Annotated in this window: 52 protein-coding genes; 18 read left to right on the top strand and 34 right to left on the bottom strand. The window is 53.9% G+C overall.

Annotated elements, in window-relative coordinates; all coding sequences use genetic code 11:
• Positions 1-192: 192 nt before the first annotated feature.
• From ABIE29_RS18255 to ABIE29_RS18245, 3 genes are all read left to right on the top strand, one after another.
• Complete coding sequence (locus ABIE29_RS18255) at positions 193-912, top strand: 4'-phosphopantetheinyl transferase family protein (protein ID WP_429620059.1); 720 nt, start codon at positions 193-195, stop codon at positions 910-912.
• Positions 913-1,100: 188 nt separating this feature from the next.
• Positions 1,101-1,667, top strand: coding sequence for an NADPH-dependent FMN reductase (locus tag ABIE29_RS18250; protein ID WP_429620058.1), 567 nt, complete (start codon positions 1,101-1,103; stop codon positions 1,665-1,667).
• Between the two features lie 92 nt (positions 1,668-1,759).
• Positions 1,760-2,812, top strand: a complete 1,053-nt coding sequence (locus ABIE29_RS18245) for a hypothetical protein (protein WP_429620057.1) — start codon at positions 1,760-1,762, stop codon at positions 2,810-2,812.
• 130 nt (positions 2,813-2,942) lie between these two features.
• Here the strand turns inward: ABIE29_RS18245 and ABIE29_RS18240 are convergent, their stop codons facing one another.
• Entirely contained in the window at positions 2,943-4,280 is a 1,338-nt protein-coding gene (locus ABIE29_RS18240; RefSeq protein WP_429620056.1) for an NCS2 family permease, read from the bottom strand.
• A 212-nt stretch (positions 4,281-4,492) separates the two neighbouring features.
• On the opposite strand from ABIE29_RS18240, the gene yieH reads away from it, so the two are divergent.
• On the top strand, positions 4,493-5,158 hold the full coding sequence (gene yieH / locus ABIE29_RS18235; protein WP_429620055.1) for a 6-phosphogluconate phosphatase: 666 nt from the start codon (positions 4,493-4,495) through the stop codon (positions 5,156-5,158).
• A gap of 48 nt (positions 5,159-5,206) precedes the next feature.
• On the opposite strand, the gene ABIE29_RS18230 is transcribed toward yieH, so the two are convergent.
• From ABIE29_RS18230 to pstS, 9 genes are all read right to left on the bottom strand, one after another.
• Positions 5,207-5,767: a YagU family protein gene (locus tag ABIE29_RS18230; RefSeq protein WP_429620054.1), complete on the bottom strand. Its 561-nt coding sequence runs from the start codon at positions 5,765-5,767 to the stop codon at positions 5,207-5,209.
• A gap of 195 nt (positions 5,768-5,962) precedes the next feature.
• The gene (locus ABIE29_RS18225; protein ID WP_429620053.1) at positions 5,963-6,703 is read right to left on the bottom strand and encodes an amino acid ABC transporter permease; all 741 of its coding nucleotides are present in this window, start codon (positions 6,701-6,703) and stop codon (positions 5,963-5,965) included.
• Position 6,704: 1 nt separating this feature from the next.
• The gene (locus tag ABIE29_RS18220; protein WP_429620052.1) at positions 6,705-7,430 is read right to left on the bottom strand and encodes an amino acid ABC transporter permease; all 726 of its coding nucleotides are present in this window, start codon (positions 7,428-7,430) and stop codon (positions 6,705-6,707) included.
• A gap of 68 nt (positions 7,431-7,498) precedes the next feature.
• Complete coding sequence (locus tag ABIE29_RS18215) at positions 7,499-8,329, bottom strand: ABC transporter substrate-binding protein (protein WP_429620051.1); 831 nt, start codon at positions 8,327-8,329, stop codon at positions 7,499-7,501.
• Between the two features lie 167 nt (positions 8,330-8,496).
• Positions 8,497-9,228 (bottom strand): phosphate signaling complex protein PhoU, encoded by a 732-nt coding sequence (gene phoU / locus ABIE29_RS18210; protein ID WP_429620050.1) that lies wholly within the window; start codon positions 9,226-9,228, stop codon positions 8,497-8,499.
• A 12-nt stretch (positions 9,229-9,240) separates the two neighbouring features.
• Positions 9,241-10,017, bottom strand: a complete 777-nt coding sequence (gene pstB / locus ABIE29_RS18205) for a phosphate ABC transporter ATP-binding protein PstB (RefSeq protein WP_429620049.1) — start codon at positions 10,015-10,017, stop codon at positions 9,241-9,243.
• A 47-nt stretch (positions 10,018-10,064) separates the two neighbouring features.
• Positions 10,065-10,955: a phosphate ABC transporter permease PstA gene (gene pstA / locus ABIE29_RS18200; RefSeq protein WP_024484695.1), complete on the bottom strand. Its 891-nt coding sequence runs from the start codon at positions 10,953-10,955 to the stop codon at positions 10,065-10,067.
• Between the two features lies 1 nt (position 10,956).
• Positions 10,957-11,913: a phosphate ABC transporter permease PstC gene (gene pstC, locus ABIE29_RS18195; RefSeq protein WP_024527373.1), complete on the bottom strand. Its 957-nt coding sequence runs from the start codon at positions 11,911-11,913 to the stop codon at positions 10,957-10,959.
• Positions 11,914-12,003: 90 nt separating this feature from the next.
• The gene (gene pstS, locus ABIE29_RS18190) at positions 12,004-13,044 is read right to left on the bottom strand and encodes a phosphate ABC transporter substrate-binding protein PstS (protein ID WP_429620048.1); all 1,041 of its coding nucleotides are present in this window, start codon (positions 13,042-13,044) and stop codon (positions 12,004-12,006) included.
• A 598-nt stretch (positions 13,045-13,642) separates the two neighbouring features.
• Here pstS and ABIE29_RS18185 point away from each other — a divergent pair.
• From ABIE29_RS18185 to ABIE29_RS18160, 6 genes are read left to right on the top strand one after another with little or no spacing between them, the layout of a single operon-like run.
• Positions 13,643-14,854, top strand: coding sequence for a glycosyltransferase family protein (locus ABIE29_RS18185; RefSeq protein ID WP_429620047.1), 1,212 nt, complete (start codon positions 13,643-13,645; stop codon positions 14,852-14,854).
• The gene (locus tag ABIE29_RS18180) at positions 14,844-16,091 is read left to right on the top strand and encodes a glycosyltransferase family 4 protein (protein WP_429620046.1); all 1,248 of its coding nucleotides are present in this window, start codon (positions 14,844-14,846) and stop codon (positions 16,089-16,091) included. The genes ABIE29_RS18185 and ABIE29_RS18180 overlap by 11 nt, the downstream gene beginning before the upstream one ends.
• A complete protein-coding gene (locus ABIE29_RS18175) occupies positions 16,088-17,233 on the top strand; it encodes a glycosyltransferase family 4 protein (RefSeq protein WP_429620045.1) in 1,146 nt (381 codons plus the stop codon). The genes ABIE29_RS18180 and ABIE29_RS18175 overlap by 4 nt, the downstream gene beginning before the upstream one ends.
• Positions 17,230-19,035: an ABC transporter ATP-binding protein gene (locus ABIE29_RS18170; RefSeq protein WP_429620044.1), complete on the top strand. Its 1,806-nt coding sequence runs from the start codon at positions 17,230-17,232 to the stop codon at positions 19,033-19,035. The genes ABIE29_RS18175 and ABIE29_RS18170 overlap by 4 nt, the downstream gene beginning before the upstream one ends.
• A 28-nt stretch (positions 19,036-19,063) precedes the next feature.
• A complete protein-coding gene (locus tag ABIE29_RS18165) occupies positions 19,064-21,361 on the top strand; it encodes a phosphotransferase (protein WP_429620043.1) in 2,298 nt (765 codons plus the stop codon).
• A gap of 4 nt (positions 21,362-21,365) precedes the next feature.
• Complete coding sequence (locus ABIE29_RS18160; RefSeq protein ID WP_429620042.1) at positions 21,366-22,778, top strand: alginate export family protein; 1,413 nt, start codon at positions 21,366-21,368, stop codon at positions 22,776-22,778.
• Positions 22,779-22,811: 33 nt separating this feature from the next.
• Here ABIE29_RS18160 and ABIE29_RS18155 read toward each other — a convergent pair whose 3' ends face one another.
• The 19 genes from ABIE29_RS18155 to asnC all read right to left on the bottom strand — a co-directional run bounded on the left by ABIE29_RS18155 (position 22,812) and on the right by asnC (position 42,977).
• Positions 22,812-23,807 (bottom strand): Rieske 2Fe-2S domain-containing protein, encoded by a 996-nt coding sequence (locus ABIE29_RS18155; RefSeq protein ID WP_429620041.1) that lies wholly within the window; start codon positions 23,805-23,807, stop codon positions 22,812-22,814.
• Positions 23,804-24,883, bottom strand: a complete 1,080-nt coding sequence (locus ABIE29_RS18150) for a hypothetical protein (protein WP_429620040.1) — start codon at positions 24,881-24,883, stop codon at positions 23,804-23,806. The genes ABIE29_RS18155 and ABIE29_RS18150 overlap by 4 nt, the downstream gene beginning before the upstream one ends.
• A 1-nt stretch (position 24,884) precedes the next feature.
• A complete protein-coding gene (locus tag ABIE29_RS18145) occupies positions 24,885-26,000 on the bottom strand; it encodes a hypothetical protein (RefSeq protein ID WP_429620039.1) in 1,116 nt (371 codons plus the stop codon).
• 117 nt (positions 26,001-26,117) lie between these two features.
• Entirely contained in the window at positions 26,118-27,947 is a 1,830-nt protein-coding gene (gene glmS, locus ABIE29_RS18140; RefSeq protein WP_429620038.1) for a glutamine--fructose-6-phosphate transaminase (isomerizing), read from the bottom strand.
• A 494-nt stretch (positions 27,948-28,441) separates the two neighbouring features.
• Positions 28,442-29,812 carry a bifunctional UDP-N-acetylglucosamine diphosphorylase/glucosamine-1-phosphate N-acetyltransferase GlmU gene (gene glmU, locus ABIE29_RS18135; RefSeq protein ID WP_429620037.1) on the bottom strand — a complete coding sequence of 457 codons (1,371 nt, stop codon included), beginning with the start codon at positions 29,810-29,812 and terminating at the stop codon, positions 28,442-28,444.
• A gap of 294 nt (positions 29,813-30,106) precedes the next feature.
• Complete coding sequence (locus ABIE29_RS18130) at positions 30,107-30,526, bottom strand: F0F1 ATP synthase subunit epsilon (RefSeq protein WP_004933814.1); 420 nt, start codon at positions 30,524-30,526, stop codon at positions 30,107-30,109.
• A gap of 20 nt (positions 30,527-30,546) precedes the next feature.
• Positions 30,547-31,929, bottom strand: coding sequence for a F0F1 ATP synthase subunit beta (gene atpD / locus ABIE29_RS18125; protein WP_429620036.1), 1,383 nt, complete (start codon positions 31,927-31,929; stop codon positions 30,547-30,549).
• A 32-nt stretch (positions 31,930-31,961) separates the two neighbouring features.
• The gene (gene atpG / locus ABIE29_RS18120; protein WP_021181426.1) at positions 31,962-32,825 is read right to left on the bottom strand and encodes a F0F1 ATP synthase subunit gamma; all 864 of its coding nucleotides are present in this window, start codon (positions 32,823-32,825) and stop codon (positions 31,962-31,964) included.
• Between the two features lie 57 nt (positions 32,826-32,882).
• Complete coding sequence (gene atpA / locus ABIE29_RS18115) at positions 32,883-34,424, bottom strand: F0F1 ATP synthase subunit alpha (RefSeq protein WP_065683403.1); 1,542 nt, start codon at positions 34,422-34,424, stop codon at positions 32,883-32,885.
• A gap of 12 nt (positions 34,425-34,436) precedes the next feature.
• The gene (gene atpH / locus ABIE29_RS18110) at positions 34,437-34,970 is read right to left on the bottom strand and encodes a F0F1 ATP synthase subunit delta (protein ID WP_024484687.1); all 534 of its coding nucleotides are present in this window, start codon (positions 34,968-34,970) and stop codon (positions 34,437-34,439) included.
• 14 nt (positions 34,971-34,984) lie between these two features.
• A complete protein-coding gene (gene atpF, locus ABIE29_RS18105) occupies positions 34,985-35,455 on the bottom strand; it encodes a F0F1 ATP synthase subunit B (protein ID WP_024484686.1) in 471 nt (156 codons plus the stop codon).
• A 56-nt stretch (positions 35,456-35,511) separates the two neighbouring features.
• Positions 35,512-35,751, bottom strand: a complete 240-nt coding sequence (gene atpE / locus ABIE29_RS18100; RefSeq protein WP_004393045.1) for a F0F1 ATP synthase subunit C — start codon at positions 35,749-35,751, stop codon at positions 35,512-35,514.
• 49 nt (positions 35,752-35,800) lie between these two features.
• Positions 35,801-36,580, bottom strand: a complete 780-nt coding sequence (gene atpB / locus ABIE29_RS18095) for a F0F1 ATP synthase subunit A (RefSeq protein ID WP_429620035.1) — start codon at positions 36,578-36,580, stop codon at positions 35,801-35,803.
• Positions 36,581-36,601: 21 nt separating this feature from the next.
• Positions 36,602-36,985 carry a F0F1 ATP synthase subunit I gene (gene atpI / locus ABIE29_RS18090; RefSeq protein WP_248947578.1) on the bottom strand — a complete coding sequence of 128 codons (384 nt, stop codon included), beginning with the start codon at positions 36,983-36,985 and terminating at the stop codon, positions 36,602-36,604.
• 635 nt (positions 36,986-37,620) lie between these two features.
• Positions 37,621-38,241 (bottom strand): 16S rRNA (guanine(527)-N(7))-methyltransferase RsmG, encoded by a 621-nt coding sequence (gene rsmG, locus ABIE29_RS18085; protein WP_429620034.1) that lies wholly within the window; start codon positions 38,239-38,241, stop codon positions 37,621-37,623.
• A 139-nt stretch (positions 38,242-38,380) separates the two neighbouring features.
• A complete protein-coding gene (mnmG, locus tag ABIE29_RS18080; protein ID WP_429620033.1) occupies positions 38,381-40,270 on the bottom strand; it encodes a tRNA uridine-5-carboxymethylaminomethyl(34) synthesis enzyme MnmG in 1,890 nt (629 codons plus the stop codon).
• Between the two features lie 381 nt (positions 40,271-40,651).
• Positions 40,652-41,092: an FMN-binding protein MioC gene (mioC, locus tag ABIE29_RS18075; RefSeq protein ID WP_024484681.1), complete on the bottom strand. Its 441-nt coding sequence runs from the start codon at positions 41,090-41,092 to the stop codon at positions 40,652-40,654.
• A 249-nt stretch (positions 41,093-41,341) separates the two neighbouring features.
• Positions 41,342-42,463, bottom strand: a complete 1,122-nt coding sequence (locus ABIE29_RS18070; protein ID WP_429620032.1) for a DUF1266 domain-containing protein — start codon at positions 42,461-42,463, stop codon at positions 41,342-41,344.
• A 52-nt stretch (positions 42,464-42,515) separates the two neighbouring features.
• The gene (gene asnC, locus ABIE29_RS18065) at positions 42,516-42,977 is read right to left on the bottom strand and encodes a transcriptional regulator AsnC (RefSeq protein WP_025123141.1); all 462 of its coding nucleotides are present in this window, start codon (positions 42,975-42,977) and stop codon (positions 42,516-42,518) included.
• 155 nt (positions 42,978-43,132) lie between these two features.
• On the opposite strand from asnC, the gene asnA reads away from it, so the two are divergent.
• On the top strand, positions 43,133-44,125 hold the full coding sequence (gene asnA / locus ABIE29_RS18060; protein WP_429620031.1) for an aspartate--ammonia ligase: 993 nt from the start codon (positions 43,133-43,135) through the stop codon (positions 44,123-44,125).
• Positions 44,126-44,128: 3 nt separating this feature from the next.
• Here the strand turns inward: asnA and viaA are convergent, their stop codons facing one another.
• Together viaA and ravA are read right to left on the bottom strand one after the other, a co-directional pair.
• Positions 44,129-45,592, bottom strand: coding sequence for an ATPase RavA stimulator ViaA (gene viaA, locus ABIE29_RS18055; protein ID WP_429620030.1), 1,464 nt, complete (start codon positions 45,590-45,592; stop codon positions 44,129-44,131).
• 2 nt (positions 45,593-45,594) lie between these two features.
• Positions 45,595-47,103, bottom strand: a complete 1,509-nt coding sequence (gene ravA / locus ABIE29_RS18050) for an ATPase RavA (protein WP_429620029.1) — start codon at positions 47,101-47,103, stop codon at positions 45,595-45,597.
• 309 nt (positions 47,104-47,412) lie between these two features.
• Between ravA and kup the strand changes: the two genes are divergently transcribed.
• From kup to rbsR, 7 genes are all read left to right on the top strand, one after another.
• Entirely contained in the window at positions 47,413-49,281 is a 1,869-nt protein-coding gene (kup, locus tag ABIE29_RS18045; RefSeq protein WP_429620028.1) for a low affinity potassium transporter Kup, read from the top strand.
• A 167-nt stretch (positions 49,282-49,448) separates the two neighbouring features.
• Positions 49,449-49,868 (top strand): D-ribose pyranase, encoded by a 420-nt coding sequence (rbsD, locus tag ABIE29_RS18040; RefSeq protein ID WP_429620027.1) that lies wholly within the window; start codon positions 49,449-49,451, stop codon positions 49,866-49,868.
• Between the two features lie 7 nt (positions 49,869-49,875).
• Entirely contained in the window at positions 49,876-51,381 is a 1,506-nt protein-coding gene (gene rbsA, locus ABIE29_RS18035; protein WP_429620026.1) for a ribose ABC transporter ATP-binding protein RbsA, read from the top strand.
• A 6-nt stretch (positions 51,382-51,387) separates the two neighbouring features.
• Positions 51,388-52,356 (top strand): ribose ABC transporter permease, encoded by a 969-nt coding sequence (gene rbsC, locus ABIE29_RS18030; protein ID WP_024484670.1) that lies wholly within the window; start codon positions 51,388-51,390, stop codon positions 52,354-52,356.
• 25 nt (positions 52,357-52,381) lie between these two features.
• On the top strand, positions 52,382-53,269 hold the full coding sequence (rbsB, locus tag ABIE29_RS18025) for a ribose ABC transporter substrate-binding protein RbsB (protein WP_429620025.1): 888 nt from the start codon (positions 52,382-52,384) through the stop codon (positions 53,267-53,269).
• A 62-nt stretch (positions 53,270-53,331) separates the two neighbouring features.
• On the top strand, positions 53,332-54,258 hold the full coding sequence (gene rbsK, locus ABIE29_RS18020) for a ribokinase (protein ID WP_429620024.1): 927 nt from the start codon (positions 53,332-53,334) through the stop codon (positions 54,256-54,258).
• Between the two features lie 5 nt (positions 54,259-54,263).
• Complete coding sequence (gene rbsR, locus ABIE29_RS18015) at positions 54,264-55,265, top strand: ribose operon transcriptional repressor RbsR (protein WP_429620023.1); 1,002 nt, start codon at positions 54,264-54,266, stop codon at positions 55,263-55,265.
• On the opposite strand, the gene mdtD is transcribed toward rbsR, so the two are convergent.
• The 3 genes from mdtD to ABIE29_RS18000 form a co-directional block, all read right to left on the bottom strand.
• Positions 55,262-56,680: a multidrug transporter subunit MdtD gene (gene mdtD / locus ABIE29_RS18010; RefSeq protein ID WP_429620022.1), complete on the bottom strand. Its 1,419-nt coding sequence runs from the start codon at positions 56,678-56,680 to the stop codon at positions 55,262-55,264. The genes rbsR and mdtD overlap by 4 nt on opposite strands.
• A gap of 37 nt (positions 56,681-56,717) precedes the next feature.
• Positions 56,718-57,407, bottom strand: coding sequence for a FadR/GntR family transcriptional regulator (locus tag ABIE29_RS18005; RefSeq protein WP_429620021.1), 690 nt, complete (start codon positions 57,405-57,407; stop codon positions 56,718-56,720).
• Between the two features lie 59 nt (positions 57,408-57,466).
• A partial coding sequence (locus ABIE29_RS18000; protein ID WP_429620020.1) for a hypothetical protein occupies positions 57,467-57,671 on the bottom strand: 205 nt, incomplete at its 5' end.

Below are 57,671 nucleotides of genomic sequence, written 5' to 3'. Positions count from 1 at the left end.
GACCGCACTCCCCCCGGTGAGCTTTGGCCACTAAGTTCCAGATACGGCGCAGCACTCCTGCCACTTCGCTGTTTTTTCATTCAACAGAAGAATAATTAAGAAAAAAATCATGCAAATTCTTAATGAAAAATCTTAACGTAATGCTTACTCTAACATTCCAGTTTTTCATAAGCCTCGGTCATGGAGTGAACAATGGCTTGTCATTTTATTCGATGGGATACGGTTACAGAGCGTTTAGAGACCCACCGGCTAACAAACGACCTGATTGAAAGAACAGCCGGCTTTTCCGCCAAGCGCCGTCGGCGTTTTTTGCAGGGCCGCATCCTGCTGGCCGAAATGATGTTTTATCTGTATGGCATCCCCGTACTCCCCCCAATAGCCACCGCACCGACCGGGCGCCCTTGCTTTGCCGATCATAACCTGCCTGATTTCAGCCTCGCCTATGCAGGGAATACTATCGGCGTACTGTTGAGCCTGGAAGGCAAGGTGGGTTTGGATATCGAAGTGATGCGCGCACGAAGCCACAACCTGCTGCATCAATACTCCAGCACCACGGAGAACGCGTGGATTGCGGCGCAGCACGACCGGCTGGAAGCCGAAACCCAGCTGTGGAGCATCCGCCAATGCGTGCTGAAACTGGCCGGCCTGGGTAACAGCGGCCAGGGTTTGCTGAATTTACACCCTTTTTCCGGCCAGCTACGCTGCAACACTCTGCCCAACGTGCACGTCATGAGTGACGCCGGTGAATACCTCAGCTGGGCCTGCGCCCACCAACCTGGCTTGGATCGGCTGATTTGCTGGCAATATGACGATAACCAGGGCTTACAGAAATGCGCCGAAATTTCATCACGTAACCCATCTCCCTCCACGCATTTTTTGAAATTGACCAGCCTCGCCTCTGTTACACGTTGAAAGCACCGATTTAACGTCTGCCTTCGGGGGAACATTCAAAACAAAACTTTTCTTAACGCATGATTTACTGCTTTGAATTGTAAAAACAGATAAAGACTTAGCCCATAACTAGGATATTTCCCCAATTTGCCCTATTATCTGCTGGTTGTTCTAAGCTGAGTCTGTTCATCAGAAAAGGGAGAATCAAAATGTCAGAGCAAGCACTAAAGATCGTCACGCTACTGGGGAGCCTACGAAAAGGCTCTTATAACGCCACAGTCGCACGCGCTTTACCTCAGTTAGCTCCTCAGGGTGTCACTATCGAAGCCCTTCCCTCTATCCGCGATATCCCACTGTACGACGCAGACCTCCAGCAAGAAGAGGGTTTCCCGGCCACGGTAGAAGCCATTGCCGAACAAATTCGCCAGGCTGACGGCGTGATCATCGTAACGCCAGAATACAACTACTCTGTGCCAGGCGGCTTGAAAAATGCCATCGACTGGCTGTCCCGTTTGCCTAACCAACCGCTGGCCGGCAAACCGGTGGCGATCCAGACCAGCTCAATGGGGCCGATTGGCGGCGCGCGTTGCCAATATCACCTGCGGCAGATCCTGGTGTTCCTGGATGCCATGGTGATCAACAAACCTGAGTTTATGGGGGGAGTGATACAGAATAAGGTTGATGAGCAAGCGGGTGAACTGGTGGACCAAGGCACGCGGGATTTCCTGACCGGCCAGCTGTCCGCATTCAGCGACTATATCCGCCGTGTAAAATAAGCTGCCAAGTGGCGTCCAGAGATAACACAATCGAAGGCGCCTTTTTTACTAGTTTTCTCATTAATATTATTGAAAAACAAAGTCATAAAACCATGCCTTTTTTTATTTTAGCTCTATTTTTGGCTTTTGCTACTGGTCCATTGTTTGCTGCACCCAAGCTCTATCCCGAGGGAGAAGAGCCGTTAGAACTGCCTATCCATAGCCCGCTGAGTAAGCCATTGCCCCGCTCAGCCTACAATCAGGAAGATAAAAAAGCCGGCGCCACGTCGTTATATCTGACGCTGATGCGTGAAGATGCCCGTAATATCTGGGCCCCCTTTCAACTGGCTGCCTCCTCGGCCGAACAGGGCCAGACCGAGCTAGCCGAACGTTATCTGCAACTTAGCGCCAAGCGAGGGTTGTGGTATTACTACAATCTGCTGGAAGACGACTCGTTCAGCAGCATTCAGCAAAGTGACACCTACCGTTCAATTCTGGCAACCACCAAGGCGCGCTATCAGCAACACGCCGCAAAGTTTGAAGGTAAACCCCACTATGCCGTGCCGAATGGCGAGCCACCGCCCGGAGGCTGGCCAACCATCGTCTACCTCCACCCCTACGGGAAAGCCGCCACTATCATCCCAGAAGATCGGTTGCTGTTTGCCGAGGCCGGAGTGGCCTATATTGAGATAAACGGCACGCAGATGCTGGCGGAAGGGAGCTTTCGCTGGTCTAACTACAGCTCTACCAGCACCCAGAACGCTATTCAACGCACGCTACAAAACCTGGCCCCCAAGCTGAATCTTAATCTCCAGCAGGTTTACCTGACCGCCCGTGGTCAGGGGGCGCTACACGCGGCTAACCTGATGGCCAATTACCCGCAGTTTTATTCCGGCGCGCTGCTGATTGCCCCAACGGGCCGCCTCTCCCCGGCGAAGCATTCACTGGCAGAAAACAAACGCATCATGATTGCCTATTACGATCGGCAAAATTTCAGCGATCGAGCGCTGGCTCTTAACTTTGCTGACTTGTTCAGAGGCAATAATCAGGTCGAGATCGCCAATTTTGCCGAGGGGGAAGATAGGATAGGTGGCTGGCAGCAGCGTTATAACCGGCCGCTACGCTGGGTAATGGGTAGAGAACAGGATGCCTCACCGGGCGCTTGAGATAAAAAAGGGGCGTCGGCCCCTTTCAGATTGATGACATACTGGCTGTGCACATGTGCGCCCGTTTAACCACCGCCACGACAGAGTAAGCCAGTTGCGGTTGGTCATCAGACCCACTTTTTACTGACAATTAATGCCCGTCAACGAACGCTATTTTCAGCACGAACAGCAGCGCTACCACGATCACACAGGGGCTAATTTCACGCCAGCGGCCAGTGCCCAGCTTCATGATGCAGTAAGAGATAAAGCCCAGAGCAATCCCTTCGGTGATCGAGAAGCTGAAAGGCATCATGGCGGCGGTCACAAAGGCCGGAACCGCTTCAGTCATATCTTCCCACTTCACCCGCGCCAGGCTGGAGGTCATCAGCACCCCCACATAAATCAGCGCGCCCGCAGCCGCATAGGTTGGCACCATTCCCGCCAGCGGTGACAGGAAAATCACCAGCAGGAACAGAATGCCCACCACCACGGCGGTCAGGCCAGTACGCCCACCAACGGCCACCCCAGAGGAGCTTTCGATATAGGCGGTGACCGAAGAGGTACCCGCAAAAGCACCGGCAACCGAGGTGATGCTGTCCACGTACAGCGCCTGCTTCATACGCGGGAACTTGCCGTTTTCATCCGTCAGGCCAGCCTTATCGGTCACACCGATCAGCGTACCCGAGGAGTCAAACAGGTTGACCAGCATAAAGGAGAAGATCACGCCCGCCAGGCCGATATTCAGCGCCCCGGCGATATCCACCTGGCCAACCACAGAGGTGACGTCCGGCGGTAGGGAAAATACGCCGCCATACTTCACGTCGCCCAGCGCCCAGCCGATCAGCGTGGTTACCACGATGGAAACCAGTACCGCAGCATGGATATTACGCGAAGCCAGCACCGCGATAATAAAGAAACCCAAGGCTCCCAACAGCACGCTATGAGAGGTCAGATTACCTACCGCCACCAGCGTATCCGGGTTGGCGACCACGATACCGGCGTTTTTCAGCCCCATCATGGCGATAAACAGGCCGATACCGCTGGTGATGCCCACGCGCAGGCTGAGCGGGATATTGGCAATCATCCAGTAGCGAATACGGAAAATGGTCAGCAACAGGAAACCGATTGCGCCCCAGAAAATAGCGCCCATGCCGACCTGCCATGAAATCCCTATCGCGCCGACCACCACAAACGCGAAGAACGCGTTGAGGCCCATCGCCGGAGCCAGCGCCACCGGCAGGTTAGCCAGCAAGCCCATCAGGATACTGCCTAAAGCGGCAACCAGGCAGGTGGTGACAAACACCGCCTGAGTGTCCATGCCCGCCGCACCCAGGATCTGCGGGTTAACGAACACGATATACACCATGGTTAAAAAGGTGGTGAGGCCGGCAATCGTTTCCGTACGTACCGTGGTGCCATGCTGCTTGAGTTTAAACACGCGCTCAAGCAAACCCTGATTGGCATCAAGGCTGAGGTCTTGTTTGCTCATTATAGAATTCCGAAGAGGGATTAGGACTGTCGCTGGCTATCCTATAACAAAAAGTCCGGCTTTTGACCTCGCTCACAGGTTTTTTTCGCCATCTTTACGGCTAAAACGGCCAACAAGTTGTATTTATTGAGATTGATCGCCAAAGAGGGACAATCCCCGGCGATCCGGTTAAAGTAACAGCAGTCATGACTTAACCGAGGGCGCTTACCCCAATGAATCAGGTTGAATGTGTTTTATTTGATTGCGATGGCACGTTGGTAGACAGCGAAGTGCTGTGCAGCAAGGCCTATGTGCATATGTTTGCCCACTATGGCATCGAGCTGGCGCTGGAAGAGGTGTTTAAAAATTACAAAGGGATAAAACTCTACGAGATCATTGAGCGAGTTAACGCCGAGTACGGGGTAAATTTACCCGCCAGCGAGCTGGAACCGGTTTATCGTCAGGAAGTGGCCCGCCTGTTTGACGCCGAGCTCCAGCCGATTGCCGGTGCGCGCGAGCTGTTGGCGCAGATGAATGCCCCTATGTGCACCGTTTCTAACGGCCCGGTGAGCAAAATGCAGCATTCGCTGGGACTGACCGACATGTTGTCCTATTTTGATGACCGGTTGTTCAGCGGCTACGATATTCAACGCTGGAAACCCGATCCGGCCATCGTATTCCATGCAGCTCAACAGATGCAGGTACCCGTAGAACGCTGTATTTTGGTGGATGATTCTGCTGCCGGCGCCCAGGCTGGGATCGCCGCTGGCATCCCGGTGTTCTACTTCTGCGCCGATCCTCATAATCAACCGATCGATCATCCGCTGGTGACGACGTTTGACGATCTGGCGCAGTTGCCTGCGCTGTGGCAACAGCGGGGCTGGCAGCTTACCCGTTAAACCACGTTGATATTCAGCGGGGTAAAACACCCCGCTAAACTTTATCGATTAACGATAGGATCCCAGCGGAACTTCGGCATCAGGCTCGTGGGTAATTCTGTTACGTAAGTCCCGGCGTACTATCTCAATCACCCAAAACCAAAATATATGCCCCAAAATTTCAGAAAGGTACTCATCAAATGGCAGCATTGAAAGCGGGGGTGTCAAACCAAGCAGGGGGAAGCTAATGCCATGCACGGCAACGGTGGCAATGATGCCCGCCAACGCCCCCTGCCACAGTTTGATCTTTGGAAAAATCTCGGCAACCAAGCAGTAACCAATAGCAAAGACCAACGAAAATATGACGTGCGTAACCATAACCGGGTTAATAATGTGCTCAGAAAAGGTATATACCGTACTGGTTGGATCTATCCCAAGATAATCTTTTAAAAACAGATAGGGCGGGTTAAATTCAGCCCGACCATCGCTGATGGTTCTTGGCGGTAGCGGAACCTCAGCCCCCCACTTGACAAAAGCAGAGAGGATCCCACCAATAATGCCAACAAACAAGGCAACGCCATACCGCCGCCGACTTGGATCCGTTTTTATAAATAACGCACTAATTTTCATAATGATAACCATCCAATGGAAATATATAATTCACTATTGTTTATACTCTAAATAATCAGAGCTGCATGAGAAAAATGCAATTCATTGATCATAATCATAAAATAAATGTAACATGGAAAGCTTAATAATCCTTAAATTACCTCAAGCACCCCGGTCATGCTAATTATCCGGGGTATAAATAGGGGCGCAGCCTGATTAACTAGCCGGTAGCGGCGGCCGATTACGCCACCAACGCCAGCTGCGTTTTACCGCTTTGGTCTGCGGGCCAAGGCGTTTATTCAGCCCATTCGCCAGCACGTCCAGCGTCAGGCAGAAAATAAAATAGACCAGCGCCACAAACAGGAACACCTCCATCGGGTAAACCATGCTGCGGTTATTTACCTGCGTGGCCAGAAAGGTCAATTCCCCCACGCCGACGATGTACGCCAGAGAAGTGTCTTTAATCAGCGAGATCCACTGGTTGATAAACGAAGGTACCATCATGCGTAGCGCCTGTGGCAAAACGATCATCCGCAGCACCTGCCAGCGGTTTAAACCGAGCGATAGCCCCGCCTGCCACTGCCCGGCACTGATAGCCACAATCCCCGCTTTCACCGCATGGGCCAGATAGGCCGAGGCGATCAGCGCCAGCGCGCACACCACGGTGGTAATTTCCGGGATATCGACGCCAAACACGATTGGCAGCAGGAAGTAAGTCCAGAAAATCAGCATGATCACCGGGATGGCGCGGAAGAACCCGAGCACCATCGCCAACAATCCGGCCAGCCCCCCACGCGACATCGCCAGCGCAACGCCCAGCAGCGTGCCCAGAATTGCCGAAGCCAGCCCGGCCATCAGGCTGATCGCCAACGTCAACGCAGCTCCGCCCAAAGGCCCGTCCGGGAAGGTGCCCCACAGCAGGTAGCCCAGGTTTTCCTCAATAACGGTAAAGTCCATCTTAGTGTCCCCCCAGCGGTTTGCGCTGCTGACGCCACATGCCCCAACCTTCCAACAGAGCAATAATGGCGATATACAACACCGTTGCCACACCAAACGCCTGGAAGGTCCTCAGGGTTTCGGTTTCCACCTGGCGCGAAGCGTAAGACAGCTCGGCCAGGCCGATCGCCATGGTCAGCGATGAGTTCTTAATCACGTTCATGTACTGCCCCAGCAGCGGCGGGAAAGCGATTTTCAGCGCCTGTGGCAACACCACATAGCGCATCGATTGCCAGCCGGTCAGCCCTAGCGCGTTAGCCGCGTGTTTTTGCCCGCTGGCGACGCCACGGATGCCGGAGCGTATCTCTTCGGCAATAAACGCGGTGGAATAGAGCGTCAGGCCGAAGAAGCCCGCCAGGAATTCAAAAGAGGGCCAGTCGAGGAAGCCTAACTGATGGGGGGTATTCAGCCATTGCATGACAAAGGAGGGCAAGATTTGCCCGGCGGCAAAATACCAGAAGAACAGTTGCACCAGCAGAGGAGTATTGCGAAATAGTGCGCTGTAGGCCACCGCCAGCCAGCTTAAGGGCCGCAGGTTGCTGTCCCGCATCGCCGCCAGACCAAAACCCAACAACGTTGCCGCCAGTCCAGCACAGGCCGACAGCCATAACGTCATCAAGAAGCCATTCCATAGCCAGCTCAGATACTGCGGCGCCAACAGCCAGTCTGAGAATTGTTGCAGATTCATACGAGGTACTTCCCCTCACCCCAACCCCCTCCGCAACTGTACCAAACCGGGGAGAGGGAGAAGGGAGATTAGGCTTTAGGTTGCTGATCCAACGGGCCGATCTTGAAATCGCCACGCGGTTGGGCGGTTTTGGTTTCCGGGCCGAACCAGCGATCGTAAATCTTCACCGCATCGCCGTCTTGTTCCAGCTTGATCAAGGTGTCGTTGATGGTTGCCGTTAGACGATCTTCGCCTTTTGGCACGCCTACGCCCTGATATTCTTTGGTGATGCTGAACGGAGAGATTTCAAAGTCGGCTTTTTGCGCGGCCGGCAGGTTTCCCAACAGACCAACCAGCTTGGCATCGTCCTGGGTGATCGCCTGTACGTTGCCGTTACGCAGGGCGACGAACGCCAATGGGGTATCGTCGTAAGAGATCACTTTGGCCGTTGGGTAATGCTCACGCAGGGTGATTTCCTGCACGGTGCCTTTATCTGCACCGATGCGCAGTTTTTTGATGTCTTCCGGGGTTTTCAGCACCCCCTTATGAGCAATGAATTTCTGGCCGGTAGCAAAATATGGCACGCTGAAATTCACCTCTTTGGCACGCTCGTCGGTGATGGTGAAGTTGGCCGCGATCAGATCAACCTTTTTGGACACCAGCAGAGGAATACGGTTAGCCGGGTTGGTGGCGCGCAGTTCAACCTTGACGCCCAGCGCCTTACCGATAGCTTCGGCGACGTCCACGTCATAACCCACCAGCTTTTTGCTTTGCGGATCGACATAACCAAACGGTGGGTTGCTATCGAATACCGCAATACGCACCACGCCCGCTTTTTGAATATCATCGAGTTTATCGGCATGTGCCACACCGGTGGCAAGGCTGGCTAACAGAGATAAGGCTAAGACGCGCTGTTTCATGAAAGGCTCCCAAGTGATTGATGTCCCGCTGGCTGATAAGCTAGCAAGCCTCGCTTAGGTCAGGAAATAATATTAAACGCTATAGTTATAACCTTTTTAACTTTACGGTTTTTAAATGGCATCAAGGCGCCGTTTTCAGCGCCTTTTGAGATAACCCACTGGTGGAATTACGCTTTTTTCTCGTCTTTACCGTCTGACAACAGTTCGTCCAGCGCATCGCCACCGATATGGCGGAAATCCTGGCCTTTGACGAAGTAGAAGATAAATTCGCAAATATTCTGGCAGCGGTCGCCGATACGCTCGATAGAGCGGGCACAGAACAGCGCCGTCAGCACGCTCGGAATGGTGCGCGTATCTTCCATCATGTAGGTCATCAGTTGACGCACGATGCCTTCATACTCCTGATCGACCTTCTTGTCTTCGCGGTAAATCCGGATCGCTTCATCCAGATCCATACGCGCAAAGGCATCCAGCACGTCGTGCAGCATCTGCACGGTGTGGCGGCCCAGAGACTCCAAACTGACCAGCAATGGCTGATGCTGGTGCGAGAATTTCTCCAGTGCGGTACGACAGATCTTGTCTGCCACGTCACCGATACGTTCCAGCTCGGAAATGGTCTTGATGATCGCCATCACCAGACGCAGGTCGCTGGCGGTTGGCTGGCGTTTGGCAATGATGCGCACGCAAGCCTCATCGATTGCCACTTCCATCATATTGACCTTGGCATCGCCCTCGATCACCCGCTTGGCCAGTTCACCGTCCTGGTTATGCATCGCGGTAATGGCATCGGTCAACTGTTGCTCTACCAGCCCGCCCATGGTCAGCACCTGGGTGCGGATGTGCTCGAGTTCAGCGTTGAACTGGCCGGAAATGTGTTTGTTTAAATTCAGGTTATCCATGATGCATCCTAATCAACCATAACGGCCAGTAATGTAGTCTTCGGTCTGCTTCTTCTGTGGCGCAGTAAACAGAGTGTCAGTATCGCTGAACTCAATCAACTCACCCAGATACATAAATGCGGTGGAGTCGGAACAACGCGCCGCCTGCTGCATGTTGTGGGTCACAATCACCACGGTATAGTCAGACTTCAGCTCGCTGATCAGCTCTTCAATCTTGCCGGTGGAAATCGGATCCAGCGCCGAACAAGGTTCATCCAGCAACAGCACTTCCGGGCGAATGGCAATGCCGCGCGCAATGCACAGGCGTTGCTGCTGGCCGCCGGACAGGCTGTAACCGCTCTGGTGCAGCTTGTCCTTGGTCTCGTTCCACAGTGCCGCCTTGGTCAGCGCCCATTGGACACGCTCGTCCATATCCGCACGGGACAACTTCTCGAACAGGCGCACGCCAAAGGCGATGTTGTCATAAATCGACATCGGGAACGGCGTTGGCTTTTGGAACACCATGCCCACCTTGGCACGCAGCAGCGCGATATCCTGGTTATCCGTCAGGATGTTTTGCCCATCCAGCAGGATATCGCCTTCGGCACGCTGCTCGGGGTAGAGCTGGTACATCTTGTTGAAGGTCCGCAGCAGCGTCGATTTGCCGCAACCAGACGGGCCAATAAACGCGGTCACCTTGTTCTTGGCGATATCCAGCGTGATGTTTTTCAGCGCATGGAATTTGCCGTAGTAAAAGTTCAGATCGCGTACCTGAATTTTGCTGCTGGAAGTGGAGTCAACCCTACTCATCAAGACTTCTCTCTTTTCACGGTGTCGCCTGAGCGGCACCTAAATTTTTATGAATGCTTTTTCTTGGCGAAAATCACACGCGCCAGGATATTCAGTAACAGTACGCACAGGGTGATCAACAGCACCCCTGCCCAGGCCAGTTGTTGCCACTCGGCAAACGGACTCATGGCAAACTTGAAAATGGTGACCGGCAGGTTGGCGATCGGCTGCATCAGGTCGGTACTCCAGAACTGATTCGACAGCGAGGTAAACAGCAACGGGGCGGTTTCCCCGGCAATACGCGCAATAGCCAGCAGTACGCCGGTGATGATGCCGGAGACCGACGCCTTCAGCGTAATGGCGGAAATCATGCGCCATTTCGGTGTCCCCAACGCATAGGCCGCTTCACGTAGCGTGTCGGGAACCAGCTTGAGCATGTTCTCGGTGGTGCGGATCACGATCGGGATCTGCAACAGGGCCAACGCAATAATCCCTGCCCAACCGGAGAAGTGTTCCATCTTCGCCACCACCACGGTGTAAACGAACAGGCCCACGACGATCGATGGCGCGGATAACAGAATATCGTTGATAAAGCGGATCACTTCCGCCAGCCAGGATTTACGGCCATATTCCGCCAGGTAGATCCCCGCCATGATGCCCAACGGAGTGCCGAAGATGGTTGCCCACAGGATCAACAAGCCGCTACCGGCAATGGCGTTAGCCAGCCCCCCACCCGCGGTATTCGGTGGCGGCGTCATTTCGGTAAACAACGCCAGCGACATGCCGTCGATGCCCTTGGTGATGGTCGAGAACAGGATCCACACCAGCCAGAACAGGCCAAAGACCATCGTCGCCATCGACAGGAACAGCGCCAAACGGTTTTTCTGCCGACGCCAGGCCTGCATTTTACGGCGGCTTTCCGCCAGTGCTACCGGGTTTTGCATATCCATCGTTGCCATGTTAGCGACCCTCACGCTTGGCCAGGCGCATCACCATCAACTTCGACAGCGCCAGGACGATAAAGGTGATCACAAACAGGATCAGCCCAAGCTGCATCAACGCAGAGGTATGTAGCCCGGATTCCGCTTCGGCGAATTCGTTGGCCAACGCCGAGGTGATGCTGTTGCCCGGCATATACAGCGAGAAACTGTCGAGCTGGTAGGTGTTACCGATAATAAAGGTCACCGCCATGGTTTCCCCCAGCGCGCGTCCCAGGCCAAGCATCACACCGCCGATCACGCCGTTTTTGGTGAACGGCAGCACAATGCGCCAGATCACTTCCCAAGTGGTACAGCCGATGCCATAGGCCGACTCTTTCATCATCACCGGGGTCTGTTCGAACACATCGCGCATTACCGCCGCAATGTAAGGAATAATCATAATGGCCAGGATCACCCCGGCAGCCAGAATACCGATACCAAATGCCGGGCCGGAGAACAGCTCGCCTACGATCGGGATACCGGACAACACTTCCCCCACCGGGGTCTGGAAATATTTGGCGAACAGCGGGGCAAACACGAACAGGCCCCACATGCCGTAAACGATGCTTGGGATCGCCGCTAACAGTTCTATCGCAATCCCCAACGGGCGCTTGAGCCAGTTAGGAGCCAACTCGGTCAGGAACAGGGCAATACCAAAACTGACCGGCACGGCGATAATCAGCGCAATCACCGAGGTGACGACCGTGCCGTAGATCGGCACCAGCGCACCAAACTGCTCGGCTGGCGCATCCCACTCTTTGGTCCACAGGAAGGCAAAACCGAACTTCTGCATGCTTGGCCAGGAGGCGATAATCAGCGAAACGATGATGCCACCCAGCAACAATAGGGTAATCAGCGCCGCCAGTCTGACCAGCGCGCTGAAAATGATGTCACCGTTTTTACCCGGTGCCTTAATGGTCGGCTTGTACTCAGCCATAGATTACTCTTCTGTTTAAAGCTTGGAGGGCCCGGCACGCCAGGCCCCGACAGTCAGGTTGAGGCGCGGTCTTCCGCACCCCCTGTGTTGTTAGAATAAGGCCTTACCGGAGCTGTCTTTGATGTTGGTCTTCCAGGCAGCACGGATTTGTTCCACCACTTCGGCAGGCAAAGCGGCGTAATCCAGTTCGCCGGCCTGCTTGGCACCGGTCTTGTAAGCCCAGTCAAAGAACTTCAGCACTTCTGCGCCCTGCTCAGGCTTCTTCTGCTCTTTGTGCACCAGGATGAAGGTGGTGGAGGTGATTGGCCAGACGTTGTCGCCTTTCTGGTTGGTCAGGTCCTGCGCGAAGGTTTTGCTCCAATCCACGCCTTTGGCTGCCGCGCTGAAGCTCTCTTCGGTTGGGCTAACGGCTTTGCCATCGGCAGACACTAATTTAGTGTAGGCCAGGTTGTTCTGCTTGGCGTAAGCGTATTCAACATAGCCGATAGAGCCAGGCAGACGCTGAACGAACGCGGCGATGCCGTCATTGCCCTTGCCACCCAGGCCGGTTGGCCAGTTTACGGTTGAGCCTGCACCAATTTTCTCTTTCCACTGCGCGTTTGCCTTGGCCAGATAGCTGGTGAAGACGAAAGAAGTTCCGGAACCATCAGCACGACGCACCACGGCGATAGCCTGATCCGGCAGCTTGACGCCCGGGTTCAGTTTAACGATTGCCGGGTCATTCCATTTTTTGATGTTGCCCAGGTAGATATCCCCCAGGGTTTGACCATCCAGAGTCAGCTCACCGGATTTGATACCCGGAATATTCACCGCCAGTACCACGCCACCGATCACGGTAGGGAACTGGAACAGGCCGTCCGCAGCCAGTTTCTCATCGGACAGCGGGGCATCAGAAGCACCAAAGTCAACGGTGTTGGCGATGATTTGCTTCACACCACCAGAGGAACCAATCCCCTGATAGTTAACCTTGTTACCGGTTTCTTTCTGATAAGAATCTGCCCACTTGGCATACACCGGAGCGGGGAATGTCGCACCTGCACCGGTCAGGCTAGCAGCAGCGAAGGCGGACACAGAGGCCAAAGAGAAAGTCGCTGCCACAATACTGGCGACGGTGGTACGCATCAGTTTCATAATCCCTCCTAATGGGATATTTCAAAAATCGACTTTGAGTCGTTTTCATCAGAGTAAGTATTGCTGCAGGAGGGAAAATAGGACAGTTTGGTGACAGTAAAATGTACGAAATATGACATTTTTATGACAGGCGTTCACACAACCACAAGAGGATCGTACCTATAAATAAAGAAGAATTCGCTTATCCCTATAGGATAATCACCGATTATCAGAAAACGCTGCAATCGTTTCTAAAATAAACCAGACAACCCCTAAAAAAACAACCATATTGCTATTTCTTTTGACTTAAATGACGCTAATGAAATTTAAGAATAACACCATTGAATCATTACCACCAAAAACCTAACGCTTACCAATAATCAGTATAGTCCCACAATAAAAAGCCTGACAGCAACCAAATAATAACGCCGAAAAAGTCAATAAACCAAAGCTCAACAAAAATAAAATAATTGCAGATGGGCGTAACGGTAGGTTAGATTGTAAAAATCATCGCACCAAACATTATTAATGTAATTTTTCGCTCACAACAATAATCATTTATTGAAAAAAGAGACAATTCCTATTCAGGAATAAAGGGATTTACAGTAGGGAGTGCTGAATGAGTGAATATCAGGTACCAAAAATAGCCTTTTATTCCCATGATACTATGGGGTTAGGGCACATCCGCAGAAATCTTTTACTGGCCAGTGAGTTGCTGATCACCATACCGGAAACAGAGGTGCTATTAATCAGCGGAGTCCATGAATCTGGGAGTTTTCACTTACCCAAAGGGGCAGATATCATCACCTTGCCCACCTATTTTAAAACCGCTGAAGGCGAGTATCACCCCCGTTCACTGGGCAGAGATATCCAGCGTCTGGTATCTCTGCGAGCCGACATTATCCAGGCGGCAATGAAAACATTCAAACCTGATGTTTTTATTGTCGATAACGTTCCCAGAGGCGCGATGTCTGAATTAGACAGCGTATTACCGACACTGGTAAAGAATGGGACTCACCTGGTACTAGGCTTACGTGATATTGTTGACGATCCTGCGACCGTACAACGGCAATGGGATAAATTAAATAATATTGAGACTATTCGTAATTACTTTTCCTCTATTTGGATATATGGCGACAAATCATTTTATAATTTAGCCCAGGCTTATCACTTTGAGGGTGATATCTGCCAGAAAATTTCTTTTCTTGGTTACCTGGATGCCACCCGACGCCCACGCCAGCTGGCCAAACCACAGGCTATCGTGCCCGGCATCCGGCAACCCTACGCGCTTTGCCTGGTGGGCGGAGGCCAGGATGGCTTTGAGCTGGCCACCACTTTTGCCAAAGCCGCCTTTCCCTCCGGCATGATGGGAGTGTTGATTACCGGCTCGATGATGCCCGCCGAGCAAAGGGGAGAGCTACAAGAAATCGCCGCCAAGCGTCATGACCTGCTGGTAGTCAGATTTGTTGCCGAACCTTTGGAGTTATTGCGTCAGGCGGAATGCCTGGTGACCATGGGGGGCTATAACACCGTCACGGAAATTTTATCCTTCCACAAGCGTGCCTTGATCGTCCCACGCGTCACCCCTCGCCAGGAGCAATGGTTACGCGCAAGTCGGCTGGCAGAGATGCAACTGGTGTCTTGCATACATCCTGACTGCTTGAATCTGCCATTCCTCAACCACTGGCTGGCGGAACAAGGCACGCCGCAAAACCCACGTCATGTTTTGAATTTTAATGGGCTGGGGATATTTACCCACAAAGTTAAAGCGCTGTTCCAATCCAGCAACACCGTAGCAAAAACCAGACAGGAGACGCTCAATGATATCTGACCCACAGACACCGCCGCTTAATGTGGGTTACGTAGTCAAACGTTACCCCCGTTTTTCCGAAACCTTCGTGGTTAACGAGATCCTGGCGCATGAACGTGCCGGAGCAAAAATAGCTATTTTTGCTCTTGGCCCAGTGGACGAACCCCACTTCCAGCACGATATTGCCGAAGTGCGGGCACCCGTTACACGGCTCAACGACAAGCAGCGCAATTGCGAAAGCTTTTGGGCACTATTGCAACAGGCTCATCAGCAACTGCCCGATTTTGCCAACAACCTGTTCCTGGCGCAGCATCACAACGTTCACGAGTTTGCCCAGGCCATCATGCTAGCCATGGCGGTACGTGCACAGGGTATCCAGTGCCTGCATGCCCATTTCGCCACGCGCGCCACCACGGTCGCACGGTTGGCGGCCAGGCTAAGCGGGGTCAGCTATACCTTTACCGCCCATGCCAAAGATATTTATTACCCGTATGAGGAAACCACGGATATGGCCCGCAAGCTGCGCGATAGCACTCAGGCTATTACCGTTTCCGATTACAACCTGGCCTACCTTAGACAGCATTATGGCCGAGATGCCGATAAGGCAATCAGAGTTTATAACGGCATCGAACTGGCTAAATTTCCTTATCTGGCACCCGCAAACCAAACCCGCCATATTTTGGCGGTTGGCCGCCTGGTCGCCAAGAAAGGTTTCGGCATCCTGATTGAAGCACTGAGCCTGCTACATTCATGCGACGTTGAGTTTCGCGCAACGATCGTGGGTTATGGCCCGTTACAAGAGGCGTTGGCGGCACAGATTCAAACAGCAGGAATAGCACACCGAGTCACCCTGGCAGGCCCGTTACCCCAGCCCAGTATCATTTACGCCATGCAAAATGCCGCGATGGTAGTAGCCCCCTGTATCGTGAGTGAAGAAGGTGACCGGGATGGTTTACCCACCATCTTGCTGGAAGCCATGGCGCTGGGAACCCCTGTCATCTCAACGCAGGTCGCGGGGATCCCCGAATTGGTCACTAACGGTGAAACCGGGCTTTGCGTCGCTCCTCAGGATCCGCATGCCCTTGCCAAAGCCATGTTACGACTGCTCAATGACCCTCCCACCGGTCTTGTTTTATCGCTACGGGCCAGAGAGCGTATTGAGCAGCACTATGACATCGACAAAAACACTACTCAGCTACGCGCCATCTTTCGAGCCAACGCTCAACCAATACCTGCTACCCAAGGGGGCCAATCGTGAAAGTCGCTTATCTCTGTGCCGATCCCGGCATTCCAGTATTTGGCCACAAGGGCGCATCGATACATATTCAGGAAGTCCTGCGTGCCTTGCTGGCTCAGGGTATGGCCATTACGCTGTTTGCCCAACGCTTTGGCGGGCCGGTGCCCGCTGAGTTTAAAGAGATCAACATTAAGCCATTGCCGTCCGTGTCACCGAATACCCAGGAGGAGGAACGTGCACGGCAGGCTCTGGGCGCCAATAGCTGGGTGAGCGAACAATTGGCACTCACCGGGCCTTATGATGTGGTCTATGAGCGTTATTCGTTGTGGAGCCATGCGGGTATGACCTTTGCCCGTAAATCAGGCATCACCGGTATTCTGGAAGTGAATGCGCCACTGATCGAAGAACAGCGTAAATATCGGCAACTCCCCCTGGAGCAGGAGGCCGGGCAGACATTACGCCAGGTGCTCACGAACGCCGCCACGATCATCGCCGTATCCCCTGGGGTGAAAACCTGGCTGGAGAACTTCCCTGAGTCTGGGAATAAGGTTCATGTGGTGGCCAATGGCGTCGATCCAGCAAGGTACTCAGCGCGTAAAACGGTACGGAATAATCCGGCAGTGATTGGTTTTGTGGGTTCATTGAAGCCTTGGCACGGGGTTCAGACCCTGGTTGACGCCTTTCATCTCCTGCACCAGCGCGACCGCCCTGTCCGGCTTTGTATCGTCGGTGATGGCCCCGAATATCCGCAGCTTCGCGCCCAATTGACGCAATATGGGTTACTTTCTTTCTGCTACTTCTCCGGTGCCGTCAATCATGCCAGCGTGCCAAGGTTACTGGCAGCGATGGACATTGCCGTCGCCCCCTATCCGCAGTTGGCCGGGTTCTATTTTTCACCGCTGAAAATCTATGAGTATATGGCCGCCAGGTTACCGGTGATCACCACCCGGGTCGGACATCTGCCTGAGGTAGTGTCAGAAGGAAAAACCGGGCTGCTGGTCAGGCCGGATGATGCCCTGGCACTGTGCATCGCCATTGAGCGCCTGTTGGACGATGTTCCGCTCTGCCAGCGGCTGGGGGAGGCCGGGCGGCAACAGGTAGAACAAAGCCAGAGTTGGCAGAACATCACCGCACAAATCTGGCGTTTGGCGGGCCTGAAATGAATAACCACAATCAAGCGAAGATGTTACATCACTTCCTTCCCTATATCCGCAAACAGCGAAGGTTGATCCAAAGTGCCTTCCTGGCGCTGTTGCTGGCATCCGGCATACGTTTACTGGAACCGTGGCCGTTGGCGTTTGCCATCGATCTCATTCTGGCGGAAGTCTCTGACAAACCGGTGTCCGGCAAGCTGGCCACTAATGGTGACTTGAGCATCCAGACCGGGCTGTGGTTATGCGCAGGCGGCGTCTTCGTGATTGCCATCCTCAAGGCCGCCATCGGCTATTTCAGTACCATTGGCCTGGCGTTGGCAGGTAGCCGGGTGCTCAGCGAGATCCGCCTGGATCTGTTTGCCCATCTGTTACGCCTTCCCCTCAAGTTTCACCACCAGGCCAGAACTGGCGATTTGACGATGCGCCTGATCAACGACATCGCCATGCTGCGCGAGGTGACCGTTACCGCACTCATGCCTCTGTTATCAAGCATCGTGATCCTGCTAGGCATGTTCGGCATTATGCTGTTCCTCGACTGGCAGCTGACGCTGATCGCTCTGCTGCCTCTGCTATTACTGGTGTGGATGACCCGCAGCGCCAGCCAGAAAATCAGCCACGTCAGCCGTGGGCAGCGTAAACGGGAAGGGGCTTTGGCCGCCAAGGCTGCCGAATACCTCGGGGGCATCGCGACAGTGCAAGCCCTGTCGCTGGAGTCGGCGACAATGAAAAGCTTTCGCGGCGACGATGCACAAAGCCTGCAACAGAACGTGCAAACCAAACGCCTGTCTGCCGGATTGGAACGCCGGGTAGATATTCTGATCGCGTTCACGACCGGATTAGTGTTGTTAAACGGTGCCATGGAGGTCATGGCTGGCCGCATGTCGCCGGGCGATCTGCTGATCTTCCTCTCCTATCTGAAAAATACCTTCCGCCCGGTTAGAGAATACGCCAAGTACACCGGGCGCTTATCAAAAGCGATAACGGCAGGTGAGCGTATTGTCGAGCTGCTGCACCACCAGCCAGCGATCGTCGAACGCCCCAATGCGAGAGAATTGGCCGCCACGCCAGGGGATATCCGTTTTAACAACGTCCATTTCAGCTATCAATCAACAGCAGCGGCGGAGCGCAAACAGACGTTGCAAGGAGCCAACTTTTATATCCCCTCGGGTCAAAGCGTTGCGGTAACCGGACCTTCTGGCGCGGGTAAGTCCACCCTGATCGGCCTATTGCTGCGCCTGTACGATCCTGATTGCGGGCGCATCGAGATCGGTGGCCGGGATATTCGCGATTATACCCTCGGCAGTATCCGCCAGCGGATAAGCTATGTTCCGCAAGATAACCTGCTGTTTGGCGTCACGGTTCGCGAGAATATCAATCTGGCAGCCCATAGTGAGGTCACGGAGGAGCAGACGATAGCGGCCGCGCGCCTGGCGAATGCCCATGATTTTATCATGACACTGCCACAGGGGTATGACACCGTCCTCAGCGAAAGGGGAAGCTCACTGTCTGGTGGGCAACGCCAGCGTATTGCCATCGCCCGGGCGGCCATCAGACAAAATTCCATCCTGATACTGGATGAACCAGGTACCGGGCTGGACAGCAAAAATGAAAACGCCGTCATAGAGGCCCTGTCACGACTGATGCATGGCCGTACCAGCCTGATCATCACGCACAACCTGTCTTTCGCCGCCAGGGCCGATCGCATCCTGTTTCTGGACCAGGGAACGATCGTTGAGCAAGGCACACATGACGAACTGTTGGCCGAGCAGGGTCGTTATTGGGAACTGTGGCAGTTACAACGGACAGTCTGAACCAAGCCAGGAGGCAAAGTAACCCCTTATGACATCACATGCAGCCGACCTTCGTATCATCGCTCAGGATCCCCTACTACCCGGTTTGGCGTTACTGCTGGATAATGATGCCCTGCTCCAGGCGCTACGGTGTCTGCCCACCTTGCGAGATGCACAATCCGTAACGCTAGATTATTTACGCTATAAACCCGGCAACAGCTGTGCCACAAGCCTGACCGTGACGCTGGGCTCACGGCAACGCAAAACCTATTTTGCCAAGGCGCTGACCGCCGAGCGTTTTACTCAATCCTGGTTACATCCCAAACGACAGGCACTGATCGTCGCTGGCGATCCGGATGCCCCACTGGCTTTGCACTCGAGTGCCATCCTGCTGCAACATCCGTTGCACGATCGCAGCCTGCGCTTTCTGCATTTACTCAAACATGACGAGACGCGCCAGGCGTTATTACACCAGCTATTACCTTCCTTCAGCGAGGCAGGGCATATCGACTGGTGTTTTCTACGCTATAAACCCCAGCGTCGTAGCATCATCCAACTTTCTTGCCAGAATGAACCTATAGCCGTACTGCGCTGCGCCAGTGCCAAAGAGTATGGGCGAATGCTACAGGGAACGGCGGTAGGCGCGGCTTTAGGCCATATCTCACTGCTTGGCAGCCTCGGCAATCAGCGGATGCTGACAACGCGTTGGATAGCGGGCGAGAGCCTGGGGCCAGAGCATAGCGGAACGCTTTCTCTGAGCGCCATGGAGGCAGCCGGTAGCGCTTTGGCTCAGGTCCACAACGCGCCGTTTTCACTTCCCCAGGGACCAGGCAGCAATGAGAACATCCAGGCGTTATGGCGCGTGCTGAATATCCTTACCGTTATCCACCCGTCGGGTGCCGAACGCTATCGTGAATTAGCCACCCAAATCGCTCAATACCTGGCGGTTTGCCGAATCGAACCGGTACTGATCCACGGTGATTTTTCCGCCGATCAGGTGGTGAAACCCGCCGACGGTGGCGCACTGCACATTATCGATTGGGATCGCTGTACTTACGGCGTCCCCCTGAGGGATTTAGCCTCGTTCCAGGCACGTCTGGAACTCCAGGCCATTGATAAAACCCTGCAATATCCATCGGTTGATACCGTGATGCGCGCTTTTTTGTCCGGTTACTCGGCTGCCCGTACCAGCCCGGTGGAGAAGCAGGCTTTAGCCTGGTACGCGGCCTGGGCACTAATGTGCCTGGCAACCGAACCTTTTCGCGTACGGGCTGCGGATTGGCCCGAGCAGATCGAAGCATTACTCGATCGCGTACAACAACTGCTGGCCCAAGCCACCTCAACGGCCTGCTTACCACCAGAAAAGTTGCTGGTGCAACTCAGTACCCCATCGGTCATGGCACAACCGCTGATAGCGGCATTGAACCTGCCCCCACAAAGCCAGCTACAGGCTTGCAGGATCGTACGGCATAAGCCCGGCCGACGCGCCATTATCCACTATCAGTTCGCCGAGCCAGACCATCGCCAACAGCATGAGGTATTGGGGAAATATAGTAAAAAGGGAGTGAACAGTGCCGCCTTTGACTATCAAAAATGCCTTTGGCGACAGGGTTGGGATGACACCGCTCCCTTCACCGTCCCCGAGCCACTAGCCCTGCTGCCAGAGTGGAATATCTGGCTACAACGTAAGGTCGATGCCGTAACTTTAACCGAGCGGCTCATCCCCAGCGAGCCACGGTTAGCCGAGTTGGGAACACTGGTTGGCAAGGCATTGGCCGCATTACACCAGCATCAAGGGCTACAACTTGCCGTAGCAGCAAAAACGTGGCGTATCGCCGACGAATTGGCGGTATTGCGCAAAGGGTTGCACAAAGTGGCTGCGTTATATCCCCATTGGCAAGCCCGCCTTGCTCGCCTGCTACGTGCCTGTGAACATCTAAGCCTGCCGTTGAACAGGGAAAAAACGTCCTGCGTCCACCGCGATTTTTACCCCGATCAGGTCATGATCGATAACCAACAGCCTCTACGACTGACCCTGCTGGATTTTGATTTGTGCTGCACCAGTGCCCCGGCCCTGGATGCTGGCAACTATCTGGCCCATGTGCGTGAACTGGCATTACGCCAGTATGGCGATATTCATGCGTTAGATAGCCATGAACAGGCGTTTACTACCGCCTTCCTCACTGATTCACCGGAGGTGGATCCTCTGTCCGTCATGGCGTTTACCACTCTGGCGTTGGCCCGGCATATTTTTTTAAGCACTCAGTTTACCGAACGGCACCACACCACAGCGACGTTGATCGCGCTGTGTGAGCAAGCCCTGGCTAAGGAATTAAAACAGGAATAGGGATATGTTGATGCGATGCGAACGTTTTACCCACGCGATGGGGCTGGGGTTGTTATTCACCCCGCTTTTTTCCCTGGCAGATGAAGTGCCAAACCGTTTCTCTCAAGATCGGGAAAAAAGCGCTCTGCTGGCAGCCATCATAGAACAGGACATTCCAGAGCTTCTCCAACTGGATAACAACGATCATATTGATATCGTTGATACCCATAACGACACCAAACGACCGAACCGAGGCCCCAAACCCGTGAAGGTGATCAGTGTCAATCTCCGGGCCAAGATGGAGCTGTTTACTCTGCGCAACAAGAAATTAAGACGCGACGATAAAAGAGAAAACGAACTGGCCCAGGAGCCGTCGCTGCGGATGAATGTGGGGTTGATGGAACATCACCCGATTTATGGCCGTGCGGAAATAGAATGGCAACACAAAACCAAACGAAAATCAGCGGCGCAGCCGGAAAGGCAGACCAAGCTGGAACTGAATCAGGCTTACGTGGGTTTGACCGATATCATTCCGCATACCCACCTTCGTCTGGGGCGTTGGCTGTACCGTGATGAACGCGAGTGGCTGTTTGATGAAAATCTGGATGGGATGGTGGCACAAATCAAGTTGGGTGACTGGCACCTGGAGGCTCTGGGTGGCAGGGTAAACTACTGGCAGAAGGATTTGCTCGATCGCTCAACCCGCAGTACCGAGCCGGTAAATATCGGTAGCCTGATATTACGTAAAAAAATAGCGGATAAGTGGCAAATAGGGGCTTATACCGTCACCCAATACCATGGCGATAATCACGATCGGCAGTTCAATATCGGCCTGCGCTCCCATCACCCGGCCAAGCAAGGGCTCCAGCACTGGTTTGAACTGGGTATGTCTGAAAAACATCAATCAGATAGCGATAAACGAGGTTATGCGGTCGATCTGGGGGGAACCTATCGATTTGAAGATCGGGCGCGAAAACCACGAGTGACGCTGGGCTATGCCTTCGGTAGCCAAGATTATCGGCAAACAGGTTGGCACTCTAATGAAGCCACCTTGGGCGGCAGTAGCAAATTCAAGATATACGGTGAAACACTAAATCCCGACCTGACAAATCTCCATATCTTCACCGCCAGCCTGGGAATGAACCTCTCTCACCAGGCGACCCTGGATATCGTTTACCACCGCTATCACCAGGCCCGACTAAGCGATTTTGCCAACAACCAGACAGCGTTATCCAGCAAATACGATCGCCAGAATACCCGCTACTTGGGTTCCGGTATCGATATGGTTTTAGGGTGGAAGCCAACGGATAACACCAAGGTTGAGGCTATCGTCGGGATGTTCTCGCCATCCAGACGCTTTGCCTCTGCCAGCAACCCCCACAGCCCTCGCAGTGATAAAGCCTACTCTATTGGGCTGGAAGCCGAAATCCGCTTCTGAAACAAGGGGCTGGATTCGCTACCTTTCGCCCATTTAAAGCTCGATATCACGAGCCGGACCCGCCTGCGGCTGCTTTCCATGCAGCAGTTGCCATAGTGGCTTGGCCACCATATCCGTCGGCGAGAACAGATACCGCTCGCCATAACGTTGCCGAGCCTGCTGCTGGATAGCCAGGATCTGGCCATCCTGACGAAACAGCAGATTCAAAAATGGCCGTAACAGGGCAAAACGCAAACCGTCTGGCATCACGCGCGAACGAGGAAGATAGATCCGAACCCACATACCGGTACGCTCAGCCTGATGCGGGATTAAATACAGCAAGGTTTTAAACACCAGCCGCTGCTGCTGATAATAATCCAACTCGATCATGCCAGGCAGCCTGAAGCGGGCCAGGTTACGATCGATTCCGCGATCGAATAATCGGTTAATCCAGCCATTTTGCCGTTGATGCAAGGCGTAATCGGTGACTACCTCTTCGATATCAACATGCTGAGTCACGGTCATGGCCTGTTTCCCCGATTGGCGCAACAGCTTGCGGTGGATATAGGGGGTATGGCAAGGATCGAGAAAATTTTCAGCCGTATGGAACACACCGCAGTCAACCTGACGGTATTCCTGCCGATACGACATCCCGTCAATTTCAGGCATCGCAACCAGCGGGGCACTTCCCTCATCATCTTGCAATCTGACCCAGATTAACCCTTGAAACTCCTGCACCGCAAAACGCTGTAGCCGGGCACGGCAGGCTGGTTGCTGACTGCCCGGCGTATGTCGCAATTCGCCCTGGTCATCAAATTGCCAACCGTGGTAGCAGCACTGTAAACGCCCCTGTTCCACATGGCCCAAAGAGAGGGGGACCAGGCGATGAGGGCAACTATCGAGAAAACAGCAAACCTTCCCAGCCAGCCGTACCAGAACCAACTGACGATCCAGCAGTTGGAAAGCGTGAGGCCGCTGGCCCAGCTGCTTTTGCGATAGCACCGGATACCAGTAGCGCTGTAAATGCGGGTAAGGGAAAGTACGGCTCATAACTTATAGCGCCTCAGTAATGGCTGATAGACCTTGCGGGAAAGCCAGGAAATCACCGCCCAGACGCCACGCTGATAACCGTTGAGGTGCCGGACATAAACCATGCTGTATTCAATCACCGGTTGGCAACCACGCAACCGCTTAAAATCCGGTGCACCGGAACTCAAATTGAGAAACAGCTTACGATCCATGGTGTAGCGCAACGCAAAAGCGATCAGGCGACGATATAGCGCCAATGATGCGGGTAATTCCGTCCTGTAGCCGACGATCGGCACCGTTACCGTCTGTTCCAACTGAACCATTCCCAACACTCCCACCATTTGTTGCTGGTAGAACAATCCGTGCAGTTGCAACACACCAAGCTGTGAGGCCTGAGATAAATAACCGGCGGTGAACTGTACATTCTGGCGGCTATATTTTTCCAGGTAGAGCTGGTTATAGAGGTTTTCGGCACAATGCATTTGCTCGGGCTCGTCGGCAGACAGCCGTTTGAACTCCCATCCCATCTGATGCAGCAATTTGTCATCCCGGCGCGCGTTGATTTTACCCCACCAGCGTAAAGGATCGTCCAGGCAATAAACCTGACGGCTGACAATAGGCAACCAACCTTGCCGGGAGAGTCGCGCCAACAGCTCGGGGGTCTGCTGCCCATTGAGCGAACGGATCATCAAAGCATGCTGGGGATGACGCCGCAATGCCTGTTGCCGCAACGCATCGGTATCCAGGGACTGCCAGTGGCTGCTGGTCATATTGGTGGAAAGGCACTGATTATTCAGCACCTGGAGCCGATCGACGTGCGCCAGCAATAAGGGCGATTTCAGCAACAGCGTCAACCCGTTGCACAGTGCCCGCAACACGCCGTTATCGATTTTGATAATTTCATCCTGCGCGTAATCGACGATCAGCGCCAGCGGGGAAACCACGTAGCAGTTACCGGGCACGTAATCATTGACCGTCGCCGGTATCCAGAAACCATCCTGTTGATATTCGGTCATCGACGTCTGGAGATTGGCGATCATGCCTGGCTGTTGCAACAGAGTCAGTTGCTGGCGCTGCCACTGATTAACCTGCTCCATGCTAACCATCCCACTCGATATCAAAGGTGCTGGCATCGGTGAGGGGCCGTCGATAGCGCAAGCTGCGGTATCCCATTTCCAACAATGCACACCACTGCGCTCCGGCACTTATCGGCCAACGTTGATCGTTGAGCAGATTAGGCGCTTGGCGAAAATCCCGCCATAGCGTCGCCAACTGCTTATCGCGCCAAGCCTGCCTGGCAAAGAATAACAGCACGATCGCGCCCACATGTCCCGCCTTGGGCGGCGCTGGCTGGTATTGCAATTGCCCATCGGCAGCAATGGACATCTGAGCGCCCAGCAAATGCAGGCCGCTGGTGGCCCTGGGGTTACACTCAATAACAAAAATCACCCCGTCCTGTTCGATAAAATCGAAGGCCACCTGACCATGAAAACCGGTTTTTTCACCAAACTGGTGCACAAAATCGTCCAGCCTCCGGTCCTGATAAGGGACAAAGTAACTGCCTGCGGCCTGATTAAAGCAGTATTTGGGTTGATAAGCCTGGTGCACTATTAGTCTACCGTGTTCGAACACGGCATAGTTGCACAAAGCCACCCCGTCTAGTTTCTGCTGCTGCACCCAGGGGATATGCTCGTTGAGTTGCCGATCGTTCAACACACCAGCTTTTGGCGTGCGGATCACCTGGCGACCAAAGCGCGAGTAAACCGGTTTCAAAATGGTCTGGGGATCGTCGGCAATTTGCACGCAGGAAGTCAGTAATCGGGTCGCGGGAGTCCGCACCTCACCCAACCCCGTTAACAGACTCAGGCTTTGGTACTTATGATGCAGCTCAAATAGTAACCGCCGTTCGGGCAACAGCCACTCGGTAGACCCGATATACGCAGCAAACGCCTGGGAAAGGTAGAAGATCTCTTCACAGGTGGGGATCAGCAGCCCAATAGCATGTTGGTCGAGATAGCTTTGCAGCTGTTGTTGATAACCGGCAAGGTCCTGGCGCGGGGAGGGAAGCCGCAGATAACCTTCAATCCCGTGCAAAAAACGGCCCAGCGGCCACTTCAGGCTGTCCGCTAACCAGACACGGTGCCCGCTGCGCAACGCAATACGCGCCCACTCAATCGCGACGGGAGCGCGTGCTCCTGTAATCAAAATATTCATTGCCAACCTATTCCCTGCTGTATCGCCAGCCAATCATAGCGTCAATAGCGAACATGAAGATAAAAAAATACCGTGTTGGGTAACCAAACACGGTATTCACGGCAGGAAGGTTAGCGATTATTCCACAGTAACGGATTTCGCCAGGTTACGTGGCTGATCCACATCGGTGCCTTTGATCAGGGCAACATAATAGGACAACAGCTGCAACGGCACGGTGTAGAAGATCGGTGCAACTATCTCTTCCACGTGCGGCAGTGGAATAATGGTCATCCCTTCGCTGCTGACGAAGCCGGCATCCTGATCGGCGAACACATACAGCTGACCACCACGGGCACGTACCTCTTCGATATTGGATTTAAGCTTCTCCAACAGCTCGTTGTTAGGCGCAACCACGATCACCGGCATGTCGGCATCGATCAACGCCAGCGGGCCGTGCTTAAGCTCACCGGCAGCGTACGCCTCTGCGTGGATATAGGAGATCTCTTTGAGCTTCAGCGCCCCTTCCATAGCGATCGGGTATTGATCGCCACGGCCAAGGAACAGTGCGTGATGCTTGTCAGAGAAACCTTCCGCCAGCGCTTCGATGCTCTTGTCCAGTGACAGCATCTGCTCGATACGCGCAGGTAACGCCTGCAAGCCATGCACGATGTCATGCTCTACGCTTTCCGCCATCCCTTTCAGCCGGCCAAGACGCGCCACCAGCATCAACAGCACAGCAAGCTGAGTGGTAAAGGCTTTGGTGGAGGCAACACCGATTTCGGTACCGGCCTTGGTCATCAGCGCCAGATCGGATTCACGCACCAGCGAAGAACCCGCCACGTTGCATACCGCCAGAGACCCCAAATAACCCAGCTCTTTGGACAAGCGCAGCGCTGCCAACGTATCGGCGGTCTCACCGGATTGAGACAGGGTGATGATCAGGCTGCCTGGGCGTACCGCTGACTTGCGATAACGGAATTCGGAGGCAATCTCGACGTCACAAGGCACACCAGCCAGCGACTCGAACCAGTAACGCGCCACCATCCCCGAGTGGTAAGAAGTCCCACAGGCAATGATCTGCACGTGCTGCACTTTTGACAGCAGTTCGTCGGCGTGCGGACCAAGCTCAGTTAGATCGATCTTGCCATGGCTGAAACGCCCCTCAAGGGTGTTTTTCAGCGCCATTGGCTGCTCAAAAATCTCTTTTTGCATGTAATGACGGTACGCGCCTTTGTCGCCGGCGTCGTATTGCACCTGAGACTCGATCTCTGGGCGCTCAATCGCATTACCCTGCTTGTCAAAAATGCTGACGGTGCGGCGGGTCACTTCTACCACGTCGCCTTCTTCCAGGAAGATAAAGCGGCGGGTTACCGGCAGCAGGGCCAGTTGGTCGGAGGCAATGAAGTTTTCGCCCACGCCACGGCCAATCACCAGCGGGCTACCTGAACGGGCAGCCACCAATACGCTCGGATCGCGGCTGTCCATCACCACGGTGCCATAAGCGCCACGCAGCTGCGGGATCACTCGCTGTACCACTTCCAGCAGCGTACCACCCTGCTGTTGTTCCCAATGCACCAGGTGAGCAATCACCTCGGTATCGGTTTCAGAACTGAAGTGATAACCACGCTCAATCAGCTGCTCACGCAGCGGTTCGTAGTTTTCGATAATGCCGTTATGCACCACCGCGATGTAATCTGAAACATGAGGATGCGCATTCGCCTCCGAAGGTTCACCGTGCGTTGCCCAGCGGGTATGGGCAATCCCGGTACCGCCGTGCAGATCCTGTTGCTCTGCCGCTTCAGCCAGTTTTTGTACCTTGCCGACGCGACGTAAACGGCTGACGTTACCCTCACTATCCACCACGGCCAGACCGGCCGAGTCATAGCCCCGGTATTCCAGGCGACGTAAACCTTCCAACAAGATTTCTGAGATATCACGTTGCGCTACTGCACCTACAATTCCACACATCTGTTGTATTCCTAATTAAACGCCTTGCGGGCGCTTTCGATGTCTCGACCTGATTTTTGCCGGTTTTACCGTGCTTCCCCGAGCCTGTAGAGAATGGGGATTATTATGTTTTGCTCTGTGCTCTTTAGCGAAAGTACAGAGCAAAACAGTGATGCCCTCACCCTGACCCTCTCCCACAGGGAGAGGGGATCGATCGAGAATGTCTGAAATTACGTCTTCTACATCAGCACCTGTTGATTCACCTTGATTGAAGGGGCGATCGCGGTTGCCAAGATTCCCCTTCCTATCCCAACAGAGCTGGGGCTAACAGCTCCCTCTCCCACAGAGAGAGGGGATCGATCGAGAACGTCTGAAATTACGTCTTCTACATCAGCACCTGTTGATTCACCTTGATTGAAGGGGCGATCGCGGTTGCCAAGATTACCCTTCCTATCCCAACAGAGCTGGGGCTAACAGCTCCCTCTCCCTGTGGGAGAGGGTTGGGGTGAGGGGTCCTACTTCTTCTTGGTTGGACGCTCCCAGCCTTGAATATGCACCTGCTTGACCCGGCTCAACACCAGCTCATTATCCGCGATATCGCGGGTCACCGTGGTACCGGCAGCGATCGTCACCCCTTTGCCTACGGTCACCGGAGCTACCAGTTGAGTGTCCGAACCGACAAACACGCCATCGCCGATAATGGTTTTGTGCTTGTTGGCACCGTCGTAGTTACAGGTAATGGTACCGGCACCGATATTCACATCGTCGCCAATCTCGGCATCGCCCAGATAGCTCAGATGACCCGCTTTGGAACCTTTGCCCAGGCGAGCCTTCTTGATTTCCACGAAGTTGCCAACGTGGGCACCTTCTGCCAGTTCGGCACCAGGGCGCAGACGGGCAAATGGGCCAACAGTACAGGCCGCTTCCAACTGCGCATCTTCCAGCACGCTGTAAGGGCTGATCTCGCAGTCGTCGCCAATCACGCAGTTTTTCAGCACGCAGCCAGCACCGATCTTCACACTATCGCCCAGCTTGACCTTGCCTTCGATAATCACATTGGCATCGATGGAGATATCGCGGCCATGTTCCAGCTCGCCACGCAGATCGAAGCGCGCCGGATCCAGCAGCATCACGCCAGCCAGCAGCAGCTTCTCTGCCTGCTCGGCCTGATACACGCGTTCAAGCTGCGACAGTTGCAGGCGGTTATTCACGCCTTCAACTTCGCTCAGGCGCGCCGGGTGTACCGCCTCAATCTTGTTACCCTCGGCATGCGCCAGGGCAATGATGTCGGTAATATAGAATTCACCCTGCGCGTTATTATTATTCAACTTGCCCAGCCAGCGCTTCAGATCGCGGCCATTAGCCACTAAAATGCCGGTGTTGATCTCATTAATCTGGCGCTGCTGATCGTTGGCATCTTTATGTTCGACAATGCCCACCACGGTGCCGTTTTCACGTACGATGCGGCCATAACCGCTCGGGTCTTGCAGCTTCACCGTCAGCAGGCCAATGCCACCCTGAGGTTTGGCTGCCAACAGGCGTGTCAGCGTTTCGACGGCGATCAATGGCACATCGCCATACAGCATCAGCACGTCTTCATCGTCGGCAAAATGCGGTGCCGCCTGCTGCATCGCATGGCCGGTTCCCAACTGCTCGGCCTGCAACACCCAGTTTAGTGCATCATTGCACAGGGTGCTTTTCAGCAGTTCGCCACCGTGGCCGTAAACCAGATGGACGTTTTTGGCGCCCAGCTTCATGGCAGCATCAATGACGTGCTGCACCATTGGCTTACCCGCCAGCGGATGTAATACCTTGGGAAGGTCGGAATACATGCGTGTTCCCTTGCCCGCGGCGAGGATAACCACGCTCATTGCGCTGTTAGACATAAGCAACCTGATAACTCCATTTTGATGGACGAAAGTAAACCCGTTTGGTGACGGAATTACTACATATTTCTCTACACGAATCCGGCGTAACCCTTGTGGCTCTAAGCCTGCCATTATCCGGAGTATTCTTATTCAACCGAAAAAAAACTGTCGGCGATCGGCGACGCTTAACTGCTCCGTCAGCGCTAATACAGCACAATGCCTGACCAGTTGAAACGCTTATTTTAAAACAAAAAAAAAGCGACCCACAGGGGCCGCTTTCTTATTTCCACACGCTGCAGGCAACGTGGGAGTTTACATCGCTTTTCTGGTGAGCTCGATAACGCGCAGTTTCGCGATCGCTTTCGCCAGTTCAGCAGATGCCTGAGCATAGTCGACATCGCCATGAGAGCTACGGATGTGCTCTTCAGCTTTACGCTTAGCTTCCAGCGCTCTCGCTTCGTCGAGGTCCGTTCCACGGATGGCAGTGTCCGCCAGCACGGTGACCACGCTCGGCTGTACCTCAAGGATACCGCCGGACAGGTAGATGAACTCTTCTTCACCGTGCTGTTTAACAATACGCACCATGCCAGGCTTGATGGCAGTCAGCAGCGGCGCATGGCCAGGGAAGATCCCCAGTTCGCCTTCGCTGCCTGTCACCTGGATCTTCTGCACCAGGCCGGAAAACATCTGTTTTTCCGCGCTGACGACATCCAGATGGTAAGTCATAGCCATATCACCCTCCTCTCAAGGCGTTACAGTTTCTTGGCTTTTTCCACTGCTTCTTCAATGGTGCCAACCATGTAGAACGCCTGCTCCGGCAGGTGGTCATAGTCGCCGTCCATAATGCCTTTGAAACCACGGATGGTGTCTTTCAGCGATACGAACTTGCCCGGAGAACCGGTAAAGACTTCTGCCACGAAGAACGGCTGAGACAGGAAACGTTGGATTTTACGCGCACGGGATACAACCAGCTTGTCGTCTTCCGACAGCTCGTCCATACCCAGAATGGCGATGATATCTTTCAGTTCCTGATAGCGTTGCAGAATAGACTGCACGCCACGCGCTACGTCGTAGTGCTCCTGGCCAACAACCAGCGGATCCAGCTGACGGCTGGTAGAATCCAGCGGATCAACGGCCGGGTAGATACCCAGAGAAGCGATGTTACGGCTCAGTACCACGGTTGCATCCAAGTGAGCAAAGGTGGTGGCTGGTGATGGGTCAGTCAAGTCATCCGCAGGAACGTAAACGGCCTGTACAGAGGTGATTGAACCAGTCTTGGTAGAGGTGATACGTTCTTGCAGAACACCCATCTCTTCCGCCAGCGTTGGCTGATAACCTACCGCCGATGGCATACGGCCCAGAAGTGCGGACACTTCGGTACCGGCCAGGGTATAACGGTAGATGTTATCGACGAACAGCAGTACGTCACGACCTTCGTCACGGAACTTCTCAGCCATGGTCAGGCCGGTCAGCGCAACGCGCAGACGGTTACCTGGTGGCTCGTTCATCTGGCCGTAAACCAGGGAAACTTTGTCCAGTACGTTGGAATCGGTCATTTCGTGGTAGAAGTCGTTACCCTCACGAGTACGTTCACCCACGCCCGCAAACACAGAATAACCGGAGTGCTCGATCGCGATGTTACGGATCAGCTCCATCATGTTTACGGTTTTACCTACACCAGCACCACCGAACAGACCCACTTTACCACCCTTGGCGAACGGGCAGATCAGGTCCATTACCTTGATACCGGTTTCCAGCAGATCCTGGGAGCTGGACAGCTCTTCGTAGCTTGGCGCTGGACGGTGAATAGCCCAACGTTCTTCTTCGCCGATGTCGCCCTTCATGTCGATTGGTTGACCCAATACGTTCATGATACGGCCCAGGGTAGCTTTACCTACCGGTACTTCAATTGGGTGCTGCAGGTCGGTTACGACCAGACCACGACGCAGACCGTCTGAGGTCCCCATTGCGATACAGCGAACCACGCCGCCACCCAGCTGTTGCTGAACTTCCAGCACCAATTTCTCGGAGCCGTTTGCGACCTCAAGAGCGTCGTACACTTTTGGTACGGCATCCTGAGGGAACTCGACGTCCACCACGGCGCCGATTACCTGGATAATCTTTCCAGTAGCCATCTTGAATCCTCTACGTAATTCGTAAACCTAGCTTAAACCGCGGAGGCTCCCGAAACGATCTCGGTGAGTTCCTGAGTGATGCTGGCCTGACGCGCCTTGTTGTATACCAACTGCAGCTCTTTGATCAGGCTACCGCCGTTATCGGTTGCGGCTTTCATCGCGACCATTCGTGCGGCCTGCTCGCTGGCCAGGTTTTCCACGACGCCCTGATAAACTTGCGATTCCACATAACGGCGCAGCAAGGTATCAAGCAGCACTTTTGGATCGGGTTCATACAGGTAATCCCAGGATTTTTTCTTCAGCTCACTGTCATCAGAAGGTGGCAATGGCAGAAGTTGCAGTAACTGCGGTTCCTGGGACATCGTATTAACAAATTTGTTGCTGACAACGTACAGCTTGTCCAAACGACCTTCGTCGTAGGCTTGCAGCATCACTTTCACCGGACCGATCAGATCCGACAGGGAAGGGTTATCCCCCATGCCGGTCACCTGGGCAACCACGTTGCCGCCCACGGAACCAAAGAAAGAGGCCGCTTTTGAGCCAATCAGCGCTAAATCAGCTTCAACGCCTTTTTCAGACCAGCCTTTCATCTCTGCCAACAGCTTCTTGAACAGGTTGATGTTCAAGCCGCCGCAGAGACCACGGTCAGTAGACACCACCAGATACCCGACGCGCTTAACGTCACGCTCATCCAGGTACGGGTGCTTATATTCCAGATTCCCTAAAGCCAGGTGACCAATCACCTCGCGCATGGTCTCTGCATAAGGACGGCTGGCCGCCATGCGTTCCTGCGATTTACGCATTTTGGAGGCGGCGACCATTTCCATCGCTTTAGTGATCTTCTGCGTGTTTTGCACGCTGGCGATCTTACTACGTATCTCTTTTGCGCCGGCCATCTCTGCTTCTCCTCATTGCCAGCGGCCTGCCGTCTTGCAACGGCAGGCCGCTATGCGTTACCAGGACTGGGTTGCCTTGAAGGTATCGAGGATGCCTTTCAGCTTGCCTTCGATCTCATCGTTATAAGCACCAGTTTGGTTGATGTGGTTCAGCAGTTCGGCATGCTCGCGATCCGCAAAAGCAACCAGAGCGGCCTCGAAGCTCACGACTTTCGCCACTTCTACGTCGTTCAGGTAGCCACGCTCGGCGGCAAACAGCACCAGAGACTGTTGTGCGACGGACATCGGCGCATACTGTTTCTGTTTCAGCAGCTCGGTCACTTTCTGACCGTGGCTCAGCTGTTTACGCGTTGCATCGTCCAGATCGGAAGCGAACTGAGAGAACGCAGCCAGTTCACGATACTGCGCCAGAGCGGTACGGATACCACCGGACAGTTTTTTCATGATCTTGGTCTGTGCTGCACCACCCACACGGGATACGGAAATACCCGGGTTAACCGCCGGACGAATACCGGAGTTAAACAGGTTGGATTCCAGGAAGATCTGACCATCGGTAATCGAGATTACGTTGGTCGGAACGAACGCGGAAACGTCACCCGCCTGGGTTTCAATGATCGGCAGAGCGGTCAGTGAACCGGTTTGGCCTTTGACTTCACCTTTGGTGAAGGCTTCAACGTAGTCGGCGTTAACACGCGCAGCACGCTCCAGCAAACGGGAGTGGAGGTAGAATACGTCGCCTGGGTAAGCTTCACGACCTGGTGGACGGCGAAGCAGCAGGGAGATCTGACGGTAAGCAACGGCCTGTTTGGACAGGTCATCGTATACGATCAGCGCATCTTCACCACGGTCACGGAAGTATTCGCCCATTGCGCAACCGGCATATGGCGCCAGGTATTGCAGTGCAGCGGATTCTGACGCGGTAGCCACAACCACGATGGTGTTGGCCAGTGCGCCGTGTTCTTCCAGCTTGCGCACCACGTTAGCGATGGTGGACGCTTTCTGGCCGATAGCCACGTAAACGCATTTGATGCCGGAATCGCGCTGGTTGATGATCGCATCGATCGCCAGTGCGGTTTTACCGGTTTGACGGTCGCCGATCACCAGCTCACGCTGGCCACGACCGATTGGGATCATGGCGTCGACCGATTTGTAGCCGGTTTGTACAGGTTGATCAACAGACTGACGTTCGATAACGCCAGGTGCGATAGTTTCAACCGGGGAGAAACCGTCATGTTCAACCGGGCCTTTACCGTCGATAGGTGCGCCCAGGGTGTTGACCACACGGCCCAGCAGGCCACGGCCAACTGGAACTTCCAGAATACGGCCAGTACATTTTACCTTCATGCCTTCGGCCAGATCCGAATACGGACCCATTACCACGGCACCTACAGAGTCACGCTCCAGGTTCAATGCAATTGCATAACGGTTGCCTGGCAGTGCGATCATTTCGCCCTGCATAACCTCGGCCAAACCGTGTACGCGGATGATCCCGTCGCTGACGGAAACGATGGTACCTTCATTGTGAGCTTCGCTCACTACATTGAACTGAGCAATGCGCTGCTTGATCAGTTCGCTGATTTCGGTGGAATTCAGTTGCATGCTCCAGTCCCCTTAAGACTGCAAGACGTCTGCCAGGCGCTCGAGACGGCCACGTACGCTGCCATCGATCACCAGATCACCGGCACGGATAATGACACCGGCCAGTACAGACTTGTCAATTTTGCAATTCAGCTTAACTTTGCGTGACAGACGTTTTTCCATCGCAGCGACAATCTTGGCTTGCTGTGTGTCGTTCAGTGCGCTCGATGAGAGCACCTCGACTTCGACGGTGGATTCCAGCGCGGCGCGCAGTTCGATGAACTGTTGCAACACCGCAGGAAGGACCAGTAAACGCCCATTTTCGGCCATTACACGGATAAAGTTCTGGCCATGTTCGTCGAGCTCATCGCCACAAACCGCAATAAACGTGTTGGACAAGGTTTCAGGTGCTACCGCACCGGAAAGCAGTTCCGCCATCTGTTCATTACGCGTGACAACAGCAGTAAACGCCAGCATTTGCTGCCAGCGTTCTACGCTTTGGTTCTCAACGGCAAAGTCAAAAGCTGCTTTGGCGTAGGGGCGAGCTACGGTGATAAATTCAGACATCAGCCCCTCCCTCCTTACAGTTCAGCGACCAGTTTATCAACGATGTCGCTGTTAGCAGCTTCATCCACGGAACGTTCGATGATCTTCTCGGCACCGGCAATTGCCAGCATCGCGACTTGCTTACGCAACTCTTCACGAGCGCGCTTACGTTCGGCTTCGATCTCAGCCTGAGCCTGCGCGACGATTTTGTTACGCTCCTGCTCGGCTTCTGCTTTCGCTTCGTCCACGATCTGAGCTTTGCGTTTGTTTGCTTGCTCAATAATCGCCTGGGCTTCCGCTTTGGCAGTTTTCAGCTGGTCGGTCGCAGTGGCCTGCGCTAAGTCCAAATCTTTTTTGCCACGTTCTGCAGAAGCGAGGCCATCAGCAATTTCTTTCTGACGCTTCTCGATGGCTGCCATAATCGGCGGCCATACATACTTCATGCAGAACCAGACAAACAGGATGAACGCGATAGCCTGGCCGAGGATTGTTGCGTTAATATTCACAGCACAATGCCTCTTTAAAAGTTAATTAATGGTTGTTTGTAGAGGGTTACCCCTACTTACGCGACAGCAAACATCACGTAAAGACCCAGACCAACAGCGATCATCGGGATGGCGTCAACCAGGCCCATAACGATAAAGAACTGTGTACGCAACAGAGGGATCAGATCAGGTTGACGTGCAGCGCCTTCCAAGAATTTACCACCCAGGATGCCGATACCGATCGCAGCACCGATTGCCGCTAACCCCATCATAATAGCGGCAGCCATGTACAGCAGATCCATATTCAGGTTTTCCATGACAGTCTCCAGTTTGTTTCAGTTTAATAGTGCAAGTGTTTTAAGAAAATCAGTGCTCTTCAGACGCCATCGACAGATAGACGATCGTCAGAACCATGAAAATAAAGGCTTGAAGCGTAATGATCAGGATGTGGAAGATTGCCCAAGGCAAACTCAGCATCCACTGTGACCACCACGGCAACAGACCAGCAATCAGGATGAAGATCAACTCACCCGCATACATGTTGCCGAACAGTCGCAGACCCAGTGAAACAGGTTTGGACAGCAGGCTGACACCTTCAAGGATCAGGTTAATGGGAATAAATACCGGGTGGTTGAACGGCTGCATGGTTAACTCTTTGACGAACCCACCAATGCCTTTCATTTTAATGCTATAGAACAGGATCAGGACAAATACGGCCAACGCCATCGACAGCGTGATGTTCACGTCGGCGGTAGGCACCGCGCGCAGTGCTGGCAGACCGAGATAGTTCTCAGCGATAAACGGCAGGAAGTCGACCGGGATCAGGTCCATCAGGTTCATCAGGAACACCCAGACGAATACCGTCAGCGCCAGCGGAGCAATGACCTTGCTCTTGCCGTGGTACATATCTTTAACGCTGTTATCGACAAAGCCAACGATCAGCTCAACGGCGGTTTGCAACTTTCCTGGCACGCCGCTGGTGGCGTTTTTGGCTACCTTGCGGAAAATAGCCAGAAAGACTACCCCGAGGACAACGGAGAAAAACATCGAGTCGAGGTTAATCGACCAGAACCCCGTCCCGACCTGAAGCTGCGTCAGGTGGTGACCGATATACTCCTGTGGAGTCAAGACTTCTCCTGCAGACATGATGCCTCTACCCTTATTTAGTTAATTTCGGTAACTGTTAATCACGGCGGGTGCCACAATCTGCACCACTAACACCGCTAAATAGGTCAGGCCAAGCGGTACAAACGCCGCTTTGAACACCCCAAGCGCCACGATCAGCAAAACGATGGTGATCACGACCTTTAGCCCTTCACCAATGGCGAACGACCAGGCAACCCGTCCGGGCGCCGGCGTCTGTGCCTGATGACGCAAGGCAAATAGCATAAACATGGCATTGGGTAACCAGGCAGCCAGGCCACCTGCCAGTGCCGAACCGCTCCACTCCAGACTTTTCAGGCCGAAAGCAGCGCTGATCAAAACAAAAGTCATTAACTGCAGCAACAGCAACTTGCGTGCAACTTTTCCGCTGTAAAGGGACACAGACATGACGTTTGTTCTCTCCGTACCCCTGAAGGGGTATGCCGACGTATAAAACTGCCTTTGCGGTTCTGAGTCAAGCAGCAAAAAACGTGCAAATTATACGGGCCACTCCAACGAATTCAATCGATAAGTAGCGAAAAGGTGAACAATTATTTAAATTTCCCCTTTTCGGGCTATTTTCACAAGAAAATGGTCGGAATAATCGGTCGGATTAATTTGTCTGACTATTCCACGGTTGCGGTAAGAAACGTGCAACCGATCACAATACTGACTATTAATGAGTTATAGCCCAGGTTCACGACCGAGGTCTTTAGCTTTTTGAGCGATCAAAAAATAATATAAATCAAATCATTACAACGTAACCGTTCAAAAACAATCCTTATACCCCGTAAAAACCTTTTATTGACATTCACAGGAATAATAAAGCAACACCAAATTAACACTGACAGCAAATCTGAATCTTTCACACATTGTTTCTAACGTGACTATCATCCACTGGAATGATACGATTTTGACACAGTAATGTTAATTAAAGGTAAATAAACTAAGAAGGCCCTATCTGATTAGCCTGCTTGCTATTTACCCTTCTGTACCCTACACCAATCGCCAATTATTTGATGCTAAACAATTCTGATTTGACTTTAGTGGGCTTTCAGGACGATCAAATGGCGCTCGCCATCCAGCTCCGGCACCTGCAAACGCACCACCGACTCCAGAGAAATCCCTTCTGGCAGCAGGGCCAACTCGTCTTGCGGACAAACCCCTTTCAGCGCATAAAAACGCCCCTGCCCTTTGGCCGGCAGATGGTGACACCAGGCCAACATGTCTTGCAGTGAAGCAAAAGCCCGACTGATCACGCCATCAAACGGCGGTTCTACCACAAACTCTTCCACGCGGCTCTGTACCGGCTCGACATTGCTCAACCCCAGCTCATGCTGAACCTGGCGCAGGAAGCGTACACGCTTGCCCAGGCTGTCTAGCAGGGTGAAATGGGCATCGGGCCGCACAATCGCCAATGGAATACCAGGCAAACCAGGGCCGGTGCCAACATCGATAAAGCGTGAACCTGTCAGATGGGCATTCACCACAATACTGTCCATGATATGACGCACCAGCATTTGCAGTGGATCGCGTACAGAAGTGAGGTTGTAAGCCTTGTTCCACTTGTCGAGCATAGCGACATAGCCCAACAATTGCTGCTTTTGTTGTTCGGGAAGCGAAATTCCAGCCGCTGAAAGCAACGAATCCAATTTTTTTTGCACAACAGAGTCCTCTGACAGGCATGGAACAGCAGGCCAATCTGCAACTGCTCTCTAAGGCAGTCTATGATAATTCAGGCTTGAGATGATGTCAGCGGCCGTTTGCTCAGTAGATAGACAAACGGCCACTCGGTGAGCGGATTTATGCGCTGCGGCGCAGTAAACCCTGCTTTTTCAGCCAGATCAGCAAAATGGAGATCGCAGCAGGAGTGATACCGGAAATGCGCGAAGCCTGGCCGATCGAGTTCGGCTTGTGATCGTTAAGCTTGGCGATCACCTCGTTGGACAATCCGGAAACCTGACGATAATCGAGATCCAACGGCAGCACGGTGTTCTCGTTGCGTTGCTGTTTGTCGATCTCATCTTGCTGGCGAGCGATGTAGCCTTCGTATTTCACCTGAATTTCCACTTGCTCAGCGGCTTCGGTATCTGCCAGTGCAGGAGCAAAAACTGCCACCGCGGTCAGTCGGTCATAATCCATTTCCGGGCGGCGCAGCAGTTCTTCGCCGTTAGCTTCACGTGACAGAGGCGCTTTCAGCAGGACGTTAACCTGCTCGACGTTCTCTGAATGCGGGTGCACCCAGATATCACGCAGACGCTGGCGTTCCTGTTCGATGTGCTCAAGCTTTTCGCAGTAGCGCTGCCAACGTTCATCATCAACCAGCCCCAGTTCGCGACCTTTTTCCGTCAGGCGCAGATCGGCATTGTCTTCACGCAGCATCAGACGGTATTCGGCACGTGAGGTAAACATGCGGTACGGTTCTTTGGTGCCCAGCGTACTGAGATCGTCCACCAGTACCCCCAGGTAAGCCTGATCGCGGCGTGGCGACCAGCCTTCGTCTTCAACGGCATAACGCCCGGCGTTCAACCCGGCCAACAGGCCCTGCGCGGCAGCTTCTTCGTAACCGGTGGTGCCGTTGATCTGGCCTGCGAAGAATAACCCCTGGATAAATTTGCTTTCCAACGTCGGTTTCAGATCGCGTGGATCGAAGAAATCGTACTCAATGGCATAACCAGGACGAACGATGCGGGCATTTTGCATCCCTTCCATCGAACGCACGATCTGCATCTGGACGTCAAACGGCAAACTGGTGGAAATCCCGTTCGGATAGATCTCGTTGCTGGTTAACCCTTCAGGTTCCAGGAAGATCTGGTGCGCATTACGATCGGCAAAGCGCATCACTTTGTCTTCGATCGATGGGCAATAGCGTGGGCCGATCCCTTCGATGATCCCGGCATACATCGGGCTACGATCGAGGTTATTGCGGATCACGTCATGGGTTTTTTCATTGGTGTGCGTGATGTAGCACGGCACCTGTTGTGGATGCTGGCTGGCGTTGCCCAGGAAAGAAAACACTGGAATTGGCATATCGCCATGCTGCTCAGCCAGAACGCTGAAATCTATGGTGCGTGCATCGATACGGGGAGGTGTACCCGTTTTCAGGCGATTGACACGCAGAGGCAGTTCACGCAGACGCTGTGACAAAGAGATCGACGGAGGATCCCCAGCACGGCCACCGCTGTAGTTTTCCAGGCCGATGTGGATCTTGCCATCCAGGAAGGTTCCTACGGTCAGTACTACCGCTTTGGCACGGAATTTCAGCCCCATCTGGGTCACCGCACCCACCACTCGATCGTTTTCAACGATCAGATCCTCAACCGGTTGTTGGAAGATCATCAGGTTTGGCTGGTTCTCCAATGCGGTACGCACGGCTTGGCGATACAGGACGCGATCTGCCTGAGCTCGAGTGGCTCGCACTGCCGGGCCTTTGCTGGCGTTTAGTATCCTAAACTGGATGCCCGCATGGTCGATCGCCTTGGCCATCAGCCCGCCGAGTGCATCGATTTCCTTGACCAGATGCCCTTTCCCGATACCACCGATCGCCGGATTACAGGACATTTGTCCCAGCGTGTCGATATTGTGGGTCAGTAATAAAGTCTGACGTCCCATACGTGCCGCAGCCATGGCGGCTTCGGTTCCGGCATGGCCACCACCGATGATAATGACGTCAAATTGCTCTGGATAAAACATGGAACAGCACCTCGGAGTACTTGCGAACGATCGTTGTTTGCCCTGGGGGGAGGATTCTACTCAAGTTTAGTCGATCGACCAAGCGGTCAGGATCTTAGGTAATTAAAAGAAGATCTTTTTTATTTAAAGATCTCTTTATTAGATCTCTTATTAGGATCGCGATCCTCTGTGGATAAGTGATTATTCCACATAAAGATCAGCCGATTAAGCAGGATCGTTTGCTGTGAATGATCGGTGATCCTGGCCAGTATAAGCTGGGATCTAAATGGCATGTTATCCACAGGACAGAAAGCGTACGACGGTTGTTATTGGGATAACTACCGCTTATACCCTGCTTTCAAGCCTACTTATACACAATCGTTCGCGCGATCTTTAACCGAATTAGAGTAAAATAATCCAATTCTTCAGCCATTCTTCGGCAGGATCCTCGGGAATTTCATGTTGGGTCACGTCGATCTCGAGACGATCGCCGATCCTTTTCGCTCCACGAGCCTGGAAAAGATCGTCGATCTGTTTGATCGCACCACAGAAGGTATCGTACTCAGAACTGCCCAAACCGACGGCACCGAACTGCACCTGCGATAAATCAGGTTGCTGCTCTGCCAGTTGTTCCAGCAGCGGCTGCAGATTATCCGGTAAATCACCGGCACCGTGAGTGGAGGAAACCACCAGCCAGCGGCCTGACAGCGTCAATTCATCCAATTCAGGGCCATGCAGCATTTCCGTTGAGAAACCTGCTTCTTCAAGTTTCTCGGCCAAATGTTCAGCCACGTATTCTGCGCTGCCAAGCGTGCTGCCACTGATCAGAGTAATGTCTGCCATGAATGATCCCAACCTTAAACTCAAGAGGCCGTATTGTACTCTGTGAATCAGCTGGGATCTACCTGTGGATAATATGGGTATAACGATCCTGTCTCACGCAGGATCTACGATTAAGGGGTTAATTTCTCACAGGTTAACGGTATCTTCTTTGTGTAATGTTTTGATTTGAGGTTATTTAATCGAGAAAGGGGGCGGGGTAAGGAAGGAAGCGGCCAGCGTGCCATAAGCTCACTGACCAATAAATTTTTATTACGCCACGTAATCTTCAGGTTTAATCGAGGATATGAACGGCTGCTCAGGCTGTAGATGAGCAAAGCCACTGAGCATATCTTCACTCAGCTCAATACCGGGGCGTGCTGGCCAAGGTAACGATTTGATTGGCCAATGGCAGTGTTGCTGATAGTCCTTGAACTGCGCTAATCGGCCCTTTACCAAATCGAAGTCGTTACTCCAAAAGGCATGACCGAGACGGTAGTTCTTATTGAATTCGTCAAAACTTGCAAAGAGTTCATGCGCTATATCGGCTGTTTTCAATATGTTGTCCCAGGCTTCTTGTTCTGCGATCAAACCGGCACAAAAACATGAGCGGCTCAGTGTGATCACCCGCCATAGATCGAAGGCCCAAATCAGCGCTGGCGAGCGTTGCTCCGGGCTTGGGGTTATGCAGCTATGAATATAATCGACAGGCTCTTCAATCAGTGCGGCCAGATTCCTCACCCAGGTATCATCTTCTACCGAATGGCGCATGTCGAAGGCAAAATGCTGGGAGTGCATACCGGCCAAAAGTTTATTCACAGCTTTGCGATAGTGCTTGGCGTCGGCGATGTTCCAGTCATCGTACAACCCTTTAAGATGATCTTTGGGCTGTGATGGATCCAGCAATGGGAATGTCTTAACGGGATCTTGCAGGCGTGCGGCGATCGGGTAGTGCTCAAGAGTTTCACTCCAAAAGCCTTGTGAATAAGTTTGGACTATGTCCAGGCGCAATGCTTGACGCTTGTTGTCTTCTAACTGGCCTAAATTCCCCTGCTGATAGTATCGCTGTTGCTCGCGCATAGGTGTTTTGACCAACCATGAGCACCCTATGGCCACCAGCCCGATGGCTAGCGCAGTACAGCCCCAAATCCAGTAAACTAGCGGGGGTAGTGAAGTACTAATGAAGCTATCCTGATAAGCAATTATCAGTAAGAATGACAGGCCTATGCCCAAGAGAGTCGGTATAACGAGTAACACGGAAATCACAGCGGCCAACGGACTTAATACCTTTAGCATGCCCTGGTTACCCGCTTCGCGATATTTATCCCAGAAAACCTTAACGTTTTTAACCGGAAAATCCTTGAATAGCGGGTGGTTTTGCATCAGTTCCTTCATTGGATTGCATTGCTCCTTTTTTATCGATATAGCTATCCTAACAAACACCAGCCTAAGGCGTAATAGTACGCATGATCGGGTTCTGCAACGAGATCAACGTCTCAGTTGACTGGATTTCGTCGATGGTCTGGATCTTGTTGATCAATACCTGTTGCAATGCATCGATCGAGCGGCACATCACCTTGATAAACACGCTGTAGTGGCCGGTGGTGTAATAGGCTTCCACCACTTCTTCCAGGCTTTCGAGCTTTTTCAGCGCCGAAGGATAGTCCTTGGCACTCTTCAATATGATGCCGATAAAACAGCAGACGTCGTAGCCCAGCCGTTTTGGGTTCACATCAACCCGCGTTCCGGTGATGATCCCGGCCTGTTTCATCTTCTCTACCCGCACATGAATGGTGCCGGGGCTGACGGCAAAATTCTTCGCCAGTTCGGCGTAAGGCATGCGGGCATTCTCCATTAATGCGTTGAGGATGCCGCGATCGAGATTATCGATCTGATAAATTTCTGCCATTAAATGCCCCTTTCATTGCTGATTGTTGAATTATCACCGCTTAAAAATGACCGATTAAAAGCGAAAAGGCAATATTGTTTGATGGATATTGAATTTAGGTGCCATTCTGTTGCTTAATCATTGGCAACTAGACAGATTATTGAAGAGATACGGCAATGAAAAAGCAGTTTATCCAAAAACAACAACAAATCAGCTTCGTGAAATCCTTCTTCTCCCGCCAGTTGGAACAGCAGCTTGGCCTGATTGAAGTGCAGGCTCCGATCCTCAGCCGACTGGGCGATGGTACTCAAGATAACCTCTCGGGCAGCGAAAAAGCCGTTCAGGTGAAAGTCAAAAGCCTGCCGGACGCGACGTTTGAAGTGGTGCACTCGCTGGCGAAATGGAAGCGTAAAACCCTGGGCGAGCACGATTTCAGCGCGGGTGAAGGTGTGTATACCCATATGAAAGCGCTGCGCCCGGATGAAGATCGCCTGACGCCGATCCACTCGGTGTATGTCGATCAGTGGGATTGGGAACGTGTTATGGGAGATGGCGAACGTAGCCCGGCTTACCTGCAAGATACCGTCAAGCGGATCTATGCCTCTATAAAAGAAACGGAAGCCGCGGTGAGCCGTGAATTTGGTCTGGCACCGTTCCTGCCAGAACAGATCCACTTTGTTCACAGCGAAACGCTGCTGCAACGTTACCCCGAACTGGATGCCAAAGGCCGTGAACGTGCGATCGCCAAAGAATTGGGGGCAGTATTCCTGATTGGTATTGGTGGCAAACTGTCACATGGCAAATCCCATGACGTACGTGCACCGGATTATGATGACTGGACCACTCCAGGTATTGAAGGACTGAAAGGGTTGAACGGTGACATCGTGGTGTGGAACCCGGTGTTGCAGGATGCGTTTGAACTTTCCTCGATGGGCATCCGTGTTGATGCGGCGGCGCTGCAACATCAGCTGGCGTTAACCGACGATCTGGATCGCCTGAAGCTGGAATGGCACCAGTCCCTGCTGCGTGGTGAAATGCCTCAGACGATTGGTGGTGGGATTGGTCAGTCACGTCTGGTAATGCTGTTGCTGCAACTGTCGCATATTGGGCAGGTACAGTGTGGCGTGTGGGGGCCAGAAGTACGCGAAAGCGTTGATGGGCTGCTGTAACAGCTAGCGACTCCAGCGCCGTAGTAAACGGCTTTTTAACCCGGTATCAAAGCGCCAGATATGATCGAAGATGCGCATGATGCCGGGTTTGCCATAGGCTGACATCGCCACCGCATGAAAGCGTTGCTGGTGGCTGTGCTGCTGTGACTTCACTTTCTTGATCACCTCTTCCGGCAGCCGCTGGGCAATAAAATCGGAAATAATCACCGCATCGGCGTCAAACCAGTCGCTTTCCGCCATTTTGCTGACGGTGGCATTCAGGCAGGCGGCCAAATCCGTCCCGCCACGAAAATGTTGGCCCAGGAACCGCACCGCCTGTTCGATACCGCTGGCGGCCGTCAGTTCATAGTGCACAATCTGGCTGGCAAACAGCATGATGTAGCAGCGGCGATTGTCTGCCAGTGCGATGCGCAGCAGTGCCAGGCAAAAGGCTTTGGCGCATTGTTCATTAAAGCCGCCCATTGAGCCGGAGGTATCTACGCAGACAATAAACGGCCCGCGTGGCTGCCGGTCCTGCTGCTGGTGAGTGACCTGGCGCATCATGATCTGCTCCTGCCAGGCATCCCCTTGCAGACGATAGGTCAGCAAGCGTTTTTCCAGCAGCCGCCGGTAAAACTCAAACTCCAACTCTTCAATGCCCAACGCCGCCAGTTCGGGGGGCAGTAGCCGCAGGATGTCGTCACTTTGGTGTATACCGCTGACCTCTTCTGGCTGAATGGCGGGTACCTGTACCATCACCCGGTACGGTTCCGGCTGCGCATCTTGTTGCGGCACCGCTTTGGCCTCATAGCTGCGGCCCAGCTGTTGTGCCAGCTTTTGTAGCTCTGGCTGCTGTTGCAGGAAGTCGCCGTACTCCACCAGCCGTTGGTAGTCACCACGTTGTAACTGGCCTTTGCTCATATCCCACAATCGGCCTGCGGCCGTGTCATTTTCCGCCAGCACCGGTTCCAGTGCGCCGCTCAGCGCCAGCCGTTCTTGCAACTCGGCCATCAGTTGTTCACGTTCCTGCTCCAGTAACTTATGGTGCAGCATCGTGGCCTGCAGCGTCAGGCTAATACGCCAGCGTTGCAGAAACAGGGTCTGGAAACTGCCATCGAGCGGGTGAGTGGTGAGATCGGCTACGTCCACCATACTCCGTGCCTGGGCGTAAAACGGCGATGCGCATTGGCGTAACAGATCGAGCGTATCGTCAAGGTGTTGCGAGAACTGGCCGTGGCTTTCCAACTGGCACTGCTGATAGCGGTAAAACTCTTGGGCCAGCACCGGCGGCACCACGGCTTGCTGAATGCGATCTTTCAGCTGTAACTTCCAATGAGGCAGATCGCGGTTGATCGCCCGACGTATCGCCGGGAATTTATTGAAAAACACCGCCAACTGCGGCGTGGCCAACATGCCAATGATCAGCTCTTCGATCAGCTCGCCTTCGGAGATCGACAACAGCATATCGAGCGTTTCGAGGCTCAACATCGTTACTGGCCGCGCATTTGCTGGGACAGCTGTTTGATTTGCTCGGCCACCTGCAGCAGGCTGGCTTCAATTTTTGCCAACCCGGCGGCAGGGGTGAACAGGCAAGGCTGATGCTGGCTGAATAGCCGCCGCTGTTCCGCCTGGCGCTGGCCAAGTGTTTCTATTTCGTCCAGGAATTCTGGCGGGGTTCCTCCGGTCGGCTTACCCGGCATGGCCAGCAGGGAGGGCTGGCGGCTGACGTCCAGCACGGTCAGGTGCAGTTGCTCATCGACTTCCAGATCGATCTGCTGGGCAAAACCAATGCCGTTGAGCTTGGCGCGCACCTCTCCCCCTTTTTGCAGCCAGTTTTCCAGCATGCTGCTTTCGATACTCAGGTGGTTAACCTGGATGTCGTGCAACTGTAACGGTTTTTGCAGCAGCAGCGTCAAAGTGGTGCCAGTGAGCGGATGCTCCAGCACGTATTGTGGCTTGCGGCTGAACATGCCGCCTTTTTTCACCAGTTGGATGGCCTGGCGATGGCTCTGCTGCTGTTGATGCTGCATCCAGCGGGTGTGGATCTGCTGTAGCTGGATCAACAAGGTTTGCTGCTGATAGGCCTGTTCGGTCAGCAACTGATCGATTTGCTGCTGTAACAATTTTAATGATGTCCGATCGTGCCACAGGCAATCCTTCAACAGCATTAAATCCAACGGCACGATGGTGTCGCGGCCGCTGAAAAAGGCACAGGCTTGCAGTAAACGCAGGGATTTCTTCCAGCGCCGATCCGAAACATAGGGTGCCTGTTCCAGGGCGTCTAAACGTTGGCGCAGCAGGAAGATCAGCTCAAAGCAGTGTTCCGGCAGTTTGACCTTATCGATCAGCGGTTGCCACTGGTGGAACTCTTCATCGCTGATGCTCAACGCCTCGGGCACCGGGTTGTCACTTTCATTCTGCCGGGCCACCAACAGCGAGCGAAAATTCTGCTTATCCTGCACCTTATCGAGCCACAGCCGGATCAGCATACGGTCATACAACGCCTCAAGGCTGCTATCGGCCTCGGGTAATTCATTGGAGGCGGTGACCAGCAGGCGCAGCGGAATGGGGTCTTCACTGTTGCCGTTACGGAAGCGGCGCTCGTTGATCGCGGTCAGCAGGGTATTGAGGATAGCCGGGCCAGCCTTCCAGATTTCATCAAGAAACACGATCTCGGCTTCGGGCAGATAACCCGCAGTCAGGCGCTGATAGCGGCCTTCATCTTTCAGAGCCTGGATCGACAGCGGGCCAAACACCTCTTCCGGCGTGGAAAAGCGCGTCATCAGGTATTCAAATGAGCGAGCGCTGCGGAAGGCAAATTTCAGCCGACGGGCGATCAGGCTTTTGGCGATCCCCGGTGGGCCGAGCAAGAACACGCTTTCACCGCACAAGGCCGCCAGCAAGCACAGCCTGATAGCCTCTTGTCGTTCATAAAGGCCGCTCTCCAGCGCACTGCTGAGGCGGGCGATCCGTTCTGCCAGAAGTGTTGATGACGCCATAAAATAGCTCGCGTTGTCCGGAGGTTAGAGCCTGCCACCCAGGCCGACAGCCAATCTTGCTAGAGAATCCGATGATAAACCATCATTATTTTTAGCCCTATAGCTGGTTGATTAGTAAAATTTTTCTATGCTCAACAAGGGGGCTGATTCACATTTTGTTTATTTTTGGGGTCAGATAGTAGAGTAGGCAAGTGCTATAAATGATGCATACTGTGCGCCTTTTACCGGGTGTGACGGATCTTAGAGCCCGTATCTTTAGCCTGATGCTGATGTATCGGTTGACGGATGATCTAGCAAAAGAAGCAAACTATGAGCACAGAACATAAACAGTCTTTATCGGCGGTTACCCTGGCGGCTATTGGGGTCGTTTACGGTGATATCGGCACCAGCCCGCTCTATACCTTGCGAGAATGTTTCTCCGGCCATTACGGTTTTGATGTCCGGCCCGATGTGGTGTTTGGTTTCCTTTCCTTAATCTTCTGGATGTTGATTGTCATCGTTTCCCTGAAGTATCTCACCTACGTCATGCGTGCGGATAACGCCGGTGAAGGCGGGATACTGACGTTAATGTCTTTGGCTGGGCGCCATACCTCGGCGCGTACCACCTCTTTGCTGGTGATCCTGGGCCTGATTGGTGGCAGCTTCTTCTATGGCGAGGTGGTGATCACCCCGGCGATCTCGGTGATGTCGGCGATCGAAGGGTTGGAGATTGCCGCCCCGTCACTGGACCCTTATATCGTCCCGCTCTCCATTCTGGTACTGACCTTACTGTTTGTGATCCAAAAGCATGGCACCGGCAGCGTGGGTAAACTGTTTGCCCCGGTGATGCTGCTGTGGTTTATCGTGTTGGCGGTCCTGGGGGCGCGCAGCATTATCGCCAACCCGGAAGTGTTGCAGGCGCTGAACCCGAAATGGGCCTTCAACTTCTTTGTTGAATATAAGAAGGTATCGTTCTTCGCGCTCGGTGCGGTGGTGCTGTCGATTACCGGTGTGGAAGCGCTGTATGCCGATATGGGCCACTTTGGCAAATTCCCGATCCGCCTGGCCTGGTTCACCGTAGTGCTGCCTTCGCTGGTGCTCAACTACTTCGGCCAAGGCGCATTGCTGCTGAAAAACCCGGAAGCGATCAAGAACCCGTTCTTCCTGTTGGCCCCCGACTGGGCGCTGATCCCACTGCTGATATTGGCCACGCTGGCCACGGTTATTGCCTCGCAGGCGGTGATTTCCGGCGTCTTCTCGTTGACCCGCCAGGCCGTTCGTCTGGGCTATCTGTCACCGATGCGCATCATTCATACCTCGGAAATGGAGTCCGGCCAGATCTATATCCCGGTGATCAACTGGACCCTGTATATCGCCGTGGTGTTGGTGATTGTGGGCTTCGAACACTCCAGCAACCTGGCCGCGGCCTATGGTATTGCGGTGACCGGCACCATGGTATTGACCAGCATCCTGATCACCTCCGTTGCCATCAAGAACTGGCATTGGAATCGCTTCCTGGTGGTGGGTATTCTGGCGATCCTGCTGATTATCGATGTGCCGATGTTCTCGGCTAACGCTCTGAAACTGTTCTCCGGCGGTTGGTTGCCGCTGACGTTGGCCCTGGTGATGTTCCTGATCATGATCACCTGGAAGAGCGAACGCTTCCGCCTGCTGCGCCGGATGCATGAGCATGGCAACTCCCTGGAAGCACTGATTGCCTCACTGGAAAAATCACCGCCGGTTCGCGTGCCTGGCACTGCGGTATTTATGTCGCGGGCGATTAACGTGATCCCGTTTGCCCTGCTGCATAACCTCAAACACAACAAAGTGCTGCATGAGCGGGTGGTGCTGCTGACCTTGCGTACCGAAGATGCCCCTTATGTGCATAACGTCCGGCGGGTAACGATTGAACAACTGTCGCCGACCTTCTGGCGGGTGGTAGCCAGCTATGGCTGGCGTGAAACGCCGAACGTTGAGGAAGTCTTCCACCGCTGCGGGTTGGAAGGGCTGCCCTGCCGGATGATGGAGACGTCGTTCTTTATGTCCCATGAATCGCTGATCCTCACCAAACGGCCATGGTATCTGTTCCTGCGCGGCAAGCTGTTTATCGCCCTGAGCCGCAACGCATTGCGGGCTGCCGACCAGTTTGAGATCCCGCCCAACCGGGTCATCGAACTGGGAACCCAGGTCGAAATATAAATCAGGGGCTCAGCATTTGCTGGGCCCTTCTTTTTTACCTGCACTTTTGCCGAAGGCGAGCGAAACGTTTCGATAGCGATCACATTTCCGCTATTACAGGGTTGTCTTCCCCTGCTGATTTTCTAAACTGACCCAATAGCGAAACGTTTCGCTGCTGGAGTTTAATCATGAAAAAAGGCGTACTACTGAATTCTGACGTTTCTGCGGTGGTCTCTCGTCTCGGCCACACCGATCAGATCGCGATTTGTGATGCTGGCTTGCCGATCCCTGCCGTGACGCCGCGTATCGATCTGGCGCTGACCCAAGGGGTGCCGACATTCTTGCAGGTTGTCGGCGTGGTAACGCAGGAAATGCAGGTAGAGAGCGCCATCTTGGCGGAAGAGATCGTCAAGCATAACCCATCGCTCCACCAAGCGTTGCTGGCCCAACTGACGCAGCTTGGCCAACGCCAGGGCAACACCATCAGCGTCAGCTATATCAGCCACAGCGCGTTTAAAGCACAAACCGAACATAGCCGGGCCGTGATCCGCAGCGGAGAATGTTCGCCCTACGCGAACGTGATCCTGTGCTCCGGCGTAACTTTCTGAGGCGCCTATGCAACCTTTACTGCAACTGAAAGGGATCGATAAGGCCTTTCCCGGCGTGAAGGCGCTTTCTGGGGCCGCCCTGAGCGTTTATCCCGGCAGGGTGATGGCGCTGGTGGGGGAAAACGGTGCTGGCAAATCCACCATGATGAAAGTGCTGACCGGTATCTACAACAAGGATGCGGGCAGCCAATATTTCCTCGGCAGGGAAGTGGCCTTTAACGGGCCGAAAGATTCGCAGGAAGCGGGGATCGGCATCATCCACCAGGAACTGAACCTGATCCCGCAGCTGACCATTGCCGAGAATATCTTTCTTGGCCGCGAGTTCGTTAACCGCTTTGGCCGCATCGACTGGAAACGCATGTATGCCGAAGCGGATAAACTGCTGGCGCGTTTGAACCTGCGCTACAGCAGCCACCGGCTGGTGGGGGAATTGTCGATTGGCGATCAGCAAATGGTGGAAATCGCCAAGGTGCTGAGCTTTGAATCCAAAGTGATCATCATGGATGAGCCGACCGATGCCCTGACAGATACCGAAACCGCTTCGCTGTTTAAAGTGATCAACGAGCTGAAAGCCGAAGGCCGTGGCATTGTTTATATCTCCCACCGTCTGAAAGAGATCTTCGAAATCTGCGACGATGTGACCGTATTCCGTGACGGGCAATTTATTGCCGAGCGGCCGGTTGCCGAACTGAATGAAGATTCGCTGATTGAAATGATGGTGGGCCGCAAGCTGGAAGAGCAGTATCCACGCCTGAATCTGCCACGCGGTGAAAAACGCCTGCAGGTGAGCCACGTTTCCGGCCCTGGTGTGCATGACGTCAGCTTTACTTTATACCGCGGTGAGATTCTGGGTGTGGCTGGCCTGATGGGGGCTGGGCGTACCGAGCTGATGAAGATCCTGTACGGTGCGGCGCCACGTAAAAGCGGCACCGTCAACCTGGACGGCCATGAGGTGGTAAATCGTACTCCTCAGGACGGCCTGGCCAACGGTATCGTCTATATTTCCGAAGACCGTAAACGTGATGGCCTGGTGCTGGGGATGTCGGTGAAGGAAAACATGTCGCTCACCGCGCTGCGCTATTTCAGCCGTGCCGGTGGTGGCCTGAAACATGCCGACGAGCAGATCGCCGTCAGCGATTTTATCCGCCTGTTCAATATTAAAACGCCGTCGATGGAGCAACCGATTGGCCTGCTTTCCGGCGGTAATCAGCAAAAAGTGGCAATTGCCCGTGGCTTGATGACCCGGCCAAAGGTACTGATCCTCGACGAACCGACACGCGGCGTCGACGTCGGGGCCAAAAAAGAGATCTACCAGTTAATCAACCAGTTCAAGCAGGAAGGGCTGAGCATCATTCTGGTGTCTTCGGAAATGCCGGAGGTGCTGGGCATGAGCGACCGCATTCTGGTGATGCACGAAGGTCACCTCAGCGGCGAATTCCCGATTGAACAGGCCACCCAGGAAGTGCTGATGGCAGCAGCCGTCGGCAAGCAATACGGCGTAAAGCAGGAGTAATCAGATATGAGTTCACAAAGTGTCGCAGCCAAGCGCTGGTTCAGTAAAGAGTGGCTGTTGGAGCAGAAATCGCTGATTGCCCTGCTGGTGCTGATTGCCGTGGTGTCTTCGATGAGCCCGAATTTCTTCACCGTTAATAACCTGTTCAACATCCTGCAGCAAACCTCGGTGAACGCCATTATGGCGGTCGGCATGACGTTGGTGATCCTGACTTCCGGCATCGATTTGTCGGTCGGATCGCTGTTGGCGCTGACCGGGGCGGTAGCCGCTTCGATTGTCGGATTTGAAGTCAATGCGGTGGTGGCTGTTGCAGCTGCGCTGGCGTTGGGTGCTGCCGTAGGTGCCTGCACCGGGATTATCGTTGCCAAAGGCAAGGTTCAGGCGTTTATCGCCACCTTGGTGATGATGCTGTTACTGCGCGGCGTGACCATGGTGTACACCAACGGTAGCCCGGTCAATACCGGCTTTACCGACGTTGCCGACACCTTTGGCTGGTTCGGGATTGGCCGTCCGTTGGGCGTTCCTACCCCGATCTGGATCATGGCCATCGTGTTTATCGCCGCCTGGTATATGCTGCATCATACCCGTCTTGGCCGCTATATTTATGCGCTGGGCGGCAACGAAGCGGCTACCCGCCTTTCCGGTATCAGTGTCGATCGGGTTAAAATCATCGTTTACTCCCTGTGCGGCCTGCTGGCGGCACTGGCTGGGGTCATTGAAGTGGCGCGCCTGTCCTCTGCGCAACCTACTGCGGGTACCGGCTATGAGCTGGATGCCATCGCTGCGGTGGTGCTGGGTGGTACCAGCCTGGCGGGGGGGAAAGGGCGCATCGTCGGTACCCTGATTGGGGCGCTGATCCTTGGCTTCCTGAACAACGGTTTGAATTTACTGGGTGTTTCTTCCTACTACCAAATGATCGTGAAAGCAGCCGTTATTCTGCTGGCGGTTCTGGTAGACAACAAAAGTAACAAGTAACCTCTCCCCTACAGGAATCACGACCATGAAAATGAAAAAACTGGCAACCTTGGTTTCGGCCATCGCGCTAACCGCCACTCTGAGTGCTAATGCCCTGGCAAAAGACACCATCGCGCTGGTGGTTTCTACGCTCAACAACCCGTTCTTTGTTTCGATGAAAGAGGGAGCGCAGTTGGAAGCCAACAAACTGGGTTACAACCTAGTGGTGCTGGACTCCCAAAACAACCCGGCGAAAGAGTTGGCCAACGTGCAGGATCTGATGGTGCAGAACCCGAAACTGCTGCTGATTAACCCCACCGACTCTGACGCGGTAGGTAACGCCATCAAGATGGCCAATCAGGCCAAGATCCCGGTCATCACGCTCGACCGTATGGCAGCGAAAGGTGAAGTGGTTAGCCATATCGCTTCCGACAACCGCGCGGGCGGTAAAATGGCCGGTGACTTTATTGCCAAGAAAGCCGGTGCTGATGCCAAGGTGATCCAGCTGGAAGGCATTGCCGGGACATCTGCTGCCCGTGAACGTGGTGAAGGTTTCCAACAGTCACTGGAGCAGAACAAGTTTAAACTGCTGGCCAGCCAACCGGCGGACTTCGATCGCACCAAGGGCCTGAACGTGATGCAGAACCTGCTGACCGCGCATCCAGACGTGCAGGCAGTGTTTGCACAGAACGATGAAATGGCACTGGGCGCGCTGCGTGCACTGCAAACAGCCGGTAAAACGGACGTCATAGTGGTTGGCTTTGACGGCACCGCAGACGGCGTGAAAGCGGTTGAAGGCGGCAAACTGGCGGCGACCGTGGCACAGCGCCCGGATCAGATCGGCGTGATTGGCGTAGAAACGGCAGATAAGATCTTGAAAGGCGAGAAAGTACCGGCGACTATCCCGGTTGATTTGAAACTGGTTACCAAGTAAGTCATCTCCAGCGCCATCGGAACGGGGCGTGACGATGGCGCGCAATTTAAGGGATCCCTGTGATGGAAACAGCAAAGCTGGTGGTTTTGGGCAGCATCAATGCCGACCATATCCTCAATATCAACCAGTTTCCCCAGCCGGGCGAAACGGTGATCGGCCAGCAGTATAAGGTCGCCTTTGGAGGCAAAGGGGCTAACCAGGCGGTGGCTGCCGGGCGCAGCGGTGCGGATATCGCCTTTATTGCCTGCGTAGGCGCAGACGATATTGGTGAACGTATTCGCCAACAGCTGGCAACCGATCGCATTGATACCCAACCGATTGAGGCTATCGCCGGCAGCACCACTGGCGTGGCGCTGATTTTCGTCAATGCCGAAGGCGAGAACGTGATTGGTATCGATGCCGGTGCCAACGCGGCGGTCACTCCCGATTATCTCAATCGCTATCGGCAACGGATTATCGATGCCGATGCGTTATTGATGCAGCTTGAGTCACCGCTGGAAACGGTGATTGCCGCCGCCAAACTGGCCAAGCAGCACCAAACCCAGGTGATCCTTAATCCGGCTCCGGCCTGTGAGCTGCCTGACGAACTGTTAGCCATGATCGACATGATCACCCCGAACGAAACCGAAGCCCAGCGGCTGACCGGTATCGCGGTGAATAATGACGCTGACGCCGAACGTGCCGCCAACATCCTGCATGATAAAGGCATCGGCTGCGTGATTATCACCCTCGGCAGCCGTGGCGTGTGGTTGAGCGAAAACGGTAAAGGCAAATTGGTACCGGGCTTTAAGGTCAAGGCGGTGGATACCATCGCGGCCGGTGATACCTTCAACGGTGCCTTGGTGACTGCTTTGCTTGAAGGCAAAGTGATGAGTGATGCGGTGCGTTTCGCCCATGCGGCGGCGGCCATTGCCGTTACCCGGCCGGGTGCTCAACCTTCTGTGCCATGGCGTGAAGAGATTGACGCGTTCTTGCAGCAACAGGGATAACGCTTTTGGCTACCATGAAAGATGTCGCCCGCTTGGCGGGTGTTTCAACCTCGACGGTCTCGCACGTGATCAATAACAATCGCTTTGTCAGCGACAGCGTGCGTGACAAAGTCATGGTGGCCGTGGAACAGCTTAACTATGCTCCTTCCGCACTGGCGCGCAGCCTGAAACTCAATACGACGCGTACCATTGGCATGCTGGTGACCTCCAGCAATAACCCGTTTTATGCCGAAGTGGTGCGCGGCGTGGAACGCAGCTGCTATGAGCGTGGCTACAGCCTGATCCTGTGCAACACCGAGGAAGATGTGGCGCGGATGAACAGCAGCATGGAAACGCTGCTGCAAAAGCGGGTGGATGGCCTGCTGGTGATGTGTACCGAAAACCACCGCCCTTCGCAGGATGCGCTCAGCCGCTATCCTTCTTTGCCGATCGTGATGATGGACTGGTCGCCGTTTGAAGGGGCCAACGATATCATTCAGGATAACTCGTTGCTGGGGGGGGAAATGGCTACCGATCATCTGATCGCTCGCGGCTATCGCCAAATTGCCTGTATCGCCGGGCCGCTGGATAAAACGACCGCGCGCCATCGTTTGGAAGGTTATCGCCGCGCCATGCAGCGTGCCGGTCTTGAAATCCTGCCGGGCTATGAGGTGTATTGCGATTTTGAGTTTGAAGGGGGCGTGCATGCCATGAAGCAACTGCTGGCGTTGGCCGAGCCTCCTCATGCGGTGTTTGCAGGCAACGATGCCGTCGCCGTCGGCGTTTATCAGGCGCTGTATCAGGCCGGGCTGGTGGTGCCACAAGATATGGCCGTGATGGGTTACGACGATATCGAACTGGCCAAATATCTGGCCCCACCGCTCAGTACCATTCATCAGCCCAAAGATTCATTGGGGGAGCTGGCGGTCGATGCGCTCATCAACCGCCTGCAAAACCCCGAACGTGATGCCCAGATCCTGGTGCTGACGCCAGAGCTGGTGGAGCGAGACTCAGTCGGTCACCGCTAACTGGTAGTCTTTGCTTCTTTGCGTGATTTCTCTTTGCCGGTGATCAGGTTATTGCCGTCTTTTCTTCTTAACAGCATAAAGACGAAGGCCGAAGCGATGGTCACTATTCCCATGGTAATAAAGGTGTAGTGGAACTGATCGATCATGGTGCCGATTTCCATTGAGCTATAGAAGCGCAACACGGCGGCGCTGATCGCTACGCCAAAGCTGATAGACAGCTGTTGCGTCACTGCCAGTACGCTGTTGCCGGAACTGGCGTTGCCATCGTTCAGGTCTGCCAGACTGATGGTATTCATGGCGGTAAACTGCGTCGACATCGCCATCCCTAGAATAAACAGCGGCAAAATCATCAGCCACAGCGGCATGCCTGGGCTTTGCAGTGAGAATTGCGCAATCAGCACGCCAATAACGATGGTGATACCCACCAACGTCTTACGGTAACCGAACCAGCGCAACACCTGGGTAACGGTAGACTTTGCCATCAGAGAACCCACCGCCGTCGGGGCCATCATGCAACCGGCGACGATCGCCGAATAGCCAAAGGCCACCTGCAGCATCAACGGCATCAGGAAGGGAACACAGCCGGTCCCCAGCCGTGAGGCCACGTTACCAGCAATGCCGACGGAAAAGGTGCGGGTCTTGAACAGATCCAGCCCAATCAGCGGCTGAGCGTGGCGGCGGGCGTGAATGATATAGCCAAACAGCATCACAAAGCCGCTCAGGAACACCCCCAGAGAAATGTAATTGGCCAGCACCTGCTCGCCAAACAGCTCCAGGCCGGTGGAGATCAGTACCAGGCTAAGGCCAAACAGCATAAAACCAATGAAATCAAACGGCCGCTTCGGCGTGGTGAAGTCCGGCATGTATTTGCGGGCGTAGACGATGCCGAGTAAGCCTATCGGGATGTTAATCAGGAAAATCCAATGCCAGGTGGCGTAGGTCACCAGCCAGCCGCCAAGCAGCGGCCCCATTATTGGCCCCACCAGGCCAGGCATGGTGACAAAGTTCAGTACCGGCAACAGCTCGCTGCGCGGATAAGCCCGCAACAGGGCAAGGCGAGCCACCGGCATCATCATGGCACCGCCAATCCCCTGCAAAATACGTGAGGCGACCAGGAAACTCAGCGTCGGGGACAAGGCACACAAGAGTGAGCCAAAGGTAAACAGCGAGACGGCGATAATAAACACCCGCCGGGTACCGAAGCGATCGGCCAGCCAGCCACTCACCGGGATTAACATCGCAACCGTCAGGGTGTAACTGATCACCGCCGACTGCATCGCCAAGGGGGAACGATCGAGGCTGTGGGCTATCGCCGGTAAGGCGGTATTGAGAATAGTGGCATCCAACGCCTGCATAAAGAACGCCATCGCGGCGATCCAAGGTAACCCGGCCATGCTGCGTGCAGATTTTGTCATCGTAGTCCCATTTTCCTTCTATATATAGCTGAGGAGTTTACGCATTCCCCTGCAACAACGTTTGGCATGCTGTGAGGGCTGCGCTGCAGTCACTGGCGACTATGGCATCCACAATGGCCTGATGGTGTTGCAGCTTGATCACTTCATTACCGGTGATCGCCCGGAAATAGCTTTGATACACCGAGCTGAACAGGTTGGCGAACGAGGTGAGAAACGGATTGGCGCTGGCTTCATAGATCAACTGGTGGTACTGGGTATCGACTTCAATCCAGCGTTCGCGGTCAAAATCCACGTGTAGCGCCTGCATTTCTGCCATCAGCGTGACCAATCGCGCCTTTTGCTCCGGGGTGGCGTTGATTGCTGCCAATGAACAGGCCTGAGGTTCTAGCGACGTACGTAGGATAAGGAAGTGCTGCATGACCTGGCCGAAGTTCTCCCTGGTCATCCACCAGGTCAGCAGATCCTGATCGAGGAAGTTCCATTGGCTTTGCGGCATGACCCTGGTGCCGATGCGCGGGCGCGGTAACAGCATGCCTTTGGCTGCCAGCATTTTTACCGCTTCACGTACCGCAGTGCGGCTGACGCCAAACTGTTCTGCCAAATCCATCTCGCCGGGCAGGATGCTGCCGGCTTGATATTCACCGGCCAGGATCTGTTGGCCGAGTTTTTCTGCCAGCAGATAAGAAAGATTACGCTGTGCGGCCTGTTGTTGAACATCGAATTGCATGGCTGCGGTTCCTTTAACTGCATTGTTATCTTTCATTTTACGCCAGGGAGCGCCAGCTTTTACGGCTGTTTTCGGGAAAAAGTGGCAAAAACGACGAACAAGACAGCGTTTTGCCGAAAAAAGCCGCGCTTGAAAAGTTTTTTGAATTTAGGGGTTGCGCCCTTCTGATAACTCCCTATAATGCGCCTCCACTGACCGGGAACAACGACTCCTCTAACGAGAACCAGTCGCCCAGCCAGGAAGAAGCAACCCGGTGAAAACACC

Source organism: Serratia sp. 2723 (assembly GCF_050434425.1).
GTDB lineage: Bacteria > Pseudomonadota > Gammaproteobacteria > Enterobacterales > Enterobacteriaceae > Chania.
The sequence above is the reverse complement of the archived record's forward strand: the minus strand, read 5'-3'. Positions and strand labels throughout refer to the sequence as shown.

Excerpts from the sequence above, each read along its gene's own strand:
- ABIE29_RS18255 (WP_429620059.1), top strand. The coding sequence starts at position 193 with ATGGCTTGTCATTTTATTCGATGGGATACGGTTACAGAGCGTTTAGAG.
- ABIE29_RS18250 (WP_429620058.1), top strand. The coding sequence starts at position 1,101 with ATGTCAGAGCAAGCACTAAAGATCGTCACGCTACTGGGGAGCCTACGA.
- ABIE29_RS18245 (WP_429620057.1), top strand. The coding sequence starts at position 1,760 with ATGCCTTTTTTTATTTTAGCTCTATTTTTGGCTTTTGCTACTGGTCCA.
- ABIE29_RS18240 (WP_429620056.1), bottom strand. The coding sequence starts at position 4,280 with ATGAGCAAACAAGACCTCAGCCTTGATGCCAATCAGGGTTTGCTTGAG.
- yieH (WP_429620055.1), top strand. The coding sequence starts at position 4,493 with ATGAATCAGGTTGAATGTGTTTTATTTGATTGCGATGGCACGTTGGTA.
- ABIE29_RS18230 (WP_429620054.1), bottom strand. The coding sequence starts at position 5,767 with ATGAAAATTAGTGCGTTATTTATAAAAACGGATCCAAGTCGGCGGCGG.
- ABIE29_RS18225 (WP_429620053.1), bottom strand. The coding sequence starts at position 6,703 with ATGGACTTTACCGTTATTGAGGAAAACCTGGGCTACCTGCTGTGGGGC.
- ABIE29_RS18220 (WP_429620052.1), bottom strand. The coding sequence starts at position 7,430 with ATGAATCTGCAACAATTCTCAGACTGGCTGTTGGCGCCGCAGTATCTG.
- ABIE29_RS18215 (WP_429620051.1), bottom strand. The coding sequence starts at position 8,329 with ATGAAACAGCGCGTCTTAGCCTTATCTCTGTTAGCCAGCCTTGCCACC.
- phoU (WP_429620050.1), bottom strand. The coding sequence starts at position 9,228 with ATGGATAACCTGAATTTAAACAAACACATTTCCGGCCAGTTCAACGCT.
- pstB (WP_429620049.1), bottom strand. The coding sequence starts at position 10,017 with ATGAGTAGGGTTGACTCCACTTCCAGCAGCAAAATTCAGGTACGCGAT.
- pstA (WP_024484695.1), bottom strand. The coding sequence starts at position 10,955 with ATGGCAACGATGGATATGCAAAACCCGGTAGCACTGGCGGAAAGCCGC.
- pstC (WP_024527373.1), bottom strand. The coding sequence starts at position 11,913 with ATGGCTGAGTACAAGCCGACCATTAAGGCACCGGGTAAAAACGGTGAC.
- pstS (WP_429620048.1), bottom strand. The coding sequence starts at position 13,044 with ATGAAACTGATGCGTACCACCGTCGCCAGTATTGTGGCAGCGACTTTC.
- ABIE29_RS18185 (WP_429620047.1), top strand. The coding sequence starts at position 13,643 with ATGAGTGAATATCAGGTACCAAAAATAGCCTTTTATTCCCATGATACT.
- ABIE29_RS18180 (WP_429620046.1), top strand. The coding sequence starts at position 14,844 with ATGATATCTGACCCACAGACACCGCCGCTTAATGTGGGTTACGTAGTC.
- ABIE29_RS18170 (WP_429620044.1), top strand. The coding sequence starts at position 17,230 with ATGAATAACCACAATCAAGCGAAGATGTTACATCACTTCCTTCCCTAT.
- ABIE29_RS18165 (WP_429620043.1), top strand. The coding sequence starts at position 19,064 with ATGACATCACATGCAGCCGACCTTCGTATCATCGCTCAGGATCCCCTA.
- ABIE29_RS18160 (WP_429620042.1), top strand. The coding sequence starts at position 21,366 with ATGTTGATGCGATGCGAACGTTTTACCCACGCGATGGGGCTGGGGTTG.
- ABIE29_RS18155 (WP_429620041.1), bottom strand. The coding sequence starts at position 23,807 with ATGAGCCGTACTTTCCCTTACCCGCATTTACAGCGCTACTGGTATCCG.
- ABIE29_RS18150 (WP_429620040.1), bottom strand. The coding sequence starts at position 24,883 with ATGGAGCAGGTTAATCAGTGGCAGCGCCAGCAACTGACTCTGTTGCAA.
- ABIE29_RS18145 (WP_429620039.1), bottom strand. The coding sequence starts at position 26,000 with ATGAATATTTTGATTACAGGAGCACGCGCTCCCGTCGCGATTGAGTGG.
- glmS (WP_429620038.1), bottom strand. The coding sequence starts at position 27,947 with ATGTGTGGAATTGTAGGTGCAGTAGCGCAACGTGATATCTCAGAAATC.
- glmU (WP_429620037.1), bottom strand. The coding sequence starts at position 29,812 with ATGTCTAACAGCGCAATGAGCGTGGTTATCCTCGCCGCGGGCAAGGGA.
- ABIE29_RS18130 (WP_004933814.1), bottom strand. The coding sequence starts at position 30,526 with ATGGCTATGACTTACCATCTGGATGTCGTCAGCGCGGAAAAACAGATG.
- atpD (WP_429620036.1), bottom strand. The coding sequence starts at position 31,929 with ATGGCTACTGGAAAGATTATCCAGGTAATCGGCGCCGTGGTGGACGTC.
- atpG (WP_021181426.1), bottom strand. The coding sequence starts at position 32,825 with ATGGCCGGCGCAAAAGAGATACGTAGTAAGATCGCCAGCGTGCAAAAC.
- atpA (WP_065683403.1), bottom strand. The coding sequence starts at position 34,424 with ATGCAACTGAATTCCACCGAAATCAGCGAACTGATCAAGCAGCGCATT.
- atpH (WP_024484687.1), bottom strand. The coding sequence starts at position 34,970 with ATGTCTGAATTTATCACCGTAGCTCGCCCCTACGCCAAAGCAGCTTTT.
- atpE (WP_004393045.1), bottom strand. The coding sequence starts at position 35,751 with ATGGAAAACCTGAATATGGATCTGCTGTACATGGCTGCCGCTATTATG.
- atpB (WP_429620035.1), bottom strand. The coding sequence starts at position 36,580 with ATGTCTGCAGGAGAAGTCTTGACTCCACAGGAGTATATCGGTCACCAC.
- atpI (WP_248947578.1), bottom strand. The coding sequence starts at position 36,985 with ATGTCTGTGTCCCTTTACAGCGGAAAAGTTGCACGCAAGTTGCTGTTG.
- mnmG (WP_429620033.1), bottom strand. The coding sequence starts at position 40,270 with ATGTTTTATCCAGAGCAATTTGACGTCATTATCATCGGTGGTGGCCAT.
- mioC (WP_024484681.1), bottom strand. The coding sequence starts at position 41,092 with ATGGCAGACATTACTCTGATCAGTGGCAGCACGCTTGGCAGCGCAGAA.
- ABIE29_RS18070 (WP_429620032.1), bottom strand. The coding sequence starts at position 42,463 with ATGAAGGAACTGATGCAAAACCACCCGCTATTCAAGGATTTTCCGGTT.
- asnC (WP_025123141.1), bottom strand. The coding sequence starts at position 42,977 with ATGGCAGAAATTTATCAGATCGATAATCTCGATCGCGGCATCCTCAAC.
- asnA (WP_429620031.1), top strand. The coding sequence starts at position 43,133 with ATGAAAAAGCAGTTTATCCAAAAACAACAACAAATCAGCTTCGTGAAA.
- viaA (WP_429620030.1), bottom strand. The coding sequence starts at position 45,592 with ATGTTGAGCCTCGAAACGCTCGATATGCTGTTGTCGATCTCCGAAGGC.
- ravA (WP_429620029.1), bottom strand. The coding sequence starts at position 47,103 with ATGGCGTCATCAACACTTCTGGCAGAACGGATCGCCCGCCTCAGCAGT.
- kup (WP_429620028.1), top strand. The coding sequence starts at position 47,413 with ATGAGCACAGAACATAAACAGTCTTTATCGGCGGTTACCCTGGCGGCT.
- rbsD (WP_429620027.1), top strand. The coding sequence starts at position 49,449 with ATGAAAAAAGGCGTACTACTGAATTCTGACGTTTCTGCGGTGGTCTCT.
- rbsA (WP_429620026.1), top strand. The coding sequence starts at position 49,876 with ATGCAACCTTTACTGCAACTGAAAGGGATCGATAAGGCCTTTCCCGGC.
- rbsC (WP_024484670.1), top strand. The coding sequence starts at position 51,388 with ATGAGTTCACAAAGTGTCGCAGCCAAGCGCTGGTTCAGTAAAGAGTGG.
- rbsB (WP_429620025.1), top strand. The coding sequence starts at position 52,382 with ATGAAAATGAAAAAACTGGCAACCTTGGTTTCGGCCATCGCGCTAACC.
- rbsK (WP_429620024.1), top strand. The coding sequence starts at position 53,332 with ATGGAAACAGCAAAGCTGGTGGTTTTGGGCAGCATCAATGCCGACCAT.
- mdtD (WP_429620022.1), bottom strand. The coding sequence starts at position 56,680 with ATGACAAAATCTGCACGCAGCATGGCCGGGTTACCTTGGATCGCCGCG.
- ABIE29_RS18005 (WP_429620021.1), bottom strand. The coding sequence starts at position 57,407 with ATGCAATTCGATGTTCAACAACAGGCCGCACAGCGTAATCTTTCTTAT.